Consider the following 57,671-nt stretch of genomic DNA (forward strand, 5'->3'; position numbering starts at 1 on the left):
CATGCTGTTGTCCCTCTCGTCAACGCGTCAACCCCACTCCTGCAGGGCCGACATGCATCACTTCGTTAGCGTTCGCCGCCGGTCATACCTTGGCGTCGAACAGAACACTGTTGGCATCGCTGAGGCTGTGGGCGATGCGCAAGGCCTCTTCCGAGGGCAACTGGCGAATCACCTCACCGCTGTCGGTAGCGATGACTTTGACAACTATCTTGCCGGATTCTTCATCCGTGGAAAATTCCAGATTGCGCTGAGACGCCTTCAGGAACTTTTCGATATCCGAGACGGCTTTCTTGACCTTGTCGGCATCCTGCACCGCCGGCACGTCTTTCTTGTCGTCCTCGGGCTTGGCTGAATCCGAGGACCGGGCTACCGGTTTCTCGACAACCTGCTCGGCCGAACGTGCGGCCGGATAAGACAGGTTCAGCTTGACGCTCATGTCCATGTCCACCACCTCGCAATGAAAAGGCGGGGAAGCGCCGCAAGTGCACTCCCCCGCCAGCAACTAGGCAGATTAGCCCAGCAGCTTCAGTACTGCCGATGGCAGCTGGTTGGCCTGGGCCAGAACCGAGGTGGAAGCTTGCTGCAGGGTCTGCTGCTTGGTCAGCTGGGCAGTTTCAGCAGCGAAGTCGGTGTCCTGTACACGGCCACGGGCAGCTTCGGCGTTTTCGTTGATGTTCTGCAGGTTGTTGATGGTGCTGGTCAGACGGTTCTGAGCGGCACCCAGGTCAGCACGGTTGGTGTTGATGGTCTGCAGAGCGGCGTCAATGGCCGAGACAGCGGCGCTGAAGTTGGCTTCGGCGGTGGTGGTGTCCGAACCCTGAATGTTGATCGAGCTGGTAACACCCAGGTCGGAAGCGGTGAACTTGGCGCTCAGGTCGATCTTGATCTGGTTGGCAGAACCGGTGTTCGAACCCACCTGGAAGGTCATGACCGAAGCGGAACCGTCCAGCAGGTTCTTGCCGTTCAGCTGGGTGGACTGGGCGATACGGGTCAGTTCCGAAGCCATCGACTGGAATTCTTTGTCCAGAGCGGCACGGTCCTGGGTGCTGTTCGAGTCGTTTCGCGACTGAACGGCCAGTTCACGCATACGCTGCAGGATGTTGGTCTGCTCTTGCATCGCGCCTTCAGCGGTCTGGGCGATGGAGATACCGTCGTTGGCGTTCTTGATAGCCATGGTCTGACCACGGATCTGCGAGGTCATGCGGGTAGCGATCTGCAGGCCGGCGGCGTCGTCTTTGGCGCTGTTGATTTTCAGGCCGGAGGACAGACGGGTCATCGAGGTGCTCAGTGCATCGGAAGCACGGTTCAGGTTCTTCTGAACGCCCAGGGAGGTAGTGTTGGTGTTAACGGTCAAAGCCATGACGAATTCCTCGTTGGATTGGGTACTACGGCTTCCGGCCTTGGCAATTCGCCGGGTGTGGCACAGAGAACCTTCGTAATGGTTATCGTCGTCAGGGCGGGTTGCTTTAGGGCAATTTTCAAAAAAATTACTGGCATCCTGCCAGCCCAATGAAATCAAGGAGTTGACGCCAGATTACAGGCGGCAAGCACTGGCGGCCCGGAAAATAAAACGCCGCCAGAAGGCGGCGGCGTCTATCACGGCGATGAGCGGTCAGTCACGGCGCTCGATGATGGCCGAGCCCCAGGACAGGCCCACACCGAAACCACTGAGGGCAACGCGCTTGTGCGACGAACCCAGCACGTGCTTCTCCAGCAGCAGCGGAATGCTCGACGACACGGTATTGCCGGTCTCGACCATGTCCTTGACGAACTTGTGCTTGTGCTCGCCCTCGAGGAAGCGCGCGGACACGGCATCGACGATTGCCGCGCTGCCCTGGTGCAGGCAATAGAGGTCGACGTCGTCGGCCGTGAGCTCGCTGGCATCGAGCAGCTGCTGCAGATGCGCAGGCACCTTGACCAGAGCGAAGTTGTAGACCTGGCGGCCATTCATGAAGAATTTGCCATCGGTGGTCCGCAGGTGCTCGGCACCCGCACCATCACTGCCGAACAGCGACTTGCCCAGCTGCCAGGCCGCGCCCTCGCCCATCCACGTGGCCGTGGCGGCATCGCCGAACAGCATGGTGGTGTTGCGGTCTTCCGGGTCGACGATCTTCGAGTACGGGTCGGCGGTAATCAGCAGGCCATTCTTGAGCCCGGCGGCTTCCATGAAGCCCTTCATGGCATACAACCCATAGACATAGCCGGAGCAGCCCAGGGAAATGTCGAAGGCGGCGACCTGGGTTGTCAGGCCGAGCTTGTGCTGGACGATGGCGGCGGTGTGCGGCAGGCCTTCAGCATCGCCGTTCTGGGTGACCACGATCACCACATCGATGGCCGCCGGGTCAAGCGAAGGATTGGCAGCGAACAACGTCCTGGCCGCCTCGACGCAAAGGTCGGAGGTTTCCTGGGTCGCTTCCTTGCGTGGCAGGAAGGTCGAACCGATCTTGCCAAAGATGAAATCCTGATCCTTGCCGAATTTCGCACCCTGGGCGTAGTTGTCCACGCCTTCGACAGGTACGTAACTGGCGATGCTTTTGATGCCAATCATTGTGGCTTCCCGATGGAAATGGCGAAAATTCTCAGGTACCGCGGCTACGACATGCAACCCATGCACGCGAGGCCGACAGAACTACCCACAGACTCAATAGATTAAAGATGCACGTTTCGACTGCCAAGTCACGATAGACGACAGATTGAACGTAATCATACCAATGGCGCAGGTTGGCCGACTTCTTGCTTTTCACCCCTCAACCCGGTGCAGGCCGTCGGTTTCATGGCGAAACCTCGTCTGCGCACGTTGTTCAGCAGCAGGGCATGCATGCCCCGCTTCTATATAAACGCAAAGAACGAGCAGTGCCGCCCATGGCCAAACAGATCACCGTCACCAGCCCTCTCCTGCCTCCCCTGGAAGAGTTCATGCCTTACCTGGAGAGTATCTGGAAAAGCAAGCGCCTGACCAACGCAGGGCCGTTCCACCAGCAGCTGGAAAGCGAGCTGGCCGAATACCTCGGCGTCAAACATATTTCGCTGTTCTCCAACGGCACCCTGGCACTGGTGACCGCGCTTCAGGCCCTGCGCGTGACGGGCGAAGTCATCACGACCCCGTATTCGTTCGTCGCCACTGCTCACTCCCTGCTGTGGAACAACCTCAAGCCGGTCTTCGTCGATATCGATCCGCGGACCAACAACCTGGACCCGCAACGTGTCATCGAAGCGATCACCCCTGAGACCACGGCTATCCTGCCAGTCCATTGCTATGGCATCCCTTGCGACATCGCTGCCATTCAGGAGATTGCCGACACCTATGGCCTGAAGGTGATCTACGACGCAGCCCATGCCTTCGGCGTGCGCCAGGACGGTCAGAGCATCCTGGACAATGGCGACCTGTCGATCCTCAGCTTCCATGCCACCAAGGTATTCAACACCTTTGAAGGCGGCGCGATCATCTGTCAGGACGAAAAACTCAAGCGTCGGATCGACTTCCTGAAGAATTTCGGCTTCGTCGATGAAACGGTGATCATGGCAACCGGCATCAACGGCAAGATGAACGAGATCCAGGCGGCGTTCGGCGTATTGCAACTGCGCCACATCGATGACGCCCTGCAGCGCCGCCGCCAGGTGTTCGAGCGCTACCAGCGGGCCCTGGAAGGCATTGACGGCATCTCCCTGCTGCAACAGCCCCAGGGGCTCGACTGGAACTATGCCTACTGCCCGATCCTCATCGACGAACAGCGCTTTGGCTTGTCGCGTGATGCGGTATACCAGCGTTACCGCGACCAGGACATTCTGGTGCGCCGCTATTTCTACCCGTTGATCTGCGAGTTCCCCATGTATCGTGGGCTCGCCAGCTCCAATCTGGAGCGCTTGCCCAACGCCCTGAGAATCTCCAGCCAGGTCTTGTGCCTGCCTATCTACCCTGACCTCGACGTGCAGTCCCAGGAGCAGATCATCGAGATCCTGCTGCAGGCCCGTCAGGCATGAATCAGCAGTCCGCCCCCCTTGCGCCCGGGCGCCAGCGGGTTGCCCTCATGCAACCGTACTTCCTGCCGTATCTGGGTTACTTCCAGCTGATTGCTGCGGCGGATCACTTTGTCCTGTACGACAACGTGCAGTTCATCAAGAACGGCTGGATCGAACGCAACCGCTACCTGCTCGAAGGCGAAGCCAAATGGTTCCGTATCGCCCTGGCCAAGGCCAGCCATACCCAGCACATCATGGAGCGGCGCATCAGCGAAGGGTTTGACCTGAGTGAATTGCTCAACAAACTCGATTTCGCCTATCGCAAGGCACCGCGGCGCTCGGAAATGATGACCTGGCTGGAAGCCCTGCTCACCCCGGCAGCCGACAGCATCGCCGCGCTCAATGAGCGCGTGATCAAGGCCTGCTGCTTGCTGCTGGGTATCGAAACACCCATATCACGCGCAAGTGCACTCCCGGTGGCCTGCGAGAGCGCCAGCCAGGAGCGGGTCATAGCGATCATCCGCACCTGTGGCGCAACCCACTACCTCAACCCGATCGGGGGTGGTCACCTCTATCAGGCCGAGGCATTCCAGCAAGCCGGTATCACCCTGGAACTGCTTGGCGCCACACTGCCCCCCTACAGCCAAGGCAGCAGCCACCCCTTCGTTGCCGGGCTGTCGATCCTCGATGCCCTGATGTTCCAGGCGCCCGAAGCAGTCGGCGAATGGGCCAGGCTCGGAGAAATCAGACGTGCCTGAGGCCATCGGCGGCTATTTCGAGCTGGAGCTGCGCAGCGGCCAGCACCCCTACCCCCAGGCCGTTGCCTTCAACAGCGCCCGCGCGGCCTTCCGTGCCTTGGTGCAGGCACGCGGACTGCGCCGCATTTACCTGCCGCATTACATTTGCGCGGTCCTGGAGCATGCGCTTCAAGGCCTGGATATCGATGTACGCCGTTACGCCCTGGATGCCGAGCTTGGTCTTGCCGGCCTGCCTGACCTGGCGGGCGACGAAGGGCTGCTGTATGTCGACTATTTCGGCCTCAAGGCTGATTACATCCGACAAGTACTCGCCCCACATTATGGAACGCAGCTGATCATCGACAATTCCCAGGCGCTGTTCAGCCAGCCGCTGCCGGGCATTGCCACGCTCTACTCGCCACGCAAGTTCGTGGGCGTCGCCGATGGTGGCTGGCTGGTCAATGGCCCCGCGACCCTGCCTGCGCCGCCAGAAAGCGCATCGCGCGAGCGTTTCGCAGCACTGCTTGGACGCCTCGAGCAGGCGCCCGAAAAGCATTATGGCGACTATCAGGAGAATGAAGCAGCACTGGCCGCGCAAGGCGTCCTGGCCATGTCAGCCAGTACCGCACGCGTCCTCGACAGTATCGACTACGCCAATGTGGCAGACCGCCGCCGCCGCAACCTGATGCTGTTGCGCGAGCGCCTGGACGGTCGCAACCGCTTCACTGCCTGGCCAGCCGACGTCCCCGCGGCACTGTGCTACCCGCTCCTGCTCGATTCGCCGGCACAGGCAACCCGGCTGCGCCAGCACCTGCTGCAACAAGCAATCTTTGTACCCTGCTACTGGCGGGAACTGATCGACAACCCGACGACGCCTGCGCTGGAGCGCCATCTGGCCGAGTGCCTGCTGCCCCTGCCAATGGACCAGCGCTATGGTGACGCAGACATGCATCGCCTGGCCGACGCCGTCATCTTGAATATGAGGACGCCATGAGCATCAACGGCCAAAGAATCGTGCTCAGAGCACTGGAACTCGACGACCTGCCCTTGCTGCATCGCTGGTCCAACGATGAGGCGTTGTGGAGCCTGTTGGGCGGCTGGCACTTCCCGACTTCGCGTGAAGCTCAACGGGACTGGCTGCTGGGCCTGAAGAACGATCAGCTGAATCAGCGCTTCGGCATCGAAGTGGCCCAGCACGGCCTGATCGGCACCGCCAACCTGGTGGGCATCGACTGGAAGAACGGCACGGCCGAGCACGGCATGATGATCGGCGACAGCGCACTGCGCGGCCAGGGCTATGGCACAGAAGTGATCGCCACGATCATGCGCTATGCCTTCGATGAGCTGGGCTTGCATCGCCTGTGGACGACCATCATCGAATACAACGAAGCCTCCCTCGCGACCTACACCCGCAAGGTGCCGTGGTCCATCGAAGGGGTCCAGCGCCAGTGGTACTACCGTAAAGGACAGCGCTGGGACCGTATCCTGCTTGGCGTCAGCGCAGAAGAATACCGCCATTGGCGCGGCGAGCAGGAGCAAGGCCGATGAATGCCCTGCTCGAAGCGCTGCAGCGTGATGGCTATGCCTGCGCGCCCAGCCTGATCGCCCGACCGCTGCTCGACCAGCTGCGTGACGACCTGGCCACGGCCATTGAACGCTGCCGCCTGGTACAGCTGGAAAACGGCATCACCCAGCGCACCGAACAGACGGCCCACCACATCATCACCGGCGACAGCCACTTTCCCGACCTGCTGGCGCGATTCGCCGACTGGGGCCTGATCGACATCCTTGCGCAGATGCTTGGTGGCTTGCCGATACTCAACTCCTTCGGCGGCCTGAACAACCTCAACAGCACCGATGCCTATGTGCGCAATGTGCACCGGGATGTGCGTTCGTGGTCAGCCGAGAACATGCAGATGGCTCAGGCCCTGGTCCTGCTGGACGACTTCACCGCCGACAACGGCGCGACGCTGTTCCTGCCTGGTTCCCATGGCGCCCCGCACAAGCCCGATGACGCCCAGTTCGAAGCCGATGCTCGCAAGGCGCTGGGCAGTGCGGGCTCGATCTATCTGTTCGACTCTCGCATCTGGCATGCCGCCGGGGTCAACCGCACCTCGCTACCCCGCCGCTGCCTGACGCTGACGTTCACCCGCAGCCATTTCAAGCCGCAATTCGACTACTGCCGGGCTCTGGGCGAAACCTTCTGCATTGCACAACCGCCTGCGGTCCAGCAGCTGCTTGGCTGGTACGCCCGCACCCCGACAACCCTTCATGAGTGGTACCAGCCTGAAGATCAGCGCTTTTACCGCAAGAACCAGGGATGAGCCCCATGACCACACGCGACTACAACAAAGAATTCCAGGACAACGCACATCGTAGCTACTTCTATGATTTCGATGCGCGACTGCGGGGCTACATGCTGGACACTTTCGCCCCTTGGCTGATCGACGGTCCGGCCCTGGAAATGGGCTGCTTCGAAGGCGCCTTCACCGCATTGTTCGCCGAGCGCTTCAAAGACCTGACGGTAATAGAGGCGGCCAGTGACCTGATCGAGGTGACACGCAAGCGCGTCGATGCCCCCATCCAGTTCATCTGCAGTACCTTCGAGCACGCGCAGGTCGAACCGCGGTACAGCAACATCTTCCTGATCCACACCCTGGAACACCTGGATGATCGTCGAGGCGTCCTGGAGCGCGTGCGCGGTTGGCTGGCGCCCGGCGGCCGGCTGTTCATCGCCGTTCCCAACGCCAACGCACCTTCGCGCCAGATTGCCGTGAAGATGGGCCTGATCGAGCACAACAGCGCAGTGACCGAAGGCGAACGCCTGCACGGCCACCGCGTGACCTACAGCCTCGACACACTGGAACAGGAAGTGCGTGGCGCTGGCTGGACCGTGCGTCAGCGCGGCGGCGTGTTCTTCAAGCCGCTGGCCAACTTCCAGCTGGACAAGGCGCTGCAGACGCAGCTGATCGATGACCGCTTCATGGATGCCTGCCAGGCCCTCGGCATGGTCTACCCGGACCTTTGCGCCAGCGTCTACGTTGTCTGCGAGAACTGAACATGATTTCTGCAAGCCTGCATGGCAAGCCGCGTCACCCCTACTACATCTGCGCGCCCGATTACCGCGAAACCTCGTCCGGGGTATGCGTGCTGCACTATCTTTGCCACGCCCTGAACCTGGCCGGTCATGAAGCCTATGTGACCCACTGCAAGGTCAACCCCAGCCTGCGCACGCCGATCCTTACCGATGAAATCCGCCTTCGGCACCTGGCCCTTGGCCTCGCGCCCATCGCCGTCTACCCGGAAGTGGCTGACGGCAACCCGATCGGTGCGCCGATCGTGGCCCGATACATTCTGAACCGTGAGGGTTTCCTGACCGGCAAAGCCATCGACGCCCTCGATTCGGACCTGTTCTTCTACTACACCCAGGATTTCCGCGGTGACGCCAAGAGCGATGACCTGCTGCTGTTGCCGGTCATCGACTCGGAACTGTTCTCACCACCGGCCGAGCCGGTCGAACGTCGGCGCAGCTACCTCTACCTCAACCGTTTCGACAAGACCAAGGTCGACTATTCGCTGTTGCCGGATGACGTCGAAGTATTGAGCCTGGCCAGCCCGAAGACACTGGCGCAACTGGCGCAGATCTTCCGCCAGGCTTCGGTGCTCTACAGCTACGAGATTTCTGCCACCTGCACGGAAGCCATGCTGTGCGGCTGCCCTGTCATCTACATGCCCGACGGCCACGTCAAATCCCAGCCATTCGTCGAACAGTTCGGCAATGCAGGTTCGGCCTTGTACCACGAGCCAGGCGGGCTGGAGCGCGCACGGGCAAGCGTCATGCAAGCGCGCATGCGCTGGCTGGACATCGAGCGAGCCTTCTGGCCGCAACTGCAGCGCTTCATCGAAACGACCCAGCGCGCGTCGGTTCGCCACGTTGCGCTAAGCCAGGTGCCTTCTGTCCGGGACTGGCTGCTGCAGCGCCAACTGACCCCCGTGCAACAGCAGCTGACCGACGCACGTCGGCAGCAGCTGTCAGGGCTGACCAGCCTGACCTTGTTGGTACGTGACGAAAAGGCCGATGCCGCCGCGCTACAGGACACGCTCGACAGCATTGCCTGGTGGCGCACCTCCTCGTGCATCCGCCTGAACACCGTGGTACTCAGCGCCCAACCGGCACCGTCAGCGCTCGCCGCCGGCCTGCGCTGGATGCAATGCCCATCCCCAGGCGCCCTCGAACTCAATGAAACCCTGCAAAGCGACGACAGCGACTGGATCATGCTGCTCAACGCCGGTGACGAGATCCTGCCGTCCGGTGCCTTGCTGCTGGACCTGGAGCTGGCCGGGGCAGAAGGTTGCCGCATGCTGTACTGCGATGGCATGTTCCGCTCCGGCGAAGGCCCTGGCGCGGTATTACGCCCCGGGGTCAACCTCGACTACCTGCTGAGCCTGCCCCTGGCCATGGCCTCCCATTGGCTGGTACGTCGCACCCTGGCGCTGCAGGCCGGCGGCTACGACCCGGGCATGCCGCGCGCACTGGAACTGGACCTGATCCTGCGCCTGATCGAACAGGAAGGGCTAGCCGGCATCGCCCACCTCGATGAAGCCTTCATCGTCAGTGACGCCCCGGTGATCGAAGACACCCCCGACGAGCGCAACGCAATCACCCGGCACCTGGCCAACCGCGGCTATGTCAACGCGCAGGTGCTGGAGAGCCCCGCTCGTCACTACCACATCAAGTATGGGCATGCGCAGCAACCGCAGGTATCGATCATCATACCCAGCCGCGACAACCTGGCCCTGCTGCAACGCTGCGTGGAGAACCTGCTGGAAAAGACGGGTTACCCGCATTTCGAAATCATCCTGGTCGACAATGACAGCCAGGACCCGCAGACCCACGACTGGCTGGCCAACATGGCCATGATCGGCCAGGACCGCTTGCGCGTGCTGCACTATCCGGGGCCGTTCAACTTCAGTGCCATCAACAACTTCGCTGTCGATCACGCACGCGGCGACTATCTGGTCCTGATGAACGACGATGTGGCCGTGCTCGACACGCACTGGCTGGATGAAATGCTCAACCACGCCCAACGCCCCGAAGTCGGCGCGGTCGGAGCCAAGTTACTGACACCCGCAGGGCGTATCCAGCACGCAGGCTTGATGGGTGGCCTGCATGGCCCGGCCGGCAGCCCGTCTCTGGACCAGCCCGCCAACGCCAGCGGCTACCTGCAGCGCCTGCATGTCGACCAGAGCATGAGCGCTGTCAGCGCCAGTTGCCTGATGGTAGAAAAAGCACTCTACCTGGCCGTCAACGGCATGGATGAAGAACAGTTCCAGGTTACCTGCAACGACCTCGACCTGTGCCTGAAACTGGTCGAGATGGGCTACCTGAACATCTGGACGCCCCACGCCACACTGGTTCACGAAGGCGGTGCAAGCTGGGCCCAGGCCCGCAAGCAACCGTCGATGCGTGAGCGCTTTGCCCAGGATCAGCACAATGCCTACGCAAAGTGGCTGCCACAACTGGCCAACGACCCCGCCCACAACCGACACCTGTCCCTGCAAGGCAGCGGGTTCGAATTCGAGCGCCTGATGGAACTGAGCTGGCGGCCGTTGTGCTGGCGCCCGCTGCCCGTGGTGCTGGCCTGCCCGAGCCAGGACGAGCACGCAGCGGCACCGTTGCAAGCGGCTTTCAACAACCTGCGTGACGCCGGGCAGATCGACGGCTGCATCAGCGACCGCCTGCTCAACCCGGTCGAGGTGCAAAGGCTGAGCCCCGATGTGATCGTGCTCCAGCACGTCTCTGATGCCCGCCGCCTGCCGCGCCTGCGCCAGATGCTGAAGCTGTCGCCAGCGTTCAAGATCCTCCAGGTGACGAGCGCCCCGAGCACCGCCGCCCAGCACGACAACCTCGAGCAGGCCGCACGCCTGGTCGATCGCATCGTGGTCAGCAGCCAGGCACTGGCCGACAGCCTTGAAGGCTTGCATGGCGATATCCGGGTCATCGACAACCGCCTCGACGGGCAGTGGGCGAACCTGCCGCGACCGGTTCGGCTCGAGGGCAAACCGCGTGTCGGCTGCGCCTTCCTCGGTGAGGACCCGGCCACCTGCGAACTGGCCGAACAGCTGGTACGCCAATGGGCCTCGCGCGTGGACTGGATACTCTGGGGCGAGGTCCCGGCACACCTGCAACAGCATGCCCGCGAACTGCATCCGGGCCAGGTGCAACATACCCCCAGGTTGCTGGCCAACCTGAACGTGGATGTTGCCCTGCTGATCCGCAGCGAAAATGCCCACGGGCCATTCAGCGACGCCACGTCACTGATGCAACTCGGCGCCTGCGGCTATGCAGTGGCCTGCAGCGATACGAGCTGCCTGCCGACAGACCTGCACATCACCCGCGTGGCCAATGAACTGTCAGCGTGGAACGACGCCCTGGCGACTCTGCTGCTCGATGATGCGGCCCGCGACCAGCAAGGCGCGGCACTGAGTGCCCAGGTCGCCCGCTACGCCACGGCCGATGCGGCCTATCTGCAGCGCCTGGCGTCGGCCTGGCTACCGGACTGACCGCTCGCGCCTTTAACCCGGCATAAAAAAACCGCTACCTGTAATGGGTAGCGGTTTTTTCTTGTCCCTGGCTCAGGCACCCAGCCTCATTGCTGACGCACCGCGCTCAACGCATCGCTTGCCCAGCTGCTGCTGAAGGCTGCCGGCCAACGCGCCTGCAGCGCTTGGCAGGCCACCTTGTCGGGCTCGCTCGCTGCATCGGCGAACAATTGCGCTACCGGCGTCCAGACCACCAGCAAGCCCGCTGCCGCCGCCGTCAGGCAGATGTCCAGATCGAACGCCCGCAACGGCTGCAGGCCTCCACAATGGTCAAACAGGTCACGGCGCAGCAACATGCAATCAGCGGACACCCCGGCGCAACTGCGCACCGACACCGGCCAGCGCGCCTTGACACACCCCTCTGCCGAAAGCCCCTGCCAAGGCTGGTACGCCAGCGGCCCCTGCAACAGGTCAAAGCCCGCATGAACGACGGTACCATCGCGGGCGAGCAGGCGGGCGCCGACCACCCCCACTTCTGGCCTGAGCCCCTCGTTGAGCAGCCCCTCGATCCACGCGGGTGAAATCACCTCGCAGTGCTCGCCGAGCAGCAGCAGGTATTCGCCTCGCGCCTCTTGCGCCGCCAGGTTGAGCAACTCATCTCGCCCGCTCACCGCACCGGCCAGCAGCACGAGCCGTTGGCCGAACCCTTGCAGGGCGGCGGCGGTGGCTTCGGCGTGCTCGGCAGCGCAGGCAACCCGCAGCTCGTAGCGTGGGTAGCGTGTACGCTGCAGAACACTGGTCAGGCAGGCCTGCAGGCGCGGCAGATTACCCTCGGCAGCCACCAGGATGCTCACCAGTGGTGTGGCCGAATGACGGAAATCCATCACCAGGCCAGTGTCGCCCTGGTCATGCACTTCACCCCGGTAGCCCAGCTGCGTCAGGTGCCGCTTGAGCGTCACCCGCGCGTCGGCCAGCAATGCCGGCGTCGCCTGGTTGCCAACGACCAGGTATTCATCCATGTGCGCCAGCCCCCCCTGCCCATGCTGTTCCACCAGGCGCAGCAACAGGTCGAACTCCAGCGCATCGCGGCAGGTCTCGCTGTAACCGCCCAAGGCCACAACCGTTTCGCGGCGTACGCACCAATGCCGCGACATCAGCCCCGGCTGCGCCCGCAGCAGGTCGAGATTGCTACCAGGCCGCACTACCCCATGCAGGCGACCCTCGGCATCACGCTGCACTTCATTGGCACAGACTGCCAGGCAGCCTGACGCCTCAGCCAGCTCCTGCTGCAGGCGCAGCAAGCCGCCGCCGACCAGGGTATCGCCCGCGTCCAGCAACATCAGCCAGTCGCTGTTGAGTTGGCGTACTTGCTGATTGAGATGCGTGACCCAGTTGCTTTCACTGACCTGGACGAAATGCAAGGTATCGCGCGCAGTGGTGATCGCCGGGGGCTTGCCACCCTTGAGCACCACCAGCTTGAACTGACGCAGCCCGCTGGCCAGCAAGCTGTCGAACGTCGCCTGCAGTGCCAGATCGTCGTCGGCCAGGTCGATGACCACGAAGGTAACCTGCGCGCCTGGGCGCTTGTTCACCGTTGCCAGCAGACGCTGCTGGGTGGCCTTGTCGGGCTTGGCCGCTGCCAGTGCCTCGAGCACCTGGCCAGAACCCGTGCTGCGCAACCAGCCGTTGCCATCGATACCGGGCAGTGCCTGCAAGCGCACGAGCCAGTCACCCAGCTCGCGGGCGCGCTCGCCATCGTCCTTGCCGGTGAGGGTCGGCACCAGGCGCTGGCACACCTCCAGGTTGAACAGGCCCAGCGCCAGCGCCTTCCAGTAACGCTGCTGCAAGGTCTCGGCCGTGTCGTTGGGATGCACCTGCAGCAACTCGCGCTGGCGCACCCAGGTACCTTCCAGGGCCTGACGGTGCGCCGACCCGGTTGGCCAGGCATGGCAGAGGAATTCCAGCGCGCTCAAGCGCTCGAACAGAGCGCGGTTGTAGTAAGGCAGCTCAACGTACTGGCGTGGCTCGAACACGCGCTCCGGCTCGCCGATCACCGTGCCCCATGGCGAGGTGAACAGTAACGGCGCGTCACCCTGGTCGTAGGTCGCACGGACAAACCGATTGAGCACGGTAAAACCGGCCTCGTCATCGCACGCCCGCAGCTGCTTGCCATCCCAGTCGCGCAGCAGGCGCACGGTGCGGCTCAGCTGCTCATCGCGGGCCACCGGGGACAGGGTGCCCGGGGTCAACTCGCAGATCACATCGGTCTGCGCCAGTTGAACGATGCCACCCGCCGCCACCAGGGCATAGGACAGGGCCACGCGCCAGGCGCTGAAGTCCAGCTCACCCGGCAAGCTATCGAGCGCCGCCTGCACGGCACTGACGCGCATCACCGCTCGCCAGGCCTGTTGTCCGGCCATGGCATATTGACGCAAGCGTGCGCGGGCAGTGTCTTCGTCCACAGGGTCGAAGGCCGAACCGACCTTGTGATAGCTCATCCGGGCATTGCCTGGCGCATACGCCAGCGCATAACCCTGGGCGCCCTGCAGCCGGGGTTGCGCCTGCAGGCAGGCGGCGGCTTGCTGCAAGGCAGGTACCAGCACGAAGTCGGCATCCAGGGCCAAGGTCACGAATGGCGTGGCCACCTGCTGCAGAGCCTGGGCCAGCCGCCCGCTGCACTGCTCGGCTGGCGCGCCCGCCTTTAGCGACTCCAGGGCCAGGCAGGGAATGCCGGCCTGCCGATAGTAGTGGACAGCCCGGGCACGATGGTCCGGTTGTTCATGCCCAAGCAGGACGACGGTCACTTCGTTGTGCGACCCGGTTGCAGTTTCGGCCATAGGGCACCTGTTCAAGTTGTTGGTCCGGCGCCCGCCTGTAGCGGGCACGAGGTTCAGTCTGCCAGCCAGGCGTTGGCCCACTGCTGCAAGTGATGCGGCATGAGCACGTAGTCGCGCAGTACCGCCTCGCGCAGGGCATCGCCCTGGCGGTAGCTGGCCTGAGGGTCGGCAAGGTGCATGCGCACCGCCTCCAGCCATTGCTCGGGGGTGTTGTCGCGTACCCGCGTGCACGGCAGGTAGCCGTCATAGGCCTTGGTGTCGGTGCAGATCACCGGGAACCCGCAAGCACCGTACTCCAGCAAGCGCAGGTTGCTCTTGCAGTCGTTGAACAGGTTCTGTTCAAGCGGTGCAAGTGCCAGGTCGAGGTTGAGGCTGGCCAGTTTCTGCGGGTACTGTGCCAATGGCACGCCCTTGTGGAATTCCTTCACGTAGGGGCGCAGGACATCCGGGCACATGCCGAAGAACACCCAGTCGACTTCGTCCGCCAGCGTCTTGATGAGCTCCAGCAGCAACTCCAGGTCGCCCCGGTGGCTGGTGCCGCCAGCCCAGCCCACCCGCGGCCGCGCGCTGCTCTGACGTTCACTGGCAAGCCCTGCCCAGAGTGGCGCGGCAAGCATGTTCGGGACCACGCGGATATCGTGGTGCATGCCCGACAGCGCATCGGCCAGCGGCTGGGTCGAAACCACGACCCGGTCGCACAGGGCAATGCCCTGGGTTACCAGTTCACGCATGTTGGCCGGCATGTTGCGGGAATGGCCGTTCTTTTTCGGCACGTCGATGATGTAATCATCGATCTCGTAGATACGCCGGGCGTTCGACAGGCGCTTGAAACGGGTCATTTCATCGATCGAGTTGGCCGTGTAGCGGCACTGCAAGATCATCACGTCGGGCTGCTCGCGCTCGATCTCGATCATCTCCGGCGTACTGAAATCGAGGCGGCCCTGAATCCACCCGGCACGCTCAAGTTCGGCGAATGGCTGCGCCACCCGGTAGTGCCCCACCGCCGAAGTGTTGATCGGCAGTGCCAGCACCGATGGCAGCACGCGGCTGATGAAAGGGTCCCAGCCACGACGCTGCCCGGCATGGAGATTGAAGCTGGCCATCTTCAGGCTGAGATTGCGATTGTAGGCTGGATCGCGTGCGACCTTGGCCAGCCAGCGCTCATGGAAGATGTCCTTGTCCAGCACCTTGCGCTGGCTGTCGGCCCATGCGTCGCGGGCCGAGGCAAAGCGGCCGAGCACCGCATGTGGCGTCCATACCGCCAGGTAACCTTGCTCACGAATGCGCAGGCACAGGTCGGCGTCCTGCAGGCCACCCTGCAACCCTTGCACATCGAAGCCACCTAGCGTTTCGAACAGCTCACGGCGCACCAGCAGGCAGTCCAGGCTCAGCGCGCTCCAGTTCTGCACAGCGTTGAGCCGGTACATGTAACCGCCGCTGTCGGCCGGCATGCCGACGAACGGGCTGCTCACGCTGCCATGCAGCCCCAGCACCAGGCCAGCCGCGAAGATCTCGCCCTTGTGGGTACATAGCTTGGGCGCGACCGCGCCGACCTCAGGGCGCTGTGCCTGGGCCATCAATTGCTCCAGCCAGGTGCGGTCGATGGCCACGCAGGCACTGTCGAGCATCAGCAGGTAGTCACCACGGGCGGCTTGGCACGCCTGGTTCAACTGCGCGACAGGGCTGGCACTGGCGACCTCGACCACCCGCAGCTGATCACTTCCCAACCCCTGCATGGCCTGCAGCCACTGGCGCAACTCGGCCGGTGTGTCGGGCGAGGCGATCAGCAGCACCTCGAAATTGCCATAACGGGTGTGTTCGAACAGGGACTCGACACAGCGCGTTGCCGTCGCCTGGTCATCACCGAGCGTGACCAGGATCGAAACCCCGGCCTGCACCGGGTGCCGATAGCTGACCTGGCACAGCGAAATGTTCGCAGAACCAATGACCTCGGCGTCGACGCCCAGGCGTTGCAGGTGGGCCTGCACCACACGCGGAGCCTGCATCACGCAGCGTGGGTCGCTCAGCCACTGGCCGAAATCCCATTGGCAATGCACCAGCAGTTCGTCGATATGCTCGATGACCTGCAGGCCATGGCTTTCGGCCAGACGCCACAGCGCATCATGGGGAGCGAGCACATCGAAATCCACATCGAAGCCACCGATCCCGCGCAAGGTCTCGCACTTGAAGGCCAAGACCCGCCCGACATAGGGCAGGCTGCGCATCAGGTCGAGGTTGAAGTCAGGCTTGAAGATCGGTGTCGTCGGGTGCAGGGCATCGTGGCTGCCTTCATCAACGTAGAGACAGGCCCGCTCGCGCAACGCCATGCGCTCGCCCATGATCGCCAGTGCGTGGGGCTCCAGGCGGTCACCGGCGCGCAACAGCAAGACCCAGTCGGCATCGTCGGCACGCGCCAGGCGCGCCTGCAACGGGGCCAGGCCGTTGCCCTCGACGAGCAAGCGCTCGACGCCGACCGGGTCGGCCAGTTCCAGGGTCGCGGGCGCCAGCAGCCAGATACCGGCTGCGGCGTACGACTGCGCAGCCAGGCTGTCGAGGGTCGCACGTAACGCCAACGCTTCGCCCGCCTCGGCCATGATGACCGGGATGATTCGTGGCTGCCTTGGCCAATGCTCGAAGCGCTTGGGCAAGGCCTTGAGCTGCGCGGCAGACAGATCGCGGCATTCCAGCCACTGGGCATAGACCTCGTCAAACGACAGGCAGTCGGTGCCGACCTGCTGTGCCTGGCGGGCCTGCTGGGCACCGTACAGACGATTGAGTTCGTATTCGTCCCAGCTCGCGTCCTGGGCACCGTGATAGCGATCCAGCGGCAGGTACCGCACCCAGCCACTGGCAGGCGCCGGCTCGCTGGCACGTGCCGCCAGCATCGACTTGAGCCACTCGGTCTCGCTGGTGAACGCCATGGTCATCCCGGCCTGGTGGCTGAGGCGCCCAGGGTGCAGGCGCTCCATGCTCAGGAAGCGGGTCAGATGACCGAGATTGCCACGCCGCATCAGGCAGATGTACAGGGCCATGTCCAGGCGCGCAACGAAACCTTGCCCGTCCTGGACCAGGGCCGGCAGGAACTCCGCCACCAGGTCGCGGCGCATCAGGGCATGGCTGAGACCTCCGAACAGGTTCGGGGCATTGGTTTCCAGCGCCTCGAGCAAGTCGCTGCCTTTGACCACGGCATCTTCCGGGCAGATCACCGCATTGAGCATGCGCGGCGGCAACAAGGCATCGTCGGCCGCGCACAGCATGCGCTGGCAGATGGTCAGGCTGACATCGGCATGCTGCGCCATGAGCGCGGCCTGCAGGCCGACGCATTCGGGGAACAGGCGATCGTCGTCACAGAGAAACTTGATCAACGCTCCCTGGGCCTGCTCAAGGCACGCCAGCAGGTTGCGCGCGAAGCCGAGTGTGCGGGGGTTTCGCACATAGCGCACCGGCTTGCCGGTCTCGCTCGTTACCGCATCGACGATATCGCGGATTTCAGGGCCTCGACTGTCGTCGCAGACCAGCACCTCCAACGCCGGATAATCCTGGTCGAGTGCACTGAGCAGGGTGGCGCGGAAGAACTCGGGGTTGAAGGCGGGAATGGCGATGCTGACGAGGGTCTGTTGATTCACGGTAAAGACCTTGAAGAAGCTTCGTGGCCAGCACCGGGCGGGCTGGCACACGGGTGACGCCGGGAGGAATTGTCAGATGTAGTTGACCAGCGACAGACCAGCGACCTTGGCATAGGCCTGCAGCGAAGCCTGCAGCATGTTGGTCTGCATCTGCAGACGCAGCATCACTTCGGCAGGATCGCTTTCGCGGATCGAACTCTGGGTCTTGGTATTCTCGGTGCTCAGGGCTTCGTTGGTTTCGGCCTGCACGTCCAGGGCCTGGCCACGGCCGCCGATGGCGCTGATCGACGAAGATACCTGGTTGGTGGCACTGGCGATGTTGCCAATCGCCGAGTCCAGCGAGGCCAGGAAGTTCTTGCGGGCCACCGGGTCGCCATCGACCGGGCTGTTCAGCGCGGTGCGCAGCTTGCTGATGGTGTCGAGGACGTTCTGGGTCTGGTGGGTATCGACCTTGACCGCGAACGAATCGCCACTGCTCGGTGCACCCGACAGTTCGAAGCTGACACCTGCCGCCGTTGCGGTGGTCCCGGTCGGCCCGCCCAGCGCACCCGACGCCACCGGGCGGCTATCCGCAGTCACGGGCGAGGCATAGAGTTCGAAGGTATTGGTACCGGTGAACTTGAGCACGGCACCACCGGACGGGAACGCAGCCTGGTAGGCAGCCTGGTCGGTGATGGTCGCGCCGGTAATCTGCTCGGACGAGGCGTTGCCCGGGCTGCGGGTGCCAGAGACATCATCGGGCTTGGAACTCAACGAGAAGGTGTGGCCGGCGATGACCGCATCTTCGTTGCCCTTGTCGCCAGCCTGGAAACTGACGTCCAGGCGCAGGTCGACGCCACGGAAGCTGATCGTGGCATTTTCGGCGTTCGGGTCGAACTTGCCACCCTGGCTGGCGTCGAGGGTGACATCGTTGTTGTTGGCGTCAGTGATCTTGTATTCGGTGCTGCTGATGAACTCGATCTTGTACGGTTCGCCACTGCGGAAGCGGTCGTTGTAGGTCGCGCTGCCGGATACCTGGCCATTGGACAGGCTGACACGGCCATCGTCGGTGGCCGGCGCGGTCAGCGTGGTCTGGCTGCGGCTGGTATTGAGCGCTTGCTGGAAGGCATCGTAGCCGGTTTCGTTGGCCGCCAGGCTGAGCATGTCACCCACCTGCAGGTTCAACTTGCTCTGGTCGCCCTGGTAGCTGTAGGTACCGTCGGCATTACGCACGAAGGGCTGCGTATCGCCCTTGGAGCCCGAGAAGATGTACTTGCCGTTCTCGTCCTTGCTGTTCATCAGGGTGAACAGCTGGTCTTCGAGCGAAGAGAGCTCCTCGGCATTGGCCTTGCGATCGGCGTCGGTGAACGAGCCATTGCCCGAACTCACCGCCAGTTCGTTGACCCGCTGCAGGATGGTACCAATCGAGTTCAGCGTGCTCTCGGCAGTACCCAGCGCATTGCGCACGCTGGTGATGTTGCCGCTGTACTGCTTGAGCATGTTCTGCTGCTGCTCCAGCTGCAGCAACCGCGCCGCCCCTACCGGATCGTCCTTGGCCGAACGCACGCGGATACCATCGCTGGCCTCCTGCTGAGTCTTCACCGTCTTGGCGAAGTTGCTCTGGTAGTTGGCCTGGTTGGTGTTGTAGAACTGCGAAGTGGAGATGCGTACGCTCACGATCTACGGCTCCTTAAAGACTGTTGATCAGGGTGGCGAAGGTTTCCTGGGCCGCCTTGATGATCTGCGACGACGCGGTGTAGTACTGCTGGAACTTGATCAGGTTGCCGGTCTCTTCGTCGATCGAGACACCCGACACGCCGTTGCGCGCATCCAGCGCCGAGGTGTGCAGGGCGGTGGTGGCGTCGCTGTCCATCTGCGCCTGGCCGGCCTTGCCGCCGACGTTGGACACCAGCTTCGCGTAGGCATCGGTGAAGCTGATGCCCTTGCCGTTGGCACCCACTTCGACGGTGGACTTGGTCTGCAGGTCGATCACCGACTGGCCGTTGCGGTTGTCTGCCGAGCCCGCACCCGTCAGCGCAACGGTGTAGCTGTCGCCCTCCTTCGGTGCGCCGGAGACGCTCATTTCGAAGGTGAAGTTGCTGCCCAGCGAGTTGCCGCTGCCATCGACCATCGGCACCGACAGCTGCAGCTTGTTTTCCTGGCCGGGGATGATCGTACCGCTGCCGATGTTGTTGCCTTTGGCGTCGTACATCGTGTACGTCTGCGGCGAGCTGCCGTCGCTACCGAACACCAGCTTGACGGGCGTCGAGTACTTCAGGCCGGTCTGTAGCTGCGAGCGCTGGGTGGCATCGTAGATGTCCATTTCCGAGGTCAGCGTCGGCTGGGTGATCACGCCGGTGCCTTTGTTGCCGGAGCCACTGGTAGCGGTCAGCGGCGACGCCAGCGCCAGGCGCTTGGGGTCGGTCAGCACGGTGTCGATGCCCGCTGCGGCATTGCGCGTCGGGGTGATCTTGAAGCTGTCGCCAGCGCTCAGGCCACCGCCATTGAGCGACAGGGTGAAACCGTCGATGACCGGTGGCGGAGTGTCGCTGAGGTCGAAGCTGCCCATGTCGGTGCCGTCGGGCAGCTTGCGCACGTTGTAGCCGGTGGCGCTGGTGAACGTCACCTGGTAGTCGCTGGTGGTCAGCTTGCCAGTGTCCTTGATGGTCACATCGAGGTTGCCGGAGCCTGCGCTGTTGCCCGACTTGGGGACACTGCGCTGGGCGATGGCCGCAGCGCTGTTGATGTCGGCGAACAGCGTGGCACCGAACTCGCCATTCTTGTCGATACCCTGCGCCAGCTGGCTGTTGATGGCATCAGCCACCACCAGGGCCACGCGACCGAGCTCGTTGAGCGCCGGGTCGAGGGTTTCCTTGCGGTAGCGGATCAGGCCGCCCAGCTCACCACCGGTGGTGCTGTTGGTGATGTCCATCTTGGTCGAACCGCGATTGAGGATCAGGCTCATGCGGGTCGGGTCGGTGGCGCTCGGCTCCACACCGATGGTCTGGGTGGTGTTGCCCAGCACCAGGGCCTGGCCGTTCTTCAGGTAGATGTCGTAGTTGCCGTTCTTCTGCTCCACCACGTCGGCACCGATCAGCGACGACAACTCGCGCACCGCGCCATCACGCTGGTCGAGCAGGTCGTTGGGCTGGCCGTTGACGGCGGTCATCTTGGAGATCTGGCCGTTGAGGTCGGCAATCGACTTGGTCAGGGCGTTGACCTTGTCGGCGATCGACGCCATGTTGGCGTTGATGTCGCTGTTCTGCTGGTTGAACTGCGCCGACAGGGTATTGAAACGCTTGGCCAGGGACTGGGCGCTGGTCAGCAGCAGCTGGCGCGAGGCGTCCTCGGTCGGCTTGGAGGCAGCGTCCTGCATGGCACTGAAGAAGCTCTGCAGCGCGGCGGTGATGCCGGTGTCGCTGCTCGACAGGGCGGTGTCCAGCGGCGAGATCTGATTCAGGTACGAGGTGGCGTCGCTGCTAAGCGACGTGGTGGTACGCAGCTGGTTCTCGAGGAACGCGTTGTACACCCGACGCACGTCGGCCAGGGTGGTGCCGGTGCCGATGAACACCTGGCCGACCTGCTGGCCGCCCTTGGTCTTCTGCACGTTCTGCTGGCGCGAGTAGCTCTCGACATCGGCGTTGGCGATGTTGTTACCGAGGGTGTACATCCCCGACTGCGCGGCGCCAAGCCCCGACATGCCAATATTGATCAGACTCGCCATGGTTCCATACCCTTAAAGTTTCGTTGTGGTACCGAGCATTGCGTAGCTCTCGTACGACTTCATCTGTCTTGCGATCTGCGAGATCTTGCTGGCGTAGTTCGGGTCGGTGGCGTACCCGGCCTTTTGCAGCTCTCGCACGAATTGTTCTGGGTTATCGGCCGACTTCACCGCATCTTGATAGCGCGAATTGCTCTGCAGCAGGCTTACCAGGTCATGGAAACTGTCCTGGTAAGAATCGTAGGAACGGAACGCCGCCGTCTCCTTGACGAACTGGCCGTCGCGGAATTCGCTGGTGATCGCCCGCGCCGAATCGCCGTCCCAATTGCTGCTGGCCTTGATGCCGAACAGGTTGTGGCTGCTGCTGCCGTCACTGTTGCGCATGACCGACTTGCCCCAGCCGGTTTCCAGGGCGGCCTGGGCCACCAGGTAGCGCGGGTCGACACCGATGCGCTTGGCGGCCTGTTCGGCCATCGGCAGCATGGTGGCGACAAATTCGTCGCTATCGGCAAAGGCCTTCTTCGGTGCCAGCGGCGGCTGCGCCACGGCGCGGCCAGTGATGCGCAGGCCGTTGTCCGGGATGGCGATGGCCTTGGCCACCTGCTGCCCGTCACGGGCCGGCACGGTAGCGGTATTGGTGGCCGCGGCCGGGCTGGTGGCCGAGGGCACGATGCCGGCCAGCAGGCGGTCGGTGAGCTTGCCTGGCAGCGCCAGGCGCCGCGAGTTGAGCGCGGCAACGTCGTTGCGCGTGGCTGTTGTCTGGGTGGCCTGCACCGGGTCGGCCACCTTGTTGCCCCACAGCGTCGGCGCATTGCCATCGACACGCGGGAACGGGCTGGTGTTGACCGGGGCACTCTTGTGCTTCGACAGCTGGCGCACCAGCACGTCCTGCAGGCCGATACCGCCACCCTCGCGGGACATGCTCACGGCCAGCTGCTGGTCGTACATGTCGCGGTACTGCTTGACCGTTTCGCTGTTCATCGGGTTGTCGTCGGCCAGCACATCGCTGGCCTTGCGCGAGGCCTTGAGCATCTCGCTGATGAACAGCGACTCGAACTCCTGGGCCACCTTGCGCACGTTGGCGTCGCTGTCGCGGTCACCGTGCTTGAGCGAGCTCAGGCGATTGAGGTCGGTGTAGGCACCGCTGTCGGCGTGACTGGAGACCAGGCTCTTCGAATTCATCCGTGGCGTCCTCAGATCACGATCAGGTCGGCTTGCAGGGCGCCGGCCTGTTTCAGTGCTTCGAGGATGGCCATCAGGTCGCCGGGGGCCGCGCCAACCTGGTTCACCGCGCGAACGATCTCATCCAGCGTGGTGCCCGGGCCGAACTTGAACATCGGCTTGGCTTCCTGCTCGGCGTTGACGCGCGAACGCGGAACCACCGCCGTCTGGCCATTGGAGAACGGCCCCGGCTGGCTGACGATCGGGTCTTCGGTAATGGTCACGGTCAGGCTGCCGTGGGTCACCGCCGCTGGCGAGACCTTGACGTTCTGACCGATGACGATGGTCCCGGTACGCGAGTTGATGATGACCTTGGCCACGGCCTGGCCCGGGTCGATCTCGAGGTTCTCGAGGATCGACAGGTAGTCGACCCGCTGGCTCGGGTCCATCGGTGCGGTGACCCGCACCGAGCCGCCGTCCACGGCCTGGGCCACACCTGGGCCGAGCAGGTCGTTGACCTTGTCGACGATGCGCTTGGCGGTGGTGAAGTCCGGGCGATTGAGGTTCAGGGTCAGGCTGTTGCCCTGGTTGAAACCGCTCGGCACGGCGCGCTCGACCGAGGCGCCGCCAGGAATACGGCCGGCCGACGGAACGTTGACGGTGATCTTCGAGCCGTCACGGCCTTCGGCATCGAAGCCGCCGACCACCAGGTTGCCCTGGGCGATGGCGTAGACGTTGCCGTCGATCCCCTTGAGCGGGGTCATCAGCAAGCTGCCACCGCGCAGGCTCTTGGAGTTGCCGATCGACGATACGGTGATGTCCACCACCTGGCCCGGCTTGGCAAACGCCGGCAGGTCGGCATGCACCGACACGGCAGCGACGTTCTTCAGCTGCACGTTGCCGGAGCCGGCCGGCACCTTGATGCCGAACTGCGACAGCATGTTGTTGAAGGTCTGCAGGGTGAACGGGGTCTGGGTGGTCTGGTCACCCGTGCCGTTCAGACCCACCACCAGGCCATAACCGATCAACTGGTTGGAACGCACGCCGGAGATGCTGGCAATGTCCTTGAGGCGCTCGGCGTGGGCACCGAACGCGCAGGACAGGAGCAGGGTCGTGGCTATCAGCTGCCTAACGTTGAACATGTTCATCCGTACTCAGAAGGGCCAAAGCGGGCTCATGAAGAAGCGGTCCAGCCACCCGGGCTGGCTGGCATCGGCGAAGGAACCTGTGCCCGAATAGGTGATGCGCGCATCGGCAACACGGGTGGACGGTACGGTGTTGTCGGTGGCGATGTCGTCGGCGCGGATCAAGCCGGCGATACGCACCAGCTCTTCACCGGTGTTCAGGGTCATCCACTTCTCGCCGCGCACGGCGATGATGCCGTTGGGCAGCACCTCGGCCACGGTGACAGTGATCGAGCCGGTCAGGGTGTTGCCCTGGGTGGCCTTGCTGTCGCCCTTGGTGGTGCGATCACCGCTGTAGCCGGCCTCGAGCGAAAGGTCACCGCTGCCGAACGGGTTGTTGGTGTTGGGGTTGGAACCGAACAGCGAGGTCAGGCCAATGTCGGCCTTGCTGTTCTTCTGGATCTGGGAACCTGCGTTCTTGCTCGCCGACGTGCGTTCGTTGAGGGTGATGGTGATGATGTCACCCACGCGGAACGCTTTGCGGTCGGTGTACAGGCCCTGCTCGAAACCGGCCTGGTAGATCGAACCGTTGTTGGCTGCCGCCGGCAGCGGGGTGCGCGGCAGAACCGGCGCGTAATACGGGTCGTTCGGCTTCGGCGTCGGCGCGACGCAACCTGCCAACACAACCGCCCCCCCCAGGGCGAACACAGACAACAGACGTTTCATGAAACTTACCTCACGGTGTAACGGGAGTAGAACCTGTACCAGGGCTTTAGAGCTGTTGAGTCACGAACGACAGCATCTGGTCGGCGGTGGAAATGACCTTGGAGTTCATCTCGTAGGCACGCTGGGTGGTGATCATGTTCACCAGTTCTTCCACGGTGCTGACGTTGGAGTTTTCCAAGGTCTGCTGCAGGGTGGTGCCGAAGCCGTTCAGGCCTGGGGTACCGACCTGTGGCGCGCCACTGGCAGCGGTTTCCAGGAACAGGTTGTCACCGATTGCCTGCAGGCCGGCCGGGTTGATGAAGTCGGCGGTCTGCAGGTTGCCGATGACCTGTGCAGCCGGGTTGCCGGCGGTGGTGATCGACACGGTGCCGTCCTGGCCGACGGTGAAGGTCTGGGCGTCGTTCGGCACCACGATCGCCGGCTCCAGGGCAAAGCCTTGGGCGGTGACGATCTGGCCATCGGAGTTCAGGTGGAAGGTACCGTCACGGGTGTACGAGACCGTGCCGTCCGGCTGCAGCACCTGGAAGAAGCCACGACCGTTGACAGCCATGTCCAGCGGGTTCTCGGTGGTCTGCAGGCTGCCGGTCTGGAAGTTCTTCTGGGTGCCGACGATGCGCACACCGGTACCGACCTGCAGGCCCGATGGCAGTTCGCTGTCCTGGGTCGACTGCGCGCCTGGCTGACGCTTGATCTGGTACAGCAGGTCGGCGAACTCGGCACGATCCCGCTTGAAGCCGGTGGTCGAGACGTTGGCCAGGTTGTTGGAAATGACGGTCAGGTTGGTGTCCTGGGCGGACAGGCCGGTTTTAGCGACCCAAAGAGCCGGAAGCATCAGTTTTCTCCTCGTGCGCCTGTTTTACGGCACCCGTTCAAAGTTGGTTAGCCGATTTGCAAAACACGCGCCATGGCTTCATCGCCTTCCTTGGCCGCGTTCATCATTTTCACGTGCAGCTCGAACTGGCGGGACAGCGCCAGCACCGAAGTCATCTCTTCCACTGCATTGACGTTGCTGCCTTCGAGGAAGCCCGACACCACCCGCACATTGACGTCGGCGGCAGCCGGTTGGCCATTCTGGGTGTGGATCAGCCCGTCCAGGCCCTTGGTCATGCTCTTGATGTCCGGGTTGACCAGCTTGATGCGATCGACCTCGGCCATCACCCGCGGGTCTTCACCCATCGAGCGAATGCTGATGGTGCCGTCGGCACCGACTTCGACTTTCTGCTCTGGCGGAATGGCAATCGGGCCACCGTTGCCGATCACCGGCATGCCGTTGCCGGCACGCAGCACGCCGAGGGCGTCGATGTTCAGGCTGCCGGTGCGCACGTAGGCTTCGCTGCCATCCGGCGCCTGCACGGCGATGAAGCCCTGACCGCTCACGGCCACGTCCAGCTCGCGCCCGGTCTCGACCATCGGCCCTTCGCTGAAGTCGGTGGCCGGGCGTTCGGTCATGGCAAACGCCCGCGACGGAAAGCTGTCACCGAACACCGGCATCGAGCGCGCCTGCTCCAGGTCGCGCTGGAAGCCATTGGTGGAAACGTTCGCCAGGTTGTTGGCGTGGGCCTTCTGCGCCAGCGCGTTCTGGCTGGCGCCGGTCATGGCCACGTAAAGCATCTTGTCCACAGTCATCCTCCGCTGCACTGACGATCGTTTGCCGCTCGCCGTTGCTGTGCAGGCTCTAAAGCAAGTTCCGAACCAACTTTTCGAATTCATGAAAAAGCCCGTAAATACGGGCTTTTTCGGGGTTCTGCCGAAGGGCGAACGCCGGTTATCCGGCGCCGGATTGCCGCTGGCGGCAAATCATCATGGCTCGCGGCAACCGCCATTGCTGAAGGGGCCGGCGAATTTCTTCCAGCCTTCCCCTGGCGGCCATTGCGAGCACACCAGCCGGCCATCCACCTGGCTTTCCCAGCGCCACCAGGGCGCGGTGCCAGCGTTGGCCTGGTACAGACAAAATGCGGCAATCAATGTGACGACCAGCCTTTTCATGAACCCTCCAGATCGCCGGGGCCGCTTCGCGACCCTTTCGCGACACAAGGCCGCTCCTACAGGGAAATGCGAAATCCTGTGGGAGCGGCCTTGTGTCGCGAAAGGGCTGCGCAGCAGCCCCCTGTCCGACAACCATCAGGTCATCTGGATGATGGTCTGCATGATGGTGCTTTCGGTGGAGATGGTCTTGGCGTTCGCCTGGTAGTTGCTCTGCGCCTTGATCAGCTCGACCAGCTCCTGGGTCAGGTTGACGTTGGAGGCTTCCAGCGCGTTGGACTCGACGCTGCCCAGGGTGCCGGTTTTCGGCGAGTCGATGCCCGGAATACCCGACGAGTAGGTCTCGGTCCAGCGCGTGCCACCAATCTGCTGCAACCCTTGCTCGTTGGCAAAGCTGGCCAGGGCCACCTGACCGATGGCGCGCGACTGCTGGTTGCTGAAGCTGGCGAACATCACGCCGGTGGAATCGATCGACAGGCTCGACAGGATACCGGTGGCGTAGCCGTCCTGGGACTGCGACATGCGCGCGGTCTCGGTGTTGTACGAGGTGGTGCTGTTCATCGACAGCTTCATGCCGTCGGCGCTCTCCGCCGAGCCGTTGGAGGCCCAGTTGCCCGCAGCGTCCTTGGCCGCCGGGACCCAGCCCTTGAGGGTGAAGGTATTGTTGGTCACCGCCCATTCGGCGTTGGCCGGAGCACCCGGCGGAATGCTGGCCGGGTTGGTGGCCATGGACGCCACGCTGCCGTCGGAGTTGAAGGTCATGGTCGCTTCCAGCGGCGCAGTGGAAGTCGGGTCCATCGGGTTGCGACCATCTACCAGGGTGTACATGGTCCACTGGTTCGTACCGGTCTTGCGGTAGAACTGCTCCATGGTGTGCTCGTTGCCCTGGCTGTCGTACACCTTGGTCGGGAAGGACTTGGTGTAGGTGGTGTCATCCGCCGGGTCGAAGGTCGGGCCGGCAGGCGTTGCGCTCGGCAGCGGGATGATGGTCGCTTCGGAGTTGAGGTTGATGCCCTGGTCGATCAGGGTGGTGGCCTTCGGCGCAAGCGACGAGGTGTCGATCTTCAGGTCGGTCAGCACGCCGCGCTTGATGTTGCCGTTCTCGTCGGCGGCATAGCCCTGCAGGCGCAGGCCGTCCGAGGTGACCACGTAGTTGTCCTTGCTGTTCTGGAAGGCGCCGGCACGGGTGTACACGCGCGCGCCGTTGTCCGACAGCACGAAGAAGCCCTGGCCCTGGATACCCATGTCCAGCACGTTGCCGGTGTTGTTGACGTCACCCTGGCTGAACTGCTGGGAGATCGCCGCCAGGCGCACACCGTTGCCGACCTGGTTCTTGCCCACGCCCAGGCGGTTGGCACCGGCGTAGACGTCGGCGAACTCGGCACGCGACGACTTGAAGCCGGTGGTGTTGACGTTGGCAATGTTGTTGCCGGTAACGTCCAGCTGCTTGTTGGCTGCGTACAGACCGCTAAGGCCGATATTGAAAGACATGCTGTTGCTCCTTGTGCCGTTCTGGCCTTAGATACCGATGGTTTGTACGTCGGAGAGGGAAACCTTGCCGACCCCGGCGAGGTTGAGCACCATCTCGCCCGTGGTGTTGAAGCTGACGCTGGTGACCTTGGCCGGCAGCAGGGTGTTCATCTGCACCGACTTGCCGTCCACGGTGGTGCTGGCAGTGAAGGTGTAGGTGCCTGGGTCGACCTTCTCGCCGCTCGAGTTGGTGCCATCCCAGATGAAGTCGGCATAGCCGGCTTTCTGTTCGCCCACCTCAATGGTCTTGACGGTGTTGCCGTCCTTGTCCTTGACGGTGATCTTCGCCCCGTCGATGGCCTGCGGCACGACGAACTGGCCATTGAAGCTGTCGGCGGTGTCGACCACGGCCTTGTCGTTCTGCACGATCACCGAGCGGCCGACCAGCGACGAGGCCTGCAGCGCCTGGGACGAGGCCATGGCACTGGTAATGTTGGTAACCGATTCGTTCAGCGAGGTGATGCCTTCGAGGCTGCTGAACTGGGCCAACTGGGCCACGAACTCGCTGTTGTCCTGCGGGTCGAGCGGGTTCTGGTGCTGCATCTGGGTGACCAGCAACTGGAGGAACGCATCCTTGCCCAAGGTCTGGCCGCCAGTCGCAGAACTGGTCGTGGAAGTTTTCTTATCGCTGCTGGTGACACCGGACGCCGCGATCACGTCGTTGAGGTTCACACCGCTGGTGCTATCGACTGCCATGGTCTGGATTCCTTATCACTGACCCAGGGTCAGTACTTTCTGCATCATGTTCTTGGCGGTGTTCATCAGCTCGGCGTTGGTCTGGAACGCACGGCTGGCGGAGATCATGTCAGCCATCTCCTCGACCACGTTGACGTTCGGGTAATAGACGTAGCCGTCCTTGTTTGCCGCCGGATGATTCGGCTCGTAGCGAGCCTCCAGATTGCTCTGGTCTTCGACGATGCCCTTGACCTGCACACCCTGCCCTGCCTCGCCCTGGTCCTCGAACAGCGACTGGCTGACGCCGCTTTGCGCGTTCTGGAAAGTGGTGGCGAACACCGGGTGGCGTGCACGGTAGGTCTGGTCGATGCTCGACGACACGGTCTCGGCGTTGGCGATGTTCGAGGCAACGGTGTTGAGGCGGGTGTTCTGCGCGCTCATGCCACTGCCGGCAATGTTGAAAACACTGGAAAGGGACATGAATTACTCTCCGCGCAGGGCCGAAACCAGCCCTTTGAATTTACTGTTGAGCAAGGTGAAGCTGGCCTGGAAGCCGATGGCGTTTTCCGTGTAGTTCGATTGCTCGATCTGGGCGTCCACGGTGTTCTGGTCGATCGACGGCTGGGTCGGCACGCGGTATTGCATCGTGTCGTCAGCCATCGCCAGGCCTTCGGCCTCGATGTGGCGGCTGTTGGTGCGGTCCATGGCGAAGCGGCCGCTTTGCTGCTTCTGGCTCTCGGCGGCGAGCACCGAAGAGAAGTCCATGTCACGGGCCTTGTAGTTGGGCGTGTCGGCGTTGGCGATGTTGTTGGCCAGCACCTCGGCGCGCTGGGCGCGGAAGCCCAGTGCCTTTTCGTGAATGCCAAGCGCCTTGTCGAAACTGATGCTCATGTCGGGGAAACCTTCGAAGGTTGGCCGGAATTTCGTTGAGCAAGGTGTAGCAAGGGCTGTGCCACATTTGCGAAAGCCCGGAAATGCTGGGGTGTAGCACTGACGGCTGATGGCGCGATGCCAGAAAAGCGGCAAAGTGCTTCCGCCTGGCGAAGCGAAAGCGGCAATTGCCGGGTGGCAAAAGCGGCAAAACAAAAAATTGACGTCATTTATCTTTTGCCCGCGAAAGGGCCGGCACAGGCAAACAAAAAGGCCGGCAACTTGAGTGCCGGCCTTCTCGCTTTACTTGGCCTGGTAGATGATCCCCGGGCTGCACTGAACCATCTGGTAGTGGTCCGGCAACCCGTTCAGCGCCTCCGAGGCACCGAGGAACAGGTAGCCCCCAGGCTTCAGGGTGCTGTGGATACGCAACAGGATGTCCTTCTTCACCTGCGCCGAGAAGTAGATCAGCACATTGCGGCAGAACACGATGTCGAACTTGCCCAGGCTCGCATAGCTGTCGAGCAGGTTGAACGAACGGAACTCGACACGGCTGCGGATTGCCGGCTTGACCGCCCAGCGCCCAGGTGCCTTGGTGTCGAAGTAACGCTGCAGGCGCTCCTGGGACAGGCCGCGGGCAATCGCCAGGCTGTCGTACTCACCGGTCTTGCAGTTGGTCAGCATCGACCCGGACAGGTCGGTGGCAACGATCTGCGCCCCCATCTTCAGCTGGCCCAGGTTGCTGCGCTCGAATTCGTCGATGGCCATCGAGATCGAGTACGGCTCCTGACCCGACGAGCAGGCCGCCGACCACATGCGCAGGCGCTGCCCCGGGTTGTTCCTGATGAACTCGGGAATGACCTTGTTCTTCAGCACTTCGAACGGGTAGGTATCGCGAAACCACAGGGTCTCGTTGGTGGTCATCGCATCCACCACCTGTTCGCGCAGGCCGCCCCGCGGCTGGGCCTGGATGCGCTGCACCAGCTCGCCCAGGCTCTTGATGCCCTGCTGCTCCATGAGCTTGTTGAGACGGCTGGAAACCAGATACTGCTTATTCTCGCCCAGCAGGATGCCACAGGCTTTTTCCAGGAAGACCCTGAACTGTTCGAACTCCAAATTACCCGTAGACACTACTGCCGCCTCTTTTCAATCACTGGTGCCGGGAGCATGCCCCCGGCTGCTTCAATGCGCTGCCTTGATCCGGTCGACCACGCGCTGGGCCAGGTCGTCCGGCTTGAACTTGGCCAGGAAATCATCAGCCCCGACCTTCTTGACCATCGCCTGGTTGAACACCCCGGACAACGAAGTATGCAGGCAGATGTGCAATTTTTGCATACGCGGGTCGCTGCGGATCTCTGCGGTAAGCGTATAGCCGTCCATTTCCGGCATTTCAATGTCGGAGATCATCATCAGGAACTCTTCTTCCGGCTTCTTGCCCTCGTCGACCAGCTTGCGCAGGTAGTCCAGGGCCTGTCGGCCATCGTTGAGCGCCACCACCTCCACACCCACCGTCTGCAGGCAGCGGCTGACCTGCTTGCGCGCCACCGACGAATCGTCGACGGTCAGCACCCGCAGCAGCGTGGCCTTGTCCTGCACCTCGGCATCGACCACCCCGGCAGACACCGACTCGGACGACGGTGCCACTTCGGCCAGTACCTTCTCCACGTCGATGATCTCGACCATGCGGTTGTCGACCCGGGTGACGGCGGTCAGGTAGTGGTCGCGCCCCGTGCCCTTGGGTGGCGGATGAATCTCTTCCCAGTTCATGTTGACGATGCGCTCGACCGAGTGCACCAGGAAGCCCTGGGTCTTGGTGTTGTACTCGGTGATGATCACGAAGCTGTTGCGCGTGTCTTCCTGCAACCCCGGCAGGCCGGTCGCCATCGACAGGTCGAGGATCGGGATGGTTGCCCCGCGAATGTTGGCAACGCCCCGCACCACCGGGTGCGACTTGGGCAGCACGGTCAGTTCCGGACACTGCAGCACTTCGCGAACCTTGAACACGTTGATGCCGTATAGCTGCGCCCCGTTGAGACGGAACAGCAGCAACTCCAGGCGATTCTGCCCGACCAGCTGCGTGCGCTGGTTGACTGAATCCATTACCCCCGCCATGCCTGACTCCTTATGCGTTCTGCCTTTTTGGTGCTACGTGGTCACCAAGTCGGCACGGGCTTTGCTTTTTTGAGCGCCATGTACACGAAAACGACAAATTTCCGACGACTGACACACCTGCTGAGCAGCACGCTCGCCGTGCTGTGCCTGCTGGCACCCGGCGTTCGCACGCTGGCGGACGCGGTTACCTTGCCTGAACAGCTTATCGGTGTCACCCAAGGGTTTCTTGAATTCAGCGTCGAGGACTACCTGGCCACCACCCAGACCCCCGGGCGCTACGAAATCCAGGTCAACCCGCTCGATCCGCGCCTGCGCATGCCACTGTGCAGCCAACAGCTGGACGCTTCGCTGGAAAGCCCGGCGCAACCACTGGGCCGCGTGACCGTGCGGGTGCGCTGCGACGGCAGCGCACCGTGGACCATCTTCGTGCCAGCGACAGTGAAGCTGTTCCGCGACGTGGTGGTGGTGACCCGCCCGCTCAAGCGCGACAACGTCGTTGGCGAAGGCGACGTGGCCCTGCGCGAACGTGACGTCGGTACGCTGACCCAGGGTTTCCTGACCGACCTCGACCAGGCGGTGGGCATGAAAATGGTGCGACCGACGGTGCTCGACCAGGTGCTCACGGCACAGCACCTGGAGCAAGCCGAAGTGGTACGCAAGGGCGACCATGTGGTGATCACCGCGCGCAGCGGCCCCTTGAGCGTGCGCATGCCCGGTGAAGCCTTGGCCAAGGGCGGCCAGGGCGAGCAGATCCGCGTGCGCAACCTCAATTCGCAGCGGGTGGTCAAGGCCCGGGTCACCGGCCCCGGCCAGGTCGAGGTCGCCATGTAGATTACGCTGGCGGTGTGCAACTGCTTTTCCTAAACTGTGCCAGAAACGGGTTCGCGAGCTTGCTGACAGGCGGCTGAGCATTTGTGCCTAAAGTTTCTTTCGGGTTGGCCGAAAACAAGGCAAGCGTCCAAATACCCAGAGGTTTCTGATCATGGTCATCGACTTCAGTCGTTTGAATAACTCTCCGTCCATCACGGGCGGCGTTCGTGGCAACGCCACGTCCGGCAACGCCGAGAAAACCGGCGAAACCCAAGAAGCGCCGAAAAGCGCCAGCGCCAGCGGAGAAGCGGTACACCTCAGCCAAGAGGCCCAGCAGTTGCAAAAGGTCAGCGACAAGCTGCGCGACCAGCCCGTCGTCAACAGTGCCCGCGTGGCGCAGTTGAAGCAGGCGATCGCAGACGGCAGCTACCAGGTCGATGCCGGCCGGGTCGCCAGCAAACTGCTCGATTTCGAAGCCCAGCGCTGACCGTTCGGCGCGCTGACTTCACGGACGCTATGTAAAGCCAAGAGTTAGCCATGCACGACATCACTTTGCTGCAACTGATCGAAGACGACATCGCCCCGACCCAGGAACTGCTCGACCTGCTCCAGCAGGAGTCGGTAGCCCTGCACGGCCGCGACATGGCGCCGCTGGAGGGCATCCTGGCCCGCAAGCAGTCGCTGATCGTCCTGCTCGAGCAGCAAGGCATGCGCCGCAACAACCTGCTCACCAGCCTTGGCCTCAGCGCCAATCGCGCCGGGGTGCAGGCATTGGCGGCACAGTCGGACAACGGCGAGCTGATCCTGCAGCAGCTCGATGTGCTGACCCAGCTGATGGATGCCTGCCAGAAGGTCAACGAGACCAATGGCCGGATCATCCAGGTGCAGCAACACGTCACGGCCAACCAGATCAGAATCCTCCAGGGCGGCGAAGCACCGTCGCTCTACGACAGCCGTGGCGCCACTTCACCACTTGCCAAGCCCCGGGCGCTCAGCCAAGTGTGATTACTTCTATCAAGGCACGGAACATACTGGCAAAATGCCGTTACTTGCGTGTGTCGTTTTTGCCTGGAGATTGAAAACCCGTGTTCAATGAAACCGATGCCCCGCAACCGCCGAAGGTGCTGAACACGCCCTTGGAGATCGCGGCCAACCTGCGCCAGCTGCAAGACAGCCATGATCCGCTGATCATCACCTTCCATGAGCGCAGCCAGCGGTTCCAGAGCTACGTGGTACACGTGGACCGTGAAAGCAATACCCTGGCGCTGGACGAGATGATCCCGCGCGATGGTGAAAAATTCATCGAGAACGGCGAACCTTTCCGCGTCGAAGGCTTCCACGACGGCGTGCGAATCGCCTGGGAATGCAATCACGAGCTGAAGATCAGCGAAGTCGACGGCCACCGCTGCTACCGCGGCGCGATGCCGGAAGAGATGACCTACCACCAGCGTCGCAACGCCTTCCGCGCGGCGCTGAAGCTGTCGCAACTGGTCGACATCATCCTCGACGGCACCCACCTCAAGGGCAACGGCGCCTTGCGCGGCAAGCTGCTCGACATCTCCGCCACCGGCTGCAAGCTGCGCTTCGACGGCAACGTCGAGGATCGCCTGCAACTGGGCCAGGTGTACGAGCGCTTCAAGGCCAGCAACCCGCTGGGCCTGGTGGACACCATGGTCGAACTGCGCCACCTGCATTTTGAAGAGCGGATCAACACCACCTTCGCTGGCGTACGCTTCCATAATCTCAACGGCCAGGCACAGCGCAAGGTCGAGAGTTTCGTCTACCAGCTGCAGCGTGAGGCGCGGCGGTTCGACAAAGACGATTATTGATCGTACCTGGAATGCAGAACGCCACCCATCGGGTGGCGTTCTTGTTTGTGTGTTTGCAGGACCGGCCTCTTCGCGGGCTTGCCCGCGAAGAGGCCGGCGCAGTACTAGAGTGATTTACTGACCTCATCCTCAGACCGTGGCTCGGCTACCGGCTCGGCCTTCTCTTCATCCTCGGTATCCTCAGCCGCCACCGGCGCCTGCATCACTTCCTGCACGGTCTGTTCATCGACCCGTGGGTCAAGCGCGGCCGACAGTGGCGAACCGGCAGCCGGCATGGCCACGTGCCCCAGCGGCGCATCCTGCACCTGATGCAAACCGGTAACCGCCTTCGGCCGGATCCGCCACACCAGCACCAGGGCGAAGAACGCGAAGAAGGCATAGAGCATCTGCGCCCCCAGTGCCTTCATCAGCACCCCCGCCGCCAATGGCCCGATACAGGCCCCCACGCCATAAGTGACCAGCAGCATGGCAGTCAGCGACACCCGCCGCTCGCTCTCGACGTGGTCATTGGAGAACGCCACCGCCAGCGGGTACAGGCAGAATTGCAGCAACGAGATCAAGAAGCCGATGCCGAACAGTACCTCCAGTGGCACGCTCGGCAGGACCGCCAGCGGCGCCGAAGCCAGCGCCAGGCCCACCGCGACGCTGCGGATCAACACGGCCCTGTCGTAGCGGTCGGACAACCAGCCCAGCGGCCACTGCACCAGCAGCCCGGCAAAAATGCAGCAACCCATGAACAGACCGATCTGCTCGGTGGACATGCCCTGGCTCGAAGCGTACAACGGCGCCAGGCCGTAGAACGAACCGACGATCAAGCCTGAACCCAGCACCGTGCTGAGCGACTGCGGCACCCGCTTGATGAAGAACTTCGGCTCCATCGGAGCCGGGCGCAACGGCGCCGGGTGGATGCGCCGGGTCATCGCCACCGGCACCAGGCACAGGGCAAAGCACATGGCCACCAGCATCAGCAGTTCCGGGCCCAGCTGCGGGTGTACCACCAGGATCAGCTGGCCGAGCACCAGGCCAAGATAGGACGCGATCATGTAGCCACTGAACACCGCACCGCGGTGCTTGGCTTCGGCCTGTTCGTTGAGCCAGCTCTCGATGACCATGTACTGGCACATCATGCCCAGGCCGACGATCATCCGCAGCCCGACCCACACCGGCAGCCAGCTGGTCATGCCATGCCCCAGCACCGCCGCGCAGACGATGCCGGCGCAAGTGGCGTAGGCCCTGATGTGCCCGACCCGGCCGATCAGCCGGTGGCCGATCTTGCCGCCCACGGCAAGGCCGAAATAGTTGGCCGCCATCAATGCACCGACCCATAGGCTGTCGACATGATCGGCCGCCAGGCGCAGCGCCAGGTAGGTACTGAGCAGGCCCGAGCCGATCAACATCATCAAGGCGGCGAAATACAACGACTGAAAGGGCTTCCAGATGTTTCGCATACGTCCCGTCGAACTCCCTGGTCAGGTGGCGTTGGCTTGCTGGCAAGCATAAAAGCAAAATGGCCGCGGCGCAGTCCCCTGCCGGACAAATAGCCGGACAGGGGCGCGTCCAGTGCCGGTTGTGTCGCGATCAGGCCTGTGCGGCCAGCACGCGCCGCTCCCACGGAGTGATCTCGTTGAAGAAATCGGTCAGTTCCAGGGTCTTGCTGGCCAGGTAGCCTTCGATGAACTCACTGCCGAACAGTTCCCGTGCCAGGGCGCTGCGCTTGAGGCGCTCAAGGGCCGCATGCAGGGTGCACGGCAGGCTCAGCTGTTCCGGCACCTCGAACTCGCCCTGGATCGCCGCGCCTGGCTGCAGACGCTGCTCGATGCCGTGCAGGCCGGCGGCCAGGCTGGCAGCGATGGCCAGGTAGGGGTTGGCGTCGGCGCCCGGCAGGCGGTTCTCGACCCGCCGTGCCACCGGGGCACTGGCCGGAATGCGCAGGCCAGCCGCGCGGTTGTCCTCGGACCAGCAAGCATTGTTCGGCGAGGCGTAGGGGTGGCACAGCCGCTGGTAGGAGTTGACGTTGGGCGCGAACAGCGCGGTGAAATCGGCCATGCACGCCTGCTGACCGCCGATGAAATGGTAGAAGGTGTCGGTCGGCTGGCCTTGCTCATCGCTGAACACGTTGCGCCCGCTGGCGATCTCGACCACGCTCTGGTGAATGTGCATGGAGCTGCCCGGGGTGTGCGCCAACGGTTTGGCCATGCACACCACACTCAGGCCATGCTTGAGTGCCACTTCCTTCAGCAGGTGCTTGAACAGGAAGGTCTGGTCGGCCAGCAGCAGCGGGTCGCCGTGCAATAAATTGATCTCGAACTGGCTCACGCCCATTTCGTGCATGAAGGTGTCACGTGGCAGGCCAAGGGCCGCCATGCACTGGTAGACCTCCTGGAAGAACGGGCGCAGACCGTTGTTGGAACTGACGCTGAACGCCGAATGGCCAAGCTCGCGGCGGCCATCCTTGCCAACGGGCGGCAGGAAGGGTTGCTGCGGGTCGGTGTTGGGGGCGAAGACGAAGAACTCCAGCTCGGTCGCCACCACCGGTGCCAGGCCAAGGGCGGCGTAGCGGGCGATCACCGCCTTGAGCTGCCCCCGCGTGGACAGCCCCGAAGGCCGGCCATCGAGCTCGTTGGCATCACAGATGGCCAGCGCCAGGCCCTCCTCGCTCCACGGCAGGCGGTGGATCTGCGCAGGCTCCGCCACCAGCGCGAGGTCGCCGTCGTCGCTACCGTAGAAGCGCGCCGGCGGGTAGCCGCCCATGATGCATTGCAGCAGCACCCCGCGGGCCATCTGCAGGCGGCGGCCTTCGAGGAAGCCCTCGGCGGTCATCACCTTGCCGCGGGGAACGCCGTTGAGGTCGGGGGTGACGCATTCGATCTGGTCGATGCCCTGGAGGAGCTCGGCAGGCGAGCGGTGGGCGGCGGTGGTCATGACGCTTGTCCTTGTTGTTATAGGCTGACAACAACATAGGCTTGGGGTGTTTAAAATATCAAGCACCCTTGCTGGCCAGAGCTATTCGCGCAAGGTCATGCCATTGGAAGGCAACGGCAACGCCGTCTTGTAGCGCACCTGCTTGAGGGCAAAGCTGGAGCGAATGTTGGCCACCCCCGGCAAGCGCGTCAGGTAATCGAGAAACCGCTCCAGCGCCTGGATGCTTGGCAACAGCACCCGCAGCAGGTAATCCGGGTCGCCGGTCATCAGGTAGCACTCCATCACCTCGGGCCGCTCGGCGATCTCTTCCTCGAAACGGTGCAACGCCGTTTCCACCTGCTTCTCCAGGCTGACATGGATGAACACGTTCACGTCCAGCCCCAGCACCTCTGGCGACAGCAGGGTCACCTGCTGACGAATCACGCCCAGTTCCTCCATGGCCTTGACCCGGTTGAAACAGGGCGTCGGCGACAGGTTCACCGACCGCGCCAGTTCCGCGTTGGTGATGCGGGCGTTGTCCTGGAGGCTGTTGAGAATGCCGATATCGGTACGATCGAGCTTGCGCATGAGACAAATTCACCGGTTTTTTATGTTTATCCGGAATGTTTATCTCCCCAGCCAGACAAAGGCAATCAACTTGAGAGAAAAATTCTCCTGCACCCCCACTAAGATGTAGATGACGCTGACCTGCCAGTCACAAGCCGGTACTCAGCGGCGGCCGCTTCAGAGCTCACAAAAACAACATCCGAGCGAGCGTAAAAAGCATGAACGAGTACGCCCCCCTGCGTTTGCATGTGCCCGAGCCCACCGGCCGGCCAGGCTGCCAGACCGATTTCTCCTACCTGCGCCTGAACGACGCAGGGCAAGTCCGTAAACCCCCGATCGATGTCGACGCTGCCGACACCGCCGACCTGTCCAAAAGCCTGGTCCGCGTGCTCGACGAGCAAGGCAACGCCCAAGGCCCGTGGGCCGAGGACATCGACCCGCAGATCCTGCGCCAAGGCATGCGCGCGATGCTCAAGACGCGCATCTTCGACAGCCGCATGGTGGTTGCCCAGCGCCAGAAGAAGATGTCCTTCTACATGCAGAGCCTGGGCGAGGAAGCCATCGGCAGTGCCCAGGCGCTGGCGCTCAACCGCACCGACATGTGCTTCCCCACCTACCGCCAGCAGAGCATCCTCATGGCCCGCGACGTGTCGCTGGTGGAGATGATCTGCCAGTTGCTGTCCAACGAGCGCGATCCGCTCAAGGGCCGCCAGTTGCCGATCATGTATTCGGTGCGCGAAGCCGGTTTCTTCACCATCAGCGGCAACCTGGCGACCCAGTTCGTGCAGGCGGTCGGCTGGGCCATGGCCTCGGCGATCAAGGGCGATACCAAGATCGCCTCGGCCTGGATCGGCGACGGCGCCACCGCCGAGTCGGACTTCCATACCGCCCTCACCTTCGCCCATGTCTACCGCGCCCCGGTGATCCTCAACGTGGTCAACAACCAGTGGGCGATCTCCACCTTCCAGGCCATCGCCGGTGGCGAGCAGACCACCTTCGCCGGCCGTGGCGTGGGTTGCGGCATCGCCTCGCTGCGCGTGGACGGCAACGACTTCGTCGCCGTCTACGCCGCCTCGCGCTGGGCCGCCGAACGTGCCCGCCGCGGCCTGGGCCCTTCGCTGATCGAGTGGGTCACCTACCGCGCCGGCCCGCACTCGACCTCGGACGACCCGTCCAAGTACCGCCCGGCCGATGACTGGAGCCACTTCCCGCTGGGCGACCCGATCACCCGCCTGAAGCAGCACCTGATCAAAATCGGCCACTGGTCCGAGGAAGAGCACCAGGCCACCACCGCCGAGTTCGAAGCCGCGGTCATCGCTGCGCAGAAGGAAGCGGAACAGTACGGCACCCTGGCCAACGGCCACATCCCGAGCGCGGCCTCGATGTTCGAGGACGTGTACAAGGAAATGCCTGACCACCTGCGCCGTCAACGCCAGGAACTGGGGGTCTGAGATGAACGATCACAACAACAGCATCAACCCGGAAACCGCCATGGCCACCAGCACACTGACCATGATCCAGGCCCTGCGCTCGGCCATGGATGTCATGCTCGAGCGCGACGACAATGTGGTGATCTACGGTCAGGACGTCGGTTACTTCGGCGGCGTGTTCCGTTGCACCGAGGGCCTGCAGGCCAAGTACGGCAAGTCGCGGGTGTTCGACGCCCCGATTTCGGAAAGCGGCATCGTCGGCACCGCCGTGGGCATGGGCGCCTACGGCCTGCGCCCGGTGGTGGAGATCCAGTTCGCCGACTACTTCTACCCGGCGTCCGACCAGATCGTCTCGGAAATGGCCCGCCTGCGCTACCGCTCGGCCGGCGAGTTCATCGCCCCGCTGACCCTGCGCATGCCCTGCGGCGGCGGCATCTACGGTGGCCAGACCCACAGCCAGAGCCCGGAGGCGATGTTCACCCAGGTCTGCGGCTTGCGCACGGTGATGCCGTCCAACCCGTATGACGCCAAAGGCTTGCTGATCGCCTCGATCGAATGCGACGACCCGGTGATCTTCCTCGAGCCCAAGCGCCTGTACAACGGCCCGTTCGACGGCCACCACGACCGCCCTGTCACCCCTTGGTCGAAACACCCGCAAAGTGCGGTACCGGACGGCTACTACACAGTGCCGCTGGACAAGGCGGCGATCACCCGCCCGGGCAACGATGTCACCGTGCTGACCTACGGCACCACCGTCTACGTGGCCCAGGTGGCTGCCGAGGAAAGCGGCGTCGATGCCGAAGTCATCGACCTGCGCAGCCTCTGGCCGCTGGACCTGGAGACCATCGTCGAGTCGGTGAAGAAGACCGGCCGCTGCGTGGTCGTGCATGAAGCCACCCGCACCTGCGGCTTCGGCGCCGAACTGGTGTCGCTGGTGCAGGAGCACTGCTTCCACCACCTCGAGGCACCGATCGAGCGCGTCACCGGCTGGGACACCCCCTACCCCCACGCACAGGAATGGGCTTACTTCCCAGGCCCTTCGCGGGTAGGCGCGGCATTGAAACGGGTCATGGAGGTCTGAATGGGCACGCACGTCATCAAGATGCCGGACATTGGCGAAGGCATCGCGCAGGTCGAGTTGGTGGAATGGTTCGTCAAGGTCGGCGACGTGATCGCCGAGGACCAGGTGGTGGCCGATGTCATGACCGACAAGGCCACCGTGGAAATCCCGTCTCCGGTCAGCGGCAAGGTGCTGGCCCTGGGTGGCCAGCCAGGTGAAGTGATGGCGGTCGGCAGCGAGCTGATCCGCATCGAAGTGGAAGGCAGCGGCAACCATGTGGATGTGCCGCAGGCGAAACCTGTGGAAGCGCACAGCGCGCCCGTTGTACCTGCTGCACCCAAGCCGGAAGCGAAAGCGCCACCGCCGGCAGCCTTGCAGGCACCCGAGCATCACGTCGAAGCCGCGATCGTGCCGCGCCAGCCGGGCGACAAGCCGCTGGCCTCGCCGGCGGTGCGCAAGCGTGCCCTGGATGCCGGCATCGAGCTGCGCTATGTGCATGGCAGCGGCCCGGCCGGGCGCATCCTGCACGAAGACCTCGACGCCTTCATGAGCAAGCCGCACAGCGCTGCCGGCCAGGCGCCGAGCGGCTATGCCAAGCGCACCGACAGCGAGCAGGTGCAAGTGATCGGCCTGCGCCGCAAGATCGCCCAGCGCATGCAGGACGCCAAGCGCCGTGTCGCGCACTTCAGCTACGTGGAAGAGATCGACGTCACCGCCGTGGAGGCCCTGCGCCAGCAGCTCAATGCCAAGCACGGTGACACGCGCGGCAAGCTGACCCTGCTGCCGTTCCTGGTCCGTGCCCTGGTGGTGGCCTTGCGCGACTTCCCGCAGATCAACGCCACCTACGACGACGAAGCCCAGGTCATCACCCGCCACGGTGCGGTGCATGTGGGCATCGCTACCCAGGGTGACAACGGCCTGATGGTGCCGGTACTGCGCCATGCCGAAGCGGCCAGCCTGTGGGCCAACGCCGGCGAGATCGCGCGCTTGGCCAACGCCGCACGGAGCAACAAGGCCAGCCGTGAAGAACTGAGCGGCTCGACCATCACCCTGACCAGCCTCGGCGCCCTCGGCGGCATCGTCAGCACCCCGGTGGTCAACACCCCGGAAGTGGCGATCGTCGGCGTCAACCGCATCGTCGAGCGCCCCGTAGTGATCGACGGCCAGATCGTCGTGCGCAAGATGATGAACCTGTCCAGCTCGTTCGACCACCGGGTGGTCGATGGCATGGATGCCGCGCAGTTCATCCAGGCCGTGCGTGGCCTGCTCGAACAACCTGCCTGTCTGTTCCTGGAGTGAGCATGTCCCCGATCATCGACACCACCCTGCTGATCATCGGCGGCGGCCCCGGCGGCTACGTGGCCGCCATCCGCGCCGGGCAACTGGGCATCCCAACCGTGCTGGTCGAAGGCCAGGCCCTGGGCGGCACCTGCCTGAACATCGGCTGCATCCCGTCCAAGGCACTGATCCATGTGGCCGAGCAGTTCCACCAGACCGCATGCTTTGCCGGGCAGTCACCACTGGGCATCAGCGTCGATAGCCCACGCCTGGACATCGGCCAGAGCGTCGCCTGGAAAGACGGCATCGTCGACCGCCTGACCACCGGCGTGGCCGCCTTGCTGAAAAAGCATGGGGTCAAGGTCATCCACGGCTGGGCGAAAATCCTCGACGGCAAGCAGGTCGAGGTCGACGGCCAGCGCATCCGCTGCGAGCACCTGCTGCTGGCCACCGGCTCGCACAGCGTCGAACTGCCGATGCTGCCGCTCGGCGGGCCGATCATCTCCTCCACCGAAGCCCTGGCACCCAAGGCCCTGCCCAAGCACCTGGTGGTGGTGGGCGGCGGTTACATCGGCCTGGAACTGGGCATCGCCTATCGCAAGCTGGGGGCGCAGGTCAGCGTGGTGGAAGCACGCGAGCGTATTTTGCCGACCTATGACAGCGAACTGACCGCACCCGTGGCCGAATCGCTGAAGAAACTGGGCATCGCCCTGCACCTGGGGCACAGCGTCGAAGGCTACGAGAACGGCTGCCTGCTGGCCAGCGATGGCCAAGGCGGGCAACTGCGTCTGGAAGCCGACCGGGTGCTGGTGGCCGTGGGCCGTCGGCCACGGACCAGAGGCTTCAACCTGGAATGCCTGGACCTGAAGATGGACGGCGCCGCCATCGCCATTGACGAGCGCTGCCAGACCAGCATGCGCAACGTCTGGGCCATCGGTGACGTGGCCGGCGAACCGATGCTCGCCCACCGCGCCATGGCACAGGGCGAGATGGTTGCCGAAATCATTGCTGGCAACACCCGGCGTTTCGAACCCGCCGCGATTGCCGCGGTGTGCTTCACCGATCCGGAAGTCGTGGTAGCGGGCAAGACGCCGGAGCAAGCCAGCCAGCAAGGGCTGGACTGCATCGTCGCGCAATTCCCGTTCGCCGCCAACGGCCGGGCCATGAGCCTGGAATCGAAAAGCGGTTTCGTGCGCGTGGTGGCGCGGCGTGACAATCACCTGATCGTCGGCTGGCAAGCGGTGGGCGTGGCGGTTTCGGAACTGTCCACGGCATTTGCCCAGTCGCTGGAGATGGGCGCACGGCTGGAGGATGTGGCCGGGACCATTCATGCCCATCCGACCCTGGGCGAGGCGGTGCAGGAAGCCGCGCTCCGGGCACTGGGCCACGCACTGCATATCTGACCTGTAGGAGCGGCCTTGCCGGGGCGCCGGCAAGGCCGTTCCTACAAATACCGCGCTTCACTCGGAAATCATGTTCTTGCCTGCATCCTTGGCCCGGTACAAGGCCTTGTCAGCCCGGGCCAACAGATCTTCCTGGCCCTCCCCTTCCTGCCATTGCACCACGCCATAACTCATGGTCAGCCAGCACTCACCTACCGGTTCGAGCCGCTCCATCACTTGGCGCAACTGCCCCGCCAGTTCGAGCGCCTCGCCCAGTGTGGTCTGCGGCAGCACCATGACGAACTCGTCGCCGCCCCAGCGTGCCAGCAGGTCGAGTTCACGCAGGCTGGTGTTCAGGTTCTCGACCACCCGGATCAATGCCGCATCGCCACGGGCGTGACCATATCGATCATTGATCGGCTTGAAATCATCCAGGTCCATGGCGATCAGCGCCAACGGCTGACGAAAGCGCTGGGCCCGTTCGCATTCCTGCTGCAAGGTCTTCTCCAGCCGGTAGCGATTGGCAATGCGCGTCAAGGCATCGCGCTCGGCGAGGATGCAGTTCTCGTCCAGCTGGCGCTGCAGTTGCTGGTTGACCCAGGAAAGTTCGCGGGTACGTTCGGCCACCTGGGCTTCCAGCGAATGGTTTTTCTGCTCGAGCTGCGCCACCAGGCGCTTGCCAGCATCGATATTGCGGTGGGCACCGAGCATGCGTGCCACCGAACCATCCTCGTTGCGATCGATGACATGACCGCTGTCCTCGACCCACAGGTAACTGCCATCGTGGCAACGGCAGCGGTACTCGATCAGATAGCGCTCGTTGCGCTGGTTGATATAGGCCTCGAAGTGCGCCATCACCCGCGGGTAGTCCTCGGGGTGGATCACGCTTTCCCAGGTCAGTACGGTGTTGGCCATGGAATGGCTTTCGTAGCCGAGCATGGCGTACCAGCCTGGGTTGCGGTAGACGTAACCGGTATTGGCATTCCAGTCCCAGATACCATCACTGACCAACGCGAACAGCGTGGCCAATTGTTGCTCACTGAAGCCGGCAGGTGCCGGCATTGCTTCCTGACTCATGGACGCTCTCCCTGGTGTCCAGCAACTGCGCCCTCATTAAGGTGCTGCCCACAGTGCTTGTGATTGCCGCAGGCGGCAACTTGCTTCCTCTGACAGGCAAGCTTATGCCTGGCGGCCAACGACCGGAATAGCCCGAACGTCCTATTTTTGTGGCCTGCACGGCTAGCAAGTGACGGGCAGACAGCGCAAACCGAGCCAGCGCAACGTTGACCACACCTCAGGCCAGCCGTTTCAAGGCCTCTTCCACCGCCGCCACGCGTGGGTTGCCCGTGGCACCCGGCAAGCGCCATGCCGCGATGGTCAGCCCCAACGGCACCGAGCGGGCCAGGGGCGCGACCAGTTCGCCACTGTCGAGGTACGGCTGGATGAGGCTCCTGCGCCCGATCAGCACGCCGGCGCCCAGCAAGGCTTGCTGCACGGCAATCGAATAAAGGGAAAAACCGGGGCCGCGGGCCACGAAGTGCTGTTCAGGCATGATCGCCGCCGACCATACATCCCAGTCCTGCCAACCGACATCCTTGATGCAGCGCGCACTGGCCAGGTCTGCCGGCGCGGTGATCTGCGCGGCCAGCGCGGGGCTGCACACCGGCAGGATGTCTTCATCGGCCAGCTTGCGCTGGCCGCGCTCGAGCTGCTCGACGTAGAACAGGCAAAGGTCGAACGGGCTGCGCTTGAGGTTGGGCGGCTCATCGACCGCCGTCACGGATACCTCGATGGGTGCGAGCATTTCGGTCAGGCGCGGCAGCCGCGGCCCGATCCACAGCTGCGCCAATGCCGGCGAGGTCACGATATGCACCCGCTGCGGCGCGGCCAGCCGACGCAAGGTACGGGCAGCCTCCTCCACCGCATCGAAGGCCTCGGTGAACTGCGTCTTCACGCTCTCGCCCAGCGGGGTCAGGCGCACGCCCTTGGCATGGCGCTCGAACAGGGCTGCGCCGTACTGGGTTTCCAGGGTCTTGATCAACGCCGCAATCGCCCCCGGCGTGACCTTCAGTTCTTGCGCAGCCCGGGCAAAACCGCCGAGCCGCGCCGAGGCTTCGAACGCGCGCAGGGCATTGAGCTGCAGGGTGTGCCGGGTGGGCGAATCGAGTGACATGGTTTCAGGCCTAGTTTTTTTAGGCCTAATATTCCAGAAATCTGCGTTGTGACCAAGCTGTACGGGCTTTACCTTGAGCGAGCCTGATGAATTTCCAAGGAACGCCCATGCATTACAAAAGCGCGATGCACGCATTCACCGAGGGTGTCCGCGCGGTTCTGCCACTGATGACTGGCATGGTGCCCTTCGGCCTGATCACCGGGGTGACGGCCATCGGCATCGGCATGTCGCCGCTCGACGCGATGGGCATGACCTTGCTGTTCTATTCCGGTTCCGCGCAGATGGTGGTACTGCAACTGATGCAGAGCGGCGCGCTGCCGCTGACCATGGTGGTCACCGCCCTGGTGATCAACCTGCGCTTCCTGATGTACAGCGCCGCGCTGGCCCCGCATTTGAGCGACCTGCCACGGCGCAAGAGCTGGCCGTTGTCCTTCCTGCTTTCCGACCAGTCGTTCGCCCTGTGCAGCCTGAAATTCGGCGCCGGCGGCCTCGGTCGATTTGCCTTCCCCTATTACCTGGGCACCGCCTTGCCGATGTGGTTCGGCTGGAACCTGGCGGTGCTGGCCGGCGTGTACCTGGGTACCGGCATACCTGAGTCCTGGTCGCTGGGCTTTGCCATTCCCCTGTCGTTCCTGGCACTGCTGGTGCCGGGTATCCGTAACCCGGCGATGCTGGGCGCCGCAGTGGTTGGCGGTGTGCTGGCCGTGCTGGCACACGACCTGCCCTACAACCTCGGCCTGCTGGTCGCCTCGCTGGGCGGCGTGATCAGCGGGCTGAGCATCGAGCAATTGCGCAAGGGCGCAGCCGTGGCAGCGGAGGCGCCATGAACGACATGACTCCATGGATCACCTTCGCCCTGATCGGCCTGGGCACTTTTGCGATACGGCTGTCGTTCATCGAATTCTACGGCGCGTTGCGCATTCCGCCGATGTTGCGCCGTGCGCTGGTGTATGTGCCGGCCAGTGTGTTGGCGGCGCTGGTGCTGCCGGCCGTGGTGTTCAAGGCCGGGCAACCGGGTATCGACTGGAGCAACCCGCAGATACCGGCGGCGATCGTGGCCGGGCTGGTCGCCTGGCGCACGCGCAGCACGCTGCTGACCCTGGCGGTGGGTATGGGGGTGTTGTGGGGGTTGCAGTATTTGGGGGTGTGATTGGCTGAGGATGGCGTTGAGGCGGGCAGGTGTTCGCCACAACACATTCAGCGCCTATGAGATCGAGCGCCGCCCGCGCGGCGCATCGCAGGCAAGCCTGCTCCTACATTTGTTTCGGGCCAATTATTCCTGAGGCCCTGGCGCGCGGTCCCTTGTGTGTACGTCGCGAAATTGAGTCATGCACCAAGGGTACGCGCGCCAATGGAACAGGCTTGACTGGCCCGAAACAGATGTAGGAGCAGGCTTGCCTGCGATGCGCCGCGCGGGCGGCGCTCGATCTCATAGGCGCTGAAAATGTTGTGGCAGGCACATGGAGGCCCTGATGCCCTCTTCAGGCGATCCCCCTCAATCCCCCACCAGACTGAACCTGTTCCGCCCCCCTCGCTTGGCCTCATACATTGCCTTGTCCGCCAACGCCAAAGCCTCCTCGGCACTTTGCGGATCATGCCCGGACAAATTCAGATAAACCCCGATACTGGCCCCCACAGCCACCTCACCCCCCTCCACGGCGATCGGCGCCGACAGCACATCGCACAGCTTGCGCGCGATATCCCGGGCTGACGCCTGGTTGGCCACGGCCTGGGCGATGACCACGAACTCGTCACCGGCCAGCCTGGCCACCGTGTCATCAGCGCGCATGATCGCCAGCATGCGCCCCGCAGCAGCCTGCAACACGGCATCACCCGCCTCATGGCCATGCTGGTCGTTGACTTGCTTGAAGCCATCCAGGTCGATGAAGAACAAGGCAAACGCAGCCCGCTGCTGCAGGGCGAAATCCAGCTCTTCATGCAATGCCGCGCGGTTGGGCAACCCGGTCAGCGGGTCGAGCGTGGCCTGGTCGAGCAGGGTCTTTTCCTTGCGCTTGCGTTCGGTCACGTCCAGCGACATGACGAAAAAGCCCTCCACCTTGCCGTTGCGGATATCCGGTACATAGGACGCGTGCCAGATCCGCGAGTCGTCGGGGCTGTAACGCACGTTGTCAGCCTCCACCCGCTCGCCGGCCAATGCCTTGTGGAAGCAAGGCAGCAGCTGCTGGTACACGTCCGCCGGCAGCACATCCTGCACCTTGCGGCCTTTGAGCTGGATCGGCTCGACGCCGAAGATCTGCCGGTACACGGCATTGTTGAAGCGGTATTCGAGGTTGGTGCCGATCTGCGCGATCAGCACCGGGATATTGTCGGCGATGGCCTGCAGGGTTTCCTGGCTGCGTGCCAGCTCTTCGGTGCGCTGCGCCACCTGCTGCTCCAGGGTCGCCTGGTAGCGCTGCAGTTGCTGCTGGCGGCGCTTGCGTTCGCTGACGTCACGCACGAACACGACCAGTTGCTCGGTAACGCCGCGCTCGTTGCGCAGCGCCGACACGCTCAGTTCGCTCCACAGTGCGCCATTGCCGGGGGTGACCAGCCGTACTTCGATGACCAGCGAATCCTGCTCGCCGGCAACGATCTGTTGCCAAGGCTCGTCCAGTTTGGCCAGGTCCTGCGGTTCGATCAGCTCGCCCAGCCGGGTCAGCACCAGCCACTCCTTGGCCCTGCCCAGCAGCTGGCAGAATTCGCGGTTTGGCTCGAGGATGCGCCCGTCAAGGCCGACCAGGGCCTTGCTCGTCGGGCTGTTGTCGAACACCCGGTGGAAGCGCGCCTCGGAGGACACCAGGGCACCCTGCTCCGCCTGCTGCACCGCGCTGCCCGAGTCGATGGCCAGGCTGCGGTGGAGCATCTCGCGCTCGACGATCCGCGCCAGGTCGCGCAGGTGCGCCAACTCGGTTTCCGACACCTGGCGGGGCCGGGTGTCCAGCACGCACAGGGTGCCCACGGTCAGCTCGCCGGCAAAGCGCAGCGGCACGCCGGCATAGAAGCGGATGCGCGGCCCACCGGTCACCAGCGGGTTGTCCTCGAATCGCGGATCGGCGCAGGCATCCGGGATCACCAGAATGTCTTCGGCATGTAGGGCATGGGCACAGAACGCCACATCGCGCGTGGTTTCGGCAACATCCACGCCCTGGCGCGACTTGAACCACTGGCGGTTCATGTCGACCAGCGACACCAGGGCCATGGGCACATCAAGCAGCACACTGGCCAAGCGGGTGATGCGGTCGAACGTTTCCTCGGCCGGGGTATCGAGGATATTCAGGCTCTCGAGGAAACACAGGCGGGCTGCCTCGTTAAGAGGCGACGGGGCAATTTGCATGGCGATTCGCTCGACTAGATCCTGACCCGCAAACGATAGCGCCGCAGCGCTCAAGCGCAAGCCTTTCATCTCTTCTATCGAATCGCTCAAGCCGTATAATCGCGTTTTTTTGTAAGCCTAAGACGTATTTCATGAAGAAACTGCTTTGCGCCGTCGCCCTCGCCTTCGCCGCCATCCCCGCTGCCTTCGCCACCCCACCCGCCACCTTCACCGAAGCCAAGGTGGTTGCCAAACAGAAGATCTACCTCGACCAGGGCAACAGCGCCATGGGCGAGTTGTACTGTGGTTGCAAGTGGACCTGGGTCGGCAAGTCCGGTGGCCGGGTCGACCTGAAATCCTGTGGTTATGAAACCCGCAAGCTGCAGACCCGCGCCGAGCGTACCGAGTGGGAACACATCGTCCCGGCCTGGACCTTCGGCCACCAGCGCCAATGCTGGCAGAACGGCGGGCGTGAGCAGTGCGTCGACAGCGACCCGACCTTCCGCGCCATGGAAGCCGACCTGTTCAACCTCTACCCGTCCGTGGGCGAAGTGAACGGTGACCGCAGCAACTTCAACTACGGCATGGTATCCGGCGTTGCGCCGCAGTACGGCCAGTGCACCACCAAGATCGACTTCCAGCAGAAAACCGCCGAACCGCGCGACGAGGTGAAGGGGCTGGTGGCACGCACCACGTTCTACATGTTCGATCGCTACAAGCTGAACATGTCGCGCCAGCAGCAACAGGTGCTGATGGCCTGGGACAAGCAGCACCCGGTGACGGCCTGGGAGAAGCAGCGTGATCAGCGCATTGCCGCGATCATGGGGCACAACAACCCGTTCGTGACCGGTGAGCGCAAGTGGGCGCTGGGGTATACGCCGCAGGGTGCGGCTGTGGTGCCGGCTACCGCAGTGAAAGAGGCGGCCAAGCCGACGCTGGCCAGTACCGCGGCAAGCGGTGCGGTGGTTGGTAACCGCAATAGCCATGTGTATCACCTGGCCAGCGGGTGCCCGGGGTATAGCCAGGTTTCGCAGAAGAACCAGGTGGCGTTTGGCAGCGAGGCCGAAGCGCAGGCGGCGGGGTATCGCAAGGCGGGGAACTGCAAGTAACGGCGTGAGGGTTGTGTGAGGGCTGCCATGCGCCTGCCACAACAGGCGCTGAACCTGTCATGGCGAGCACCTGCAAGCCATCACGCAACCTAAACCGACCTCTCCGGCAACCTCATATGCCGCGCATACCAAGGCCTGCGCGGCGTCCGCCGCAGCAACTCGCCCACATCCCGCTCGCCGCTGAAGGCAATACGCAACGCCAGCTTCATCGCCTCAACCTCCATCTCCCCAGCACCACCTCCGGCATCGGAAATCCCCCCACAGCCATGGGTCATCGGCCCAAGCCAAGGGTCGCCAACCTGCACCCAACGCCCCGGCGCAAACCACGACACGCCATTGACCTCACGCCGCTGCACTTCACCTGGGTGGGCGCGCTCGTGGGCCCGGTACCAGTCCTCGATGCGGTCGTCGATCCAGCCATGAAAGCGCCAGAACACAGGGTTCACATGGGACGAAAACGGGTCGCCGAGAAAGTCGTTTTCCTCCCGGAACCAGCGCGCCGCATAGTCCGTCTGGTTGCGATCGCCCATCACCGGCGCGCCGTTGGAGGGGTCGCGGGTGACGGTCGCCCAGCGCATGTGCAGCCAGTCATGGATGTTCAGTTCAACCTCCGAACCGAACTGCCCCAAGGTCAGGCGGCTGAGGTAATCCGGGTCCTGGTACTGCGACTCCCAGACCTGGAAATTGCTGAAGAAGGTTTCCGCCGCCTTGATGCCATGCAGCCACTGGCTCAGCTCTTCATCATTGGCCGCGACCCAGGCCGGCGGCACCGAGTTGCCGTCATGGTTTTCCTGATAGCGGATGAACCCCAGCCGGTCGTACTCGAGTTGCGGTGACGGCAGCGGCAGTTGCGCCCAGTTGGGCAGGTCTGGCTGAAGACTGCGGGCATGCCCCAGCATGTGCCGGTGCATGAAGAAGAAGTCTTCGCCGGAGCCATTAAGGTGTTTGCGCCGCCCACGTGCCCCCCGCTCGGCGTCACGCGGGCCGGGTTGCCAGCCGGCTCCGCGCAGGGCATCACGCTTATCGTCGTCCAGGCGGTGCCACTTGTCCCGGGTGGCATGCCACACCTGGTGGAACAGACGGTGCTCGGGGGAATTCAGCCAGGTCATCAACGCCGGCGCCAGCGGCGTGACCTGGCGCGCCTCGGGGAAGGCGCGCTTGCTGGCGACGAAGTGGTTGTCCGGCTCAGTACTCAGCAGGGACCGGTCAAGGCGGCGAATGCGCCCGGTCAGGGTGCCCGCGCCAGCGTTGCCCCAGCCAGCCCAGACCTCATCGAGCGTCGCCTCCAGCTCATGGCTCGGTGCTGATGCCCCGGCCGGCACCAGGCGCCAGCGGACCTTGCTGGCATCGGCGGCGACCAGTTCGCCGAGCACCCGGTAGCGCGGCTGATCATTGCCACGCAGGCGCCCAGCCGCGTCGATGAAGCCGCGTAGCGAGCGGCCAGTCGGGCCGACATCAAGCAGCATCTGCACGCCCTGCAGCGCCAGGCCGTCCAGGCCGGCCTCGGCGCCACTGAAACGCAGGTCCCAGATGCCGCGCAGCTTGTCGGCGATGCGCACGCCAGTCCCTGCGGCAGCCTCTACCGTGGCTTCGCCGGGGGTCTGCACTTCATCTTTGCCGAGTTTCTCGTCGTGGTCGCGCGGCTGGCGCGCATACCACGCTGCCGAACCCGCCGCGCCGGCAACCGCCAGCCCCACCATGAACCCACGCCTGGAAAACCTCATCGCCACATCCGTATCCGTGTCAGCCACGCCTATCGAGCTAGAACGAGATGCCGCGCGGCAAATTTACCGGCAGCACGCCGTTAAATTTCCCGCTGCCGCGCTCGTCCCTCCGTGACAGGCAAGCCCCGTGATCGCGGCTGCCGCAACCGCATCGACCCTGCAACCAACGGGATGGCAATGAACACGACACGCTTGCGCAAGGCCCCCTTCCTCGCTGCCCTGGCGCTGATCCTCGCGCTCGCGGGTGCCGCAGCCTGGTACTTCTTCATCTACCTGCCGGCCGGTTACCCGCGTGAGGTGATGAAACATGCCGAAGAACTGCAGGAGCGCATCATCTCCTTCGACAGCCACATCACCGTGCCGTTGAACTTCGGCACCGAAGGCAAGGAGGCCGACAAGGATGGCAGCGGCCAGTTCGACCTGGTCAAGGCCGGCCGCGGTCGCCTCTCCGGCGCGGCACTGACGATCTTCGGCTGGCCGGAAATCTGGAATGGCCCGAACGCGCCCCATCGCCCGACCGCCGCCTTCGTCGATGAAGCGCGCCAGCAGCAGGAGATGCGCTACAAGATCCTCACCGGCATGGTTCGCGATTACCCCAACCAGGTCGCCATCGCCTACACCCCTGCCGATTTGCGCCGCCTGCACGGCGAAGGCAAGTTCGCGATCTTCCTCAGCATGCTCAATGCCTACCCGCTGGGCCACGACCTCGATGCCCTGAACACCTGGGCCGCCCGCGGCATGCGCATGTTCGGCTTCAGCTACGTGGGCAACAACGCCTGGGCCGACTCCTCGCGCCCGCTGCCGTTCCTCAACGACACCCCCGACGCCCTCGGTGGCCTGTCGCCGCTGGGTGAGCAGGCCGTTGGCCGGCTCAACGACCTTGGCGTGATCATCGACGTGTCGCAGATGTCCACCCTGGCCCTGGAAGACGTCGCCCGCCTGAGCCGCGCGCCGATGGTCGCCTCCCACTCCGCCCCGCGTGCGCTGGTGGACATTCCGCGCAACCTCAGCGACCACGAGCTGCAAGCGATCAAGCACAGCGGCGGCGTGGTTCAGGTAGTGGGCTTCCCGGCCTACCTCAAGCCCCTGAGCCAGGGCACCCTGGACAAGCTCAATGCCCTGCGCAAGCGCTTCGACCTGCAGCCGCTGAACGGCCTGGCCAACGCCCTGATGCCGGGTGACGCGATCATCTCCATCTGGCCCGAGAAGAAGTTCGGCGAGTACGCCAGCGCGCTCTACGCCATCCTCGACGAAGAGCCCCGCGCCACGGTCAAGGACATGGTCGACGCCATCGACTACACCGTGCGCAAGATCGGCATCGACCACGTCGGCATCGCCTCCGACTTCAACGACGGGGGCGGCGTTACCGGCTGGATGAACGTCGGCGAGTCGCGCAATGTCACCGCCGAGCTGATCCAGCGCGGCTACTCCGACGCCGACATCGCCAAGCTGTGGGGCGGCAACTTCCTGCGGGTGTGGGAAGAGGTGCAGCGCCTGGCCAAGCCCGGTGCCAACGCTCAAGCGGAGCGTGGCTGATGAACGACCGTCGCAGCTTTCTCAAGCAGGCTGGCCTGCTCGCCGCCGCTCTGCCCCTGGCGGGTGGCTTTGCCCCATCGGCACTGGCGGCCACACCGGTGGCAAAACCCGGCCAGGGCAAATGGCAAGCTTTGCGCCAGCAGTTCGACCTGGACCCGGCCTACCTGCACTTCTGCAATTTCCTGCTGGCCTCCCACCCCCGCGTGGTCAGCGAGGCCATCGCCCGCTTCCGCGCGCGGCTGGACCAGAACCCGGGCGAAATGGTCGACTGGGACCGCGAGGAACTCTGGGGCCATGAAAACGACGTGCGCGCCTGGGCCGGTCGCTACTTCGGCGTGCAACCAGGCCAGGTAGCCCTGACCGGCAGCACCACCGAAGGCTTGTCGATGATCTACGGTGGCCTGCAGGTGGCGCCTGGCAAGGAGATCCTGGTCAGCGCCCACGAGCACTATTCCACCAACACCCGCCTGGCCTACCGCGAGCGGTTGATGGGCACCCAGGTGCGCCGCGTGAAGCTGTTCAAGGAGCCGCAGCTGGCCTCGGTGGATGAAATGCTCGGCAATATCCGCCAGGCCATCCGCCCCGAAACCCGTGTTCTGGGCATGACCTGGGTGCAGTCCGGCAGCGGCGTCAAGCTGCCGATCCGCGAAGTCGGCGAACTGGTGAAAACCTTCAACCAGAACCGCGACGAGCAGGACCGGATCATCTACGTGGTCGACGGCGTGCACGGCTTCGGCATTGAGGACGTGACCTTCGCCGACTTCAACTGCGACTACTTCATCGCCGGCACCCACAAGTGGCTGTTCGGCCCACGGGGCACGGGTGTGATCATCGCCCGCGAAGAAAAGCCACAACCGTACCTGGTGCCCAGCCTGCCGACCTTCACCAAGGGCGAGAACTTCGGCACCTTGATGACTCCCGGTGGCTACCACGCCTTCGACCATCGCCTGGCCCTGGGCAAGGCGTTCGAACTGCACCTGCAACTGGGCAAGGCCGATGTCCAGGCGCGCGTGCACCAGCTCAACGACTACCTCAAGCAGCGCCTCGCCGAGCACCCCAAGGTGCAAATGGTGACGCCACGCAGCAGCCAGCTTTCCGCAGGCTTCACCTTCTTCCGCGTCGCGGGCCGCGATTGCGATGCCGTCGCCCGCCACCTGATGACCAACAAGGTGATCAGCGACGCCGTGGACCGTGACGTCGGCCCGGTGGTGCGCCTGGCCCCGAGCCTGCTCAACGACGAAGCCGAGATCGACCGGGTGATGGCCATCCTCGCCCCGCAACTCGCCTGACCTTTCGCCTTTCAAGAGAACCGCCATGCACATGTTCAAGCCCCTGGCCCTGGTGGCCGCCCTGCTCGCCAGCGCCCCGGCCTTTGCCGCCGACGCGCACGCACCTGGCAAGACGTTCAAGGACTGCAAGGATTGCCCGCAGATGGTCGTATTGCCCGCCGGCAGTTTCACCATGGGCGTACCCGATGACGAAGTCGGCCGCCAGCCGGACGAAGGCCCGATGCACACCGTGACCTTCGCCAAGCCTTTCGCCATCAGCCAGTTCCAGGTGCAGGCCAAACAACTGCAGGCCTGGCAGCGCGAAGCCAAGGTCACCCTCCCCGACGGCGACGATCGCCCCGGCCGCCGTTGCACCAACGGCAAGCCCAGCTACCCGCAAGGCCCCGAGCAACCGGCGGTGTGCATCAGTTACGACGAGGTGAAGGCCTACATCGCCTGGCTGTCGAAGAAGACTGGCAAGCACTACCGCATGCTCAGCGAAGCCGAGCGCGAATACGGTGCTCGCGCAGGCACCAGCGGCCCGTTCCCGTTCCCCTTCGATGAAGGCAAGGAGTACAGCATCGCCCAGCATGCCAACACCTATGGCGCCGCCGACGGCTACAACTACACCTCGCCCGCCGGCAGCTTCCCGGCCAACGCCTTCGGCCTGTACGACATGCATGGCAACGTCTACGAATGGGTCGCCGACTGCCGGCACGACAACTATGTCGGCGCCCCCGCCGATGGCAGTGCGTGGATGGAAGCCCAGTGCGAGTACAACCACATCCGCGGCAACGACTACAGCGAAGCGCCGGTGTTCTCCCGCTCCGGCAACCGCAACTACCGCGAGCCCTATGTGCGCGGTGACTGGCTGGGCTTCCGGGTAGCCCGCGAGCTCTGAGCGACACCCCTCTGCGCGGTACCGCATGCGGTACCCGACTGGCCCGGGCGCACGGCCCGGGCCGGCTAAATCACAGCCCTCCTCACACGTCTTTTCACTGGGCAACCCGCCCATACGGTGCTCGCCGCGCGCAGCGCCGAAACCGCATCCGCGTACCCACCAGGAACTCACCATGAACCGATCGACCCCTGGCGCACTCCGCGAACTCCTCGGCCTGCTCAAGCCTTACCGACTGATCGTCGCCCTGGCCGTCGTGCTGGGGATCGTCGGCGGCCTGTGCATCACCTTGCTGCTCGCCAACATCAACAACCTGCTGCACGCCCCCGGCGCCATCACCTGGGGCGTGGTACTGGCGTTCGCCGGTATCTGCCTGCTCGCCCTGTGCGCCTCCATCGCCTCGGACATCGGCACCAACTATGTCGGCCAGCATGTGATCGCCAGGTTACGCCGTGACCTCGGCGAAAAGGTGCTCAGCGCGCCCATCGAGCAGATCGAGCGCTACCGCAGCCACCGCCTGATCCCGGTGCTGACCCACGACGTCGACACCATCAGCGACTTCGCCTTCGCCTTCGCCCCCCTGGCCATTTCCCTGTCGGTGACTCTGGGTTGCCTTGGCTACCTGGCCCAGCTGTCCTGGCCGATGTTCCTGATTACCGCCTGCGCCATCCTGCTCGGCACGGCCGTGCAGTACATCGCCCGCGTGCGCGGTATCCGCGGCTTCCATGCCGCCCGCGAGGCGGAAGACGAAATGCAGCGGCACTACAGCGGTGTCGCCTCCGGGGCCAAGGAGCTGCGCATCAGCCGCCCGCGTCGCCAGCGCATGTTCGACGAGCGCATCAGCCGCACGGCCAACTTCATCCGCGACACCCACATCCGCTCGATCAACATCTTCGTGGTCGCCAAGAGCCTGGGCTCGATGCTGTTCTTCGTGGTCATCGGCCTGGTGCTGGCCCTGCAGCAGGCCGAACTGATCACCGACCCCAAGGTCACCAGCGGTTTCGTGCTGGTGCTGCTGTTCATGAAAGGGCCACTGGAGCACCTGGTGTCGACCCTGCCCATCGTCAGCCGCGCACAGATCGCCTTCCGCCGCATTGCCGAGCTATCGACCCAGTTCTCGTCACCCGAACCGCACCTGCTGCTCGATGCCCCTGAAGTCCCCGACCGGCAGATCCGCAGCCTCGAACTGCGCAATGTGCGCTTTGCCTTCCCGCCGGTGGACGGTGCCGCGCCCTTTGCCCTGGGGCCGATCAACCTGCGTGTCGAGCAAGGCGACATCCTGTTCATCGTCGGCGAGAACGGTTGCGGCAAGACCACACTGATCAAGTTGCTGCTGGGCCTGTACGCCCCCCATGAAGGCGAGATCGTGCTGGACGGCCAGGCCGTCACCGCCAGCAACCGTGACGACTACCGCCAGCTGTTCACCACGGTGTTCGCCGACTACTACTTGTTCGATGACCTGCTGCAGGACGGCCAGGCCTTGCCCGAGGACGCCGGCAAGTACCTGCAGCGCCTGGAGATCGCCCACAAGGTGCAGATCCGCGATGGCGCCTTCACCACCACCGACCTGTCCACCGGCCAGCGCAAGCGCCTGGCGCTGGTCAACGCCTGGCTGGAGAAGCGCCCGGTGCTGGTGTTCGACGAATGGGCCGCCGACCAGGACCCGACCTTCCGGCGCATTTTCTACACCGAGTTGCTGCCGGAACTGAAGCGCCTGGGCAAGACCATCATCGTCATCAGCCACGACGACCGCTACTTCGACATCGCCGATCACCTGCTGCGTCTGCGCGATGGCAAGCGGGTCGAAGAAGAAATCACAGAATTTTCACATTGATTTTTCCGGTTCTGCGGCGCTGGTACGTCACATAAATGCAAATAAATCTCATAACCAATATATCTGCTAACACTTGAGTATCCGCATGACCATTACCACGGTTTCGCCGCTCGCCCGGGCGGTTCGCAGGAAAACACTGGCCATCCTCCCTCCGTCGCTGCTGGCCTGTGCGCTGGCAGCGTCCATGGCAGCGCAAGCCGAGCCGGTCGCGCTGGATATCCCTTCGCAAGGGCTGGTGGGGGCACTCAATACCCTGGCCAAACAGGCCAACCTGCAACTGCTGTACAGCCCGGACGCCGTGCACAACACCCCTGCGCCTGCGGTCAGGGGCAACATGGAGCCAGAGCAGGCCCTGCGCCTGCTGCTGCGCGACAGTGGCCTGACCTACCAGCTCGACGGCCATACCATCACCCTCAGCGGCCCGACTGACGGGTCCGCCCTGAACCTGGCCCCGGTCAACATCAACGGGCGCCAGTTCGATGCCACCACCGAGGACTCGGGGAGCTACACGTCCAACGCGGTGACCATCGGCAAGGGCACCCACCGCCTCAAGGACATCCCGCAGTCGGTCAGCGTGGTCACCCGCAAGGCGATGGACGACCAGCGCCTCGACACACTTGACCAGGTGCTGGAAAAGACCACCGGCATCACCACCTACCAGAGCCCGTCCGGCGGCAAGTACATCTACTCGCGCGGTTTCGAGGTGGAGACCATCCAGTACGACGGCGTGCCGCTGGACCGCCGCTATTACGGCATCGGTAGCAGCTTCACCTCCGATACCCTGCTGTACGATCGCGTCGAGATCCTGCGTGGCGCCAACGGCCTGCTGCAAGGCAGCGGCAACCCGGGTGCGGCCATCAACCTGGTGCGCAAGCGCCCGAAGGCCGTACCTTCGCTGTCGGTCACGGCCAGCGCCGGCTCCTGGGACACCTATCGCCAGACCGTCGATGCCAGCGGCCCGCTGACCGCCGACGG

The 57,671-nt window shown here is 63.8% G+C and carries 50 protein-coding genes (2 of these 50 cut by a window edge); 23 read left to right on the forward strand and 27 right to left on the reverse strand.

What is annotated here, in order from left to right; translation table 11 throughout:
* The 4 genes from fliD to ACIPZ8_RS12015 all read right to left on the reverse strand — a co-directional run.
* Positions 1-3 carry the beginning of a flagellar filament capping protein FliD gene (gene fliD / locus ACIPZ8_RS12000; RefSeq protein WP_400723043.1) on the reverse strand. 1,416 nt of this gene lie to the left of the window's left edge, so only the first 3 of its 1,419 coding nucleotides appear in the window; it begins with the start codon at positions 1-3; the stop codon falls past the left edge of the window.
* A 79-nt stretch (positions 4-82) separates the two neighbouring features.
* On the reverse strand, positions 83-442 hold the full coding sequence (locus ACIPZ8_RS12005; RefSeq protein WP_400723046.1) for a flagellar protein FlaG: 360 nt from the start codon (positions 440-442) through the stop codon (positions 83-85).
* Positions 443-511: 69 nt separating this feature from the next.
* Positions 512-1,360 carry a flagellin domain-containing protein gene (locus ACIPZ8_RS12010; RefSeq protein ID WP_400723049.1) on the reverse strand — a complete coding sequence of 283 codons (849 nt, stop codon included), beginning with the start codon at positions 1,358-1,360 and terminating at the stop codon, positions 512-514.
* A gap of 252 nt (positions 1,361-1,612) precedes the next feature.
* On the reverse strand, positions 1,613-2,548 hold the full coding sequence (locus ACIPZ8_RS12015) for a ketoacyl-ACP synthase III (protein ID WP_400723051.1): 936 nt from the start codon (positions 2,546-2,548) through the stop codon (positions 1,613-1,615).
* Positions 2,549-2,862: 314 nt separating this feature from the next.
* On the opposite strand from ACIPZ8_RS12015, the gene ACIPZ8_RS12020 reads away from it, so the two are divergent.
* The 7 genes from ACIPZ8_RS12020 to ACIPZ8_RS12050 are packed head-to-tail and all read left to right on the forward strand — an operon-like array spanning position 2,863 to position 11,261.
* Complete coding sequence (locus ACIPZ8_RS12020) at positions 2,863-3,981, forward strand: DegT/DnrJ/EryC1/StrS family aminotransferase (RefSeq protein ID WP_400723054.1); 1,119 nt, start codon at positions 2,863-2,865, stop codon at positions 3,979-3,981.
* On the forward strand, positions 3,978-4,718 hold the full coding sequence (locus ACIPZ8_RS12025; RefSeq protein ID WP_400723057.1) for a WbqC family protein: 741 nt from the start codon (positions 3,978-3,980) through the stop codon (positions 4,716-4,718). The genes ACIPZ8_RS12020 and ACIPZ8_RS12025 overlap by 4 nt, the downstream gene beginning before the upstream one ends.
* A complete protein-coding gene (locus ACIPZ8_RS12030; RefSeq protein ID WP_400723060.1) occupies positions 4,711-5,691 on the forward strand; it encodes a hypothetical protein in 981 nt (326 codons plus the stop codon). The genes ACIPZ8_RS12025 and ACIPZ8_RS12030 overlap by 8 nt, the downstream gene beginning before the upstream one ends.
* Positions 5,688-6,245 (forward strand): GNAT family N-acetyltransferase, encoded by a 558-nt coding sequence (locus ACIPZ8_RS12035; protein WP_400723063.1) that lies wholly within the window; start codon positions 5,688-5,690, stop codon positions 6,243-6,245. The genes ACIPZ8_RS12030 and ACIPZ8_RS12035 overlap by 4 nt, the downstream gene beginning before the upstream one ends.
* A complete protein-coding gene (locus ACIPZ8_RS12040; protein ID WP_400723066.1) occupies positions 6,242-7,021 on the forward strand; it encodes a phytanoyl-CoA dioxygenase family protein in 780 nt (259 codons plus the stop codon). Before ACIPZ8_RS12035 ends, ACIPZ8_RS12040 begins: the two co-directional genes overlap by 4 nt.
* Positions 7,022-7,026: 5 nt before the next feature.
* The gene (locus ACIPZ8_RS12045) at positions 7,027-7,755 is read left to right on the forward strand and encodes a class I SAM-dependent methyltransferase (protein WP_400723069.1); all 729 of its coding nucleotides are present in this window, start codon (positions 7,027-7,029) and stop codon (positions 7,753-7,755) included.
* 2 nt (positions 7,756-7,757) lie between these two features.
* Entirely contained in the window at positions 7,758-11,261 is a 3,504-nt protein-coding gene (locus ACIPZ8_RS12050; RefSeq protein WP_400723072.1) for a glycosyltransferase, read from the forward strand.
* An 86-nt stretch (positions 11,262-11,347) separates the two neighbouring features.
* Here the strand turns inward: ACIPZ8_RS12050 and ACIPZ8_RS12055 are convergent, their stop codons facing one another.
* The 16 genes from ACIPZ8_RS12055 to ACIPZ8_RS12130 form a co-directional block, all read right to left on the reverse strand.
* Complete coding sequence (locus ACIPZ8_RS12055; RefSeq protein WP_400723075.1) at positions 11,348-14,077, reverse strand: glycosyltransferase; 2,730 nt, start codon at positions 14,075-14,077, stop codon at positions 11,348-11,350.
* Positions 14,078-14,130: 53 nt separating this feature from the next.
* Positions 14,131-17,703 (reverse strand): glycosyltransferase, encoded by a 3,573-nt coding sequence (locus ACIPZ8_RS12060; protein WP_400723078.1) that lies wholly within the window; start codon positions 17,701-17,703, stop codon positions 14,131-14,133.
* 72 nt (positions 17,704-17,775) lie between these two features.
* A complete protein-coding gene (locus tag ACIPZ8_RS12065; RefSeq protein ID WP_400723081.1) occupies positions 17,776-19,359 on the reverse strand; it encodes a flagellar hook-associated protein 3 in 1,584 nt (527 codons plus the stop codon).
* A gap of 13 nt (positions 19,360-19,372) precedes the next feature.
* Positions 19,373-21,406, reverse strand: a complete 2,034-nt coding sequence (gene flgK, locus ACIPZ8_RS12070; protein WP_400723084.1) for a flagellar hook-associated protein FlgK — start codon at positions 21,404-21,406, stop codon at positions 19,373-19,375.
* Positions 21,407-21,418: 12 nt separating this feature from the next.
* Entirely contained in the window at positions 21,419-22,585 is a 1,167-nt protein-coding gene (flgJ, locus tag ACIPZ8_RS12075) for a flagellar assembly peptidoglycan hydrolase FlgJ (RefSeq protein WP_400723087.1), read from the reverse strand.
* An 11-nt stretch (positions 22,586-22,596) separates the two neighbouring features.
* Positions 22,597-23,706: a flagellar basal body P-ring protein FlgI gene (locus tag ACIPZ8_RS12080; protein WP_400723090.1), complete on the reverse strand. Its 1,110-nt coding sequence runs from the start codon at positions 23,704-23,706 to the stop codon at positions 22,597-22,599.
* Positions 23,707-23,718: 12 nt separating this feature from the next.
* On the reverse strand, positions 23,719-24,414 hold the full coding sequence (gene flgH, locus ACIPZ8_RS12085; protein WP_027921149.1) for a flagellar basal body L-ring protein FlgH: 696 nt from the start codon (positions 24,412-24,414) through the stop codon (positions 23,719-23,721).
* Between the two features lie 46 nt (positions 24,415-24,460).
* A complete protein-coding gene (gene flgG, locus ACIPZ8_RS12090) occupies positions 24,461-25,246 on the reverse strand; it encodes a flagellar basal-body rod protein FlgG (RefSeq protein ID WP_027921148.1) in 786 nt (261 codons plus the stop codon).
* Between the two features lie 47 nt (positions 25,247-25,293).
* Positions 25,294-26,034 (reverse strand): flagellar basal-body rod protein FlgF, encoded by a 741-nt coding sequence (gene flgF / locus ACIPZ8_RS12095; RefSeq protein ID WP_099814220.1) that lies wholly within the window; start codon positions 26,032-26,034, stop codon positions 25,294-25,296.
* 180 nt (positions 26,035-26,214) lie between these two features.
* Complete coding sequence (locus ACIPZ8_RS12100) at positions 26,215-26,400, reverse strand: hypothetical protein (protein ID WP_400723095.1); 186 nt, start codon at positions 26,398-26,400, stop codon at positions 26,215-26,217.
* A 135-nt stretch (positions 26,401-26,535) separates the two neighbouring features.
* On the reverse strand, positions 26,536-27,888 hold the full coding sequence (gene flgE / locus ACIPZ8_RS12105) for a flagellar hook protein FlgE (protein ID WP_400723098.1): 1,353 nt from the start codon (positions 27,886-27,888) through the stop codon (positions 26,536-26,538).
* Between the two features lie 27 nt (positions 27,889-27,915).
* Positions 27,916-28,623, reverse strand: coding sequence for a flagellar hook assembly protein FlgD (gene flgD, locus ACIPZ8_RS12110; RefSeq protein ID WP_400723100.1), 708 nt, complete (start codon positions 28,621-28,623; stop codon positions 27,916-27,918).
* A gap of 15 nt (positions 28,624-28,638) precedes the next feature.
* Positions 28,639-29,082 carry a flagellar basal body rod protein FlgC gene (gene flgC / locus ACIPZ8_RS12115; protein WP_027921143.1) on the reverse strand — a complete coding sequence of 148 codons (444 nt, stop codon included), beginning with the start codon at positions 29,080-29,082 and terminating at the stop codon, positions 28,639-28,641.
* Between the two features lie 3 nt (positions 29,083-29,085).
* On the reverse strand, positions 29,086-29,493 hold the full coding sequence (gene flgB / locus ACIPZ8_RS12120; RefSeq protein WP_085677749.1) for a flagellar basal body rod protein FlgB: 408 nt from the start codon (positions 29,491-29,493) through the stop codon (positions 29,086-29,088).
* Positions 29,494-29,775: 282 nt separating this feature from the next.
* Complete coding sequence (cheR, locus tag ACIPZ8_RS12125) at positions 29,776-30,603, reverse strand: protein-glutamate O-methyltransferase CheR (RefSeq protein WP_400723104.1); 828 nt, start codon at positions 30,601-30,603, stop codon at positions 29,776-29,778.
* Positions 30,604-30,654: 51 nt separating this feature from the next.
* Complete coding sequence (locus ACIPZ8_RS12130; RefSeq protein ID WP_079229157.1) at positions 30,655-31,584, reverse strand: chemotaxis protein CheV; 930 nt, start codon at positions 31,582-31,584, stop codon at positions 30,655-30,657.
* Positions 31,585-31,662: 78 nt separating this feature from the next.
* Here ACIPZ8_RS12130 and flgA point away from each other — a divergent pair, with 78 nt between their 5' ends.
* The 4 genes from flgA to ACIPZ8_RS12150 all read left to right on the forward strand — a co-directional run bounded on the left by flgA (position 31,663) and on the right by ACIPZ8_RS12150 (position 34,223).
* Entirely contained in the window at positions 31,663-32,415 is a 753-nt protein-coding gene (gene flgA, locus ACIPZ8_RS12135) for a flagellar basal body P-ring formation chaperone FlgA (protein WP_400723107.1), read from the forward strand.
* Positions 32,416-32,566: 151 nt separating this feature from the next.
* The gene (flgM, locus tag ACIPZ8_RS12140) at positions 32,567-32,881 is read left to right on the forward strand and encodes a flagellar biosynthesis anti-sigma factor FlgM (RefSeq protein ID WP_254484235.1); all 315 of its coding nucleotides are present in this window, start codon (positions 32,567-32,569) and stop codon (positions 32,879-32,881) included.
* 50 nt (positions 32,882-32,931) lie between these two features.
* Entirely contained in the window at positions 32,932-33,399 is a 468-nt protein-coding gene (locus tag ACIPZ8_RS12145; protein ID WP_060508334.1) for a flagella synthesis protein FlgN, read from the forward strand.
* An 80-nt stretch (positions 33,400-33,479) separates the two neighbouring features.
* Positions 33,480-34,223 (forward strand): flagellar brake protein, encoded by a 744-nt coding sequence (locus ACIPZ8_RS12150; protein WP_400723111.1) that lies wholly within the window; start codon positions 33,480-33,482, stop codon positions 34,221-34,223.
* A gap of 104 nt (positions 34,224-34,327) precedes the next feature.
* Here ACIPZ8_RS12150 and ACIPZ8_RS12155 read toward each other — a convergent pair whose 3' ends face one another.
* The 3 genes from ACIPZ8_RS12155 to bkdR all read right to left on the reverse strand — a co-directional run bounded on the left by ACIPZ8_RS12155 (position 34,328) and on the right by bkdR (position 37,712).
* Positions 34,328-35,671 (reverse strand): MFS transporter, encoded by a 1,344-nt coding sequence (locus ACIPZ8_RS12155; RefSeq protein WP_400723114.1) that lies wholly within the window; start codon positions 35,669-35,671, stop codon positions 34,328-34,330.
* 130 nt (positions 35,672-35,801) lie between these two features.
* Positions 35,802-37,043 carry a glutamine synthetase family protein gene (locus tag ACIPZ8_RS12160; RefSeq protein WP_400723293.1) on the reverse strand — a complete coding sequence of 414 codons (1,242 nt, stop codon included), beginning with the start codon at positions 37,041-37,043 and terminating at the stop codon, positions 35,802-35,804.
* Positions 37,044-37,226: 183 nt separating this feature from the next.
* Positions 37,227-37,712, reverse strand: a complete 486-nt coding sequence (gene bkdR, locus ACIPZ8_RS12165; protein ID WP_400663626.1) for a Bkd operon transcriptional regulator BkdR — start codon at positions 37,710-37,712, stop codon at positions 37,227-37,229.
* Positions 37,713-37,909: 197 nt separating this feature from the next.
* On the opposite strand from bkdR, the gene ACIPZ8_RS12170 reads away from it, so the two are divergent.
* The 4 genes from ACIPZ8_RS12170 to lpdA are packed head-to-tail and all read left to right on the forward strand — an operon-like array spanning position 37,910 to position 42,862.
* The gene (locus tag ACIPZ8_RS12170) at positions 37,910-39,142 is read left to right on the forward strand and encodes a 3-methyl-2-oxobutanoate dehydrogenase (2-methylpropanoyl-transferring) subunit alpha (RefSeq protein ID WP_400723117.1); all 1,233 of its coding nucleotides are present in this window, start codon (positions 37,910-37,912) and stop codon (positions 39,140-39,142) included.
* 1 nt (position 39,143) lies between these two features.
* The gene (locus ACIPZ8_RS12175; protein WP_103446456.1) at positions 39,144-40,202 is read left to right on the forward strand and encodes an alpha-ketoacid dehydrogenase subunit beta; all 1,059 of its coding nucleotides are present in this window, start codon (positions 39,144-39,146) and stop codon (positions 40,200-40,202) included.
* Entirely contained in the window at positions 40,203-41,480 is a 1,278-nt protein-coding gene (locus ACIPZ8_RS12180; RefSeq protein ID WP_400723120.1) for a dihydrolipoamide acetyltransferase family protein, read from the forward strand.
* A gap of 2 nt (positions 41,481-41,482) precedes the next feature.
* Positions 41,483-42,862: a dihydrolipoyl dehydrogenase gene (gene lpdA / locus ACIPZ8_RS12185; protein ID WP_400723123.1), complete on the forward strand. Its 1,380-nt coding sequence runs from the start codon at positions 41,483-41,485 to the stop codon at positions 42,860-42,862.
* A gap of 57 nt (positions 42,863-42,919) precedes the next feature.
* On the opposite strand, the gene ACIPZ8_RS12190 is transcribed toward lpdA, so the two are convergent.
* Entirely contained in the window at positions 42,920-43,918 is a 999-nt protein-coding gene (locus ACIPZ8_RS12190; RefSeq protein ID WP_400723125.1) for a diguanylate cyclase domain-containing protein, read from the reverse strand.
* Between the two features lie 217 nt (positions 43,919-44,135).
* Entirely contained in the window at positions 44,136-45,014 is an 879-nt protein-coding gene (locus ACIPZ8_RS12195) for a LysR family transcriptional regulator (RefSeq protein WP_400723127.1), read from the reverse strand.
* Between the two features lie 107 nt (positions 45,015-45,121).
* On the opposite strand from ACIPZ8_RS12195, the gene ACIPZ8_RS12200 reads away from it, so the two are divergent.
* Positions 45,122-45,841: an AzlC family ABC transporter permease gene (locus ACIPZ8_RS12200; RefSeq protein WP_400723128.1), complete on the forward strand. Its 720-nt coding sequence runs from the start codon at positions 45,122-45,124 to the stop codon at positions 45,839-45,841.
* Positions 45,838-46,164: an AzlD domain-containing protein gene (locus tag ACIPZ8_RS12205; protein WP_400723130.1), complete on the forward strand. Its 327-nt coding sequence runs from the start codon at positions 45,838-45,840 to the stop codon at positions 46,162-46,164. The genes ACIPZ8_RS12200 and ACIPZ8_RS12205 overlap by 4 nt, the downstream gene beginning before the upstream one ends.
* Before the next feature lie 345 nt (positions 46,165-46,509).
* Here ACIPZ8_RS12205 and ACIPZ8_RS12210 read toward each other — a convergent pair whose 3' ends face one another.
* Positions 46,510-48,348, reverse strand: a complete 1,839-nt coding sequence (locus ACIPZ8_RS12210; RefSeq protein WP_400723132.1) for a diguanylate cyclase domain-containing protein — start codon at positions 48,346-48,348, stop codon at positions 46,510-46,512.
* A 131-nt stretch (positions 48,349-48,479) separates the two neighbouring features.
* Between ACIPZ8_RS12210 and ACIPZ8_RS12215 the strand changes: the two genes are divergently transcribed.
* The gene (locus ACIPZ8_RS12215; RefSeq protein WP_400723134.1) at positions 48,480-49,436 is read left to right on the forward strand and encodes an endonuclease; all 957 of its coding nucleotides are present in this window, start codon (positions 48,480-48,482) and stop codon (positions 49,434-49,436) included.
* Between the two features lie 89 nt (positions 49,437-49,525).
* On the opposite strand, the gene ACIPZ8_RS12220 is transcribed toward ACIPZ8_RS12215, so the two are convergent.
* On the reverse strand, positions 49,526-51,160 hold the full coding sequence (locus tag ACIPZ8_RS12220) for a twin-arginine translocation signal domain-containing protein (RefSeq protein WP_400723136.1): 1,635 nt from the start codon (positions 51,158-51,160) through the stop codon (positions 49,526-49,528).
* Positions 51,161-51,337: 177 nt separating this feature from the next.
* Here ACIPZ8_RS12220 and pvdM point away from each other — a divergent pair, with 177 nt between their 5' ends.
* From pvdM to ACIPZ8_RS12245, 5 genes are all read left to right on the forward strand, one after another.
* Positions 51,338-52,696 carry a pyoverdine-tailoring dipeptidase-like protein PvdM gene (gene pvdM, locus ACIPZ8_RS12225; protein WP_400723138.1) on the forward strand — a complete coding sequence of 453 codons (1,359 nt, stop codon included), beginning with the start codon at positions 51,338-51,340 and terminating at the stop codon, positions 52,694-52,696.
* Complete coding sequence (gene pvdN, locus ACIPZ8_RS12230) at positions 52,696-53,985, forward strand: pyoverdine-tailoring periplasmic protein PvdN (RefSeq protein WP_400723140.1); 1,290 nt, start codon at positions 52,696-52,698, stop codon at positions 53,983-53,985. Before pvdM ends, pvdN begins: the two co-directional genes overlap by 1 nt.
* Before the next feature lie 25 nt (positions 53,986-54,010).
* Positions 54,011-54,865, forward strand: a complete 855-nt coding sequence (locus ACIPZ8_RS12235; RefSeq protein ID WP_400723142.1) for a formylglycine-generating enzyme family protein — start codon at positions 54,011-54,013, stop codon at positions 54,863-54,865.
* A 172-nt stretch (positions 54,866-55,037) separates the two neighbouring features.
* Complete coding sequence (locus ACIPZ8_RS12240; protein WP_400723145.1) at positions 55,038-56,696, forward strand: cyclic peptide export ABC transporter; 1,659 nt, start codon at positions 55,038-55,040, stop codon at positions 56,694-56,696.
* Between the two features lie 85 nt (positions 56,697-56,781).
* Positions 56,782-57,671, forward strand: the 5' portion of a protein-coding gene (locus ACIPZ8_RS12245; RefSeq protein WP_400723148.1) for a TonB-dependent siderophore receptor. Its footprint extends 1,579 nt past the window's final position; the window shows 890 of its 2,469 coding nt (coding positions 1-890); the start codon lies at positions 56,782-56,784; its stop codon lies off the right edge, out of view.

The sequence above is a fragment of the Pseudomonas sp. NPDC089422 genome, from assembly GCF_044749405.1.
In the GTDB taxonomy this organism is placed as follows: Bacteria; Pseudomonadota; Gammaproteobacteria; order Pseudomonadales; family Pseudomonadaceae; genus Aquipseudomonas.

Bases quoted from the DNA above. Each gene is read 5' to 3' on its own strand.
- ACIPZ8_RS12005 (WP_400723046.1), bottom strand. From the start codon at position 442: ATGGACATGAGCGTCAAGCTGAACCTGTCTTATCCGGCCGCACGTTCG.
- ACIPZ8_RS12010 (WP_400723049.1), bottom strand. From the start codon at position 1,360: ATGGCTTTGACCGTTAACACCAACACTACCTCCCTGGGCGTTCAGAAG.
- ACIPZ8_RS12015 (WP_400723051.1), bottom strand. From the start codon at position 2,548: ATGATTGGCATCAAAAGCATCGCCAGTTACGTACCTGTCGAAGGCGTG.
- ACIPZ8_RS12020 (WP_400723054.1), top strand. From the start codon at position 2,863: ATGGCCAAACAGATCACCGTCACCAGCCCTCTCCTGCCTCCCCTGGAA.
- ACIPZ8_RS12025 (WP_400723057.1), top strand. From the start codon at position 3,978: ATGAATCAGCAGTCCGCCCCCCTTGCGCCCGGGCGCCAGCGGGTTGCC.
- ACIPZ8_RS12035 (WP_400723063.1), top strand. From the start codon at position 5,688: ATGAGCATCAACGGCCAAAGAATCGTGCTCAGAGCACTGGAACTCGAC.
- ACIPZ8_RS12040 (WP_400723066.1), top strand. From the start codon at position 6,242: ATGAATGCCCTGCTCGAAGCGCTGCAGCGTGATGGCTATGCCTGCGCG.
- ACIPZ8_RS12045 (WP_400723069.1), top strand. From the start codon at position 7,027: ATGACCACACGCGACTACAACAAAGAATTCCAGGACAACGCACATCGT.
- ACIPZ8_RS12050 (WP_400723072.1), top strand. From the start codon at position 7,758: ATGATTTCTGCAAGCCTGCATGGCAAGCCGCGTCACCCCTACTACATC.
- ACIPZ8_RS12055 (WP_400723075.1), bottom strand. From the start codon at position 14,077: ATGGCCGAAACTGCAACCGGGTCGCACAACGAAGTGACCGTCGTCCTG.
- flgK (WP_400723084.1), bottom strand. From the start codon at position 21,406: ATGGCGAGTCTGATCAATATTGGCATGTCGGGGCTTGGCGCCGCGCAG.
- flgJ (WP_400723087.1), bottom strand. From the start codon at position 22,585: ATGAATTCGAAGAGCCTGGTCTCCAGTCACGCCGACAGCGGTGCCTAC.
- ACIPZ8_RS12080 (WP_400723090.1), bottom strand. From the start codon at position 23,706: ATGTTCAACGTTAGGCAGCTGATAGCCACGACCCTGCTCCTGTCCTGC.
- flgH (WP_027921149.1), bottom strand. From the start codon at position 24,414: ATGAAACGTCTGTTGTCTGTGTTCGCCCTGGGGGGGGCGGTTGTGTTG.
- flgG (WP_027921148.1), bottom strand. From the start codon at position 25,246: ATGCTTCCGGCTCTTTGGGTCGCTAAAACCGGCCTGTCCGCCCAGGAC.
- ACIPZ8_RS12100 (WP_400723095.1), bottom strand. From the start codon at position 26,400: ATGAAAAGGCTGGTCGTCACATTGATTGCCGCATTTTGTCTGTACCAG.
- flgE (WP_400723098.1), bottom strand. From the start codon at position 27,888: ATGTCTTTCAATATCGGCCTTAGCGGTCTGTACGCAGCCAACAAGCAG.
- flgD (WP_400723100.1), bottom strand. From the start codon at position 28,623: ATGGCAGTCGATAGCACCAGCGGTGTGAACCTCAACGACGTGATCGCG.
- flgC (WP_027921143.1), bottom strand. From the start codon at position 29,082: ATGTCCCTTTCCAGTGTTTTCAACATTGCCGGCAGTGGCATGAGCGCG.
- flgB (WP_085677749.1), bottom strand. From the start codon at position 29,493: ATGAGCATCAGTTTCGACAAGGCGCTTGGCATTCACGAAAAGGCACTG.
- ACIPZ8_RS12130 (WP_079229157.1), bottom strand. From the start codon at position 31,584: ATGGCGGGGGTAATGGATTCAGTCAACCAGCGCACGCAGCTGGTCGGG.
- flgA (WP_400723107.1), top strand. From the start codon at position 31,663: ATGTACACGAAAACGACAAATTTCCGACGACTGACACACCTGCTGAGC.
- flgM (WP_254484235.1), top strand. From the start codon at position 32,567: ATGGTCATCGACTTCAGTCGTTTGAATAACTCTCCGTCCATCACGGGC.
- ACIPZ8_RS12145 (WP_060508334.1), top strand. From the start codon at position 32,932: ATGCACGACATCACTTTGCTGCAACTGATCGAAGACGACATCGCCCCG.
- ACIPZ8_RS12155 (WP_400723114.1), bottom strand. From the start codon at position 35,671: ATGCGAAACATCTGGAAGCCCTTTCAGTCGTTGTATTTCGCCGCCTTG.
- ACIPZ8_RS12160 (WP_400723293.1), bottom strand. From the start codon at position 37,043: ATGACCGCCGAGGGCTTCCTCGAAGGCCGCCGCCTGCAGATGGCCCGC.
- bkdR (WP_400663626.1), bottom strand. From the start codon at position 37,712: ATGCGCAAGCTCGATCGTACCGATATCGGCATTCTCAACAGCCTCCAG.
- ACIPZ8_RS12170 (WP_400723117.1), top strand. From the start codon at position 37,910: ATGAACGAGTACGCCCCCCTGCGTTTGCATGTGCCCGAGCCCACCGGC.
- ACIPZ8_RS12175 (WP_103446456.1), top strand. From the start codon at position 39,144: ATGAACGATCACAACAACAGCATCAACCCGGAAACCGCCATGGCCACC.
- ACIPZ8_RS12180 (WP_400723120.1), top strand. From the start codon at position 40,203: ATGGGCACGCACGTCATCAAGATGCCGGACATTGGCGAAGGCATCGCG.
- lpdA (WP_400723123.1), top strand. From the start codon at position 41,483: ATGTCCCCGATCATCGACACCACCCTGCTGATCATCGGCGGCGGCCCC.
- ACIPZ8_RS12190 (WP_400723125.1), bottom strand. From the start codon at position 43,918: ATGAGTCAGGAAGCAATGCCGGCACCTGCCGGCTTCAGTGAGCAACAA.
- ACIPZ8_RS12195 (WP_400723127.1), bottom strand. From the start codon at position 45,014: ATGTCACTCGATTCGCCCACCCGGCACACCCTGCAGCTCAATGCCCTG.
- ACIPZ8_RS12200 (WP_400723128.1), top strand. From the start codon at position 45,122: ATGCATTACAAAAGCGCGATGCACGCATTCACCGAGGGTGTCCGCGCG.
- ACIPZ8_RS12205 (WP_400723130.1), top strand. From the start codon at position 45,838: ATGAACGACATGACTCCATGGATCACCTTCGCCCTGATCGGCCTGGGC.
- ACIPZ8_RS12210 (WP_400723132.1), bottom strand. From the start codon at position 48,348: ATGCAAATTGCCCCGTCGCCTCTTAACGAGGCAGCCCGCCTGTGTTTC.
- ACIPZ8_RS12215 (WP_400723134.1), top strand. From the start codon at position 48,480: ATGAAGAAACTGCTTTGCGCCGTCGCCCTCGCCTTCGCCGCCATCCCC.
- ACIPZ8_RS12220 (WP_400723136.1), bottom strand. From the start codon at position 51,160: ATGAGGTTTTCCAGGCGTGGGTTCATGGTGGGGCTGGCGGTTGCCGGC.
- pvdM (WP_400723138.1), top strand. From the start codon at position 51,338: ATGAACACGACACGCTTGCGCAAGGCCCCCTTCCTCGCTGCCCTGGCG.
- pvdN (WP_400723140.1), top strand. From the start codon at position 52,696: ATGAACGACCGTCGCAGCTTTCTCAAGCAGGCTGGCCTGCTCGCCGCC.
- ACIPZ8_RS12235 (WP_400723142.1), top strand. From the start codon at position 54,011: ATGCACATGTTCAAGCCCCTGGCCCTGGTGGCCGCCCTGCTCGCCAGC.
- ACIPZ8_RS12240 (WP_400723145.1), top strand. From the start codon at position 55,038: ATGAACCGATCGACCCCTGGCGCACTCCGCGAACTCCTCGGCCTGCTC.